Origin of the sequence: Sodalis sp. C49 (assembly GCF_046352915.1) — a bacterium.
Classification (GTDB): Bacteria; Pseudomonadota; Gammaproteobacteria; order Enterobacterales; family Enterobacteriaceae; genus Acerihabitans.
This window is the reverse complement of the sequence record NZ_CP163303.1, coordinates 5,238,399-5,296,069: the sequence shown is the minus strand read 5'-3', so window position 1 is coordinate 5,296,069 and position 57,671 is coordinate 5,238,399. Positions and strand designations below refer to the sequence as shown.

Below are 57,671 nucleotides of genomic sequence, written 5' to 3'. Positions count from 1 at the left end.
TCCCAGACCTTCATTCGCCAGCGCCTGCAGATAACAACACACCAGGTCGACGTCGCCGCCCGGCGTGAGTTCGGGCAGGCTTTCCTCGCCGTCCGGCAACACCAGTTCGTCACGCAGCACGTCCAGCGTTTGCCGGGCGCGCAGATAAGGACTGACCAACACACGATCGGTATCGAGGATCCTGGTACTTAACCAACATGCCATCAGGCGTGATTCATCACGACCGCGAACTGTCAGAGGCCTTTCCGCATCACTGGCCGCTTCGAGCTGAGCGTCGCCGTGCCGCATAATTAAAACTTGCATAGTGCACCGTTGTTGTTTGACAAAAACGCGAAAGATAAACGCAACGACCGGGCCTTTGCGCTCGAAATCGCGTAAATAAAACGCTGCTTTTTACATCAATACCCGCCATGGAGTCAACACATGGACGTTAATTGATCCTCCGCCAGGCTTTTCCATAGGGGAAAAACCCGCAGCAGACTGAGGCTATTAGCGTATGACAACTATTACCGGTAAAGGTGCAGGCTAAGTAACATATTTACGAATATCCCCCGGAGAGTGGCCGGAACCGGTAAATCAGCAAGCGGCCACGGGCCAATCCGCTCATAAGCTTAATATTGGCATGATGGCACGAAAAATAAAGCGTAGCGCCAGGGATCACGACGTCTGGAACGACGCCGCGGGCGCCGGCCCACGGTAAAGTAAGCCATAATTGCGCGCCCGGGCGCGATAACGACAAGGACGGAAAGGGTTACGGCGCCGGTATAATCTTGCCCATGGGTCATCAAACGCAGGCCCGGTCACGGGCCTGTCATGAGCGGATTAACGCAAACCGAGCTGGAAAATCAGCGTTTCAGCCTGGCAGCTGAAGGTAAAATCAGCGTTTAGCTCAACGCCGCCCTTAACGGGTTCGATGCGGCTGCTGATGTCGCAGGGATCGGATTCCACCGCGCGCGCTTTTTCCGTCAGCATCGCCAGCATGGCTTCCGCTTCCTGGCGCTGTTCAAACACCTTGCTGAACGACGCCGTGCAGTCTTCGTTATCAATGATAGTGCCGACATCGACACAGCAACAGGCGGCGGTTTCTTCAGCACTGCATTTGTTAATAGAGTGAGTCATTGCAATCTTCTCCACAGGATTTACCTGTTTGACAATAATAAGCCGTTCAAAAGTATCTACGGCTTATCATACTCCTGTACACCCAACGTTGATAGGGCCGGCTCCGCCGGCTATTGCGAATCGATATCCTTCAGATCGCCCTGTATCGCCTGGGCGTTGGGGTTTTCCTGCGGTTTCAGCCGGCCGCCGCTGGCCAGGAAATCATGCCGCTGGAAATAGGCGGCGCGCACCAGCGCATAAGGATCGGCGGAATTGCGCAACAGGCTGTCGGAGTCCAGCAGCTGCGCGCGGGTTTCCACGCCTTCGAATACCCATTTACCGGCGGACATCCACCAGGTGAGATAACTTAACACCGGATAGAAGTTGTCCACCGCCCCGCCCAGATCCTCGCGCGGGGTAAAGCTGCCGTAACCCGGCAGCACTACATAAGGACCGTAGCCGACGCCATAGGTGCCAAGGGTACTGCCGAACCGGCGCGGTTGTTCCTTAGCCAGCTTGGGATTGGCCATGGACGCCACGTCGATCAGGCCGCCCATCCCCAACAGGGTATTGAGGAAAAAACGGTTGAAGTGGATCATGGCTTCATAGGGCTTGCCGATGGCGAAATAGTTGACCATGGAGGCCGGTTCTTCAAGGTTGCTCAGAAAATTACCCAGGCCGTTGCGCGCGGGCTTGGGCACGTAATCGCGCCAGGCCACCGCCACAGGACGCACCACGTACGGATCCAGGACATTGTAGTTAAAATCAAACATCGTACGGTTAAACCCTTCCAGAGGGTCCGAACGCTGCTGTGAAGACGGATCGGTTTTATCGCTGGCGCATCCCAGAAGCAATACGCTGGCCAGCGCCAAACCTGACAGGCGGTAATTCATCATTCAACTCCATTTATTATTGTTATGCCGGCCGCTAGGGCATGTGTTGATCTATGCGCACGGCGATCCGGCCGGTGCCACTGAAATCCTGCAACGCGCTCTCGCCAAACCAGTCGCCGGGCCTGGCGTCGGCGCCACCGTCACGGGCAATCCTCACCCGTACCTTTACCTGTCGCTGGGCGGAAAGCAAACGCTCCGGCAACATGGCATTGCTGTCATCCAGCGTTAACGATAACGGAAAGCGGCTCAATGGCAAAGTTTTAACCGCAACCGGTACCGGACTTTTTCCGTCGGTGACCGAAATAAACAGCGTTCCTTGTGCCGGCGGTTTATCGTCCAGGGCCGGCGCCAAAGTAACATCCACGGTAAGTTTCGCCGTCTCCTGGCCTGACAACGCGCGCGCCTGGTTAATCACGCGCCTGATGGCGTCGCTATGGGCATCACCCGCGGGCAGCAGGGTCAATACCTGGCGCCACAGGCTTATCGCCTGCGCGTAGTCGCCTTGTTGATACAGGCCGACCGCCAGCAGGTTAAGCGCCGTGATGTTGCCCGGCTGCCGTTTGAGCAGCGCGCGCAGCAGGCTGTCGCCTTCCTGGTTGTCGCCCGCGTCGGCGGACCGGGTCAATACCCCGGCGTAATCGAGCGTAATCGCGTCATCGTCCGGGGCCAGACGATGGGCGCGTTCAAACGCCTGGGTGGCCATGGCCGCATCATTCATTACCACGCCGATGCGCCCGAGGATCAGCCAATCCTGGGTCTGTTGCGGATGTTCGCGCAGCGAGGCGCGCAGCCCGACCGCAAACCGCGCCAGCTCCTGCGCCGACAGCGGGCTGGCATGCGGGTCCATAATGCGCGCCCGCAGCGCCGGCATCTCCGCCACCGTCTGCTGCCAGCGCCATACCTGGAACGCGCCGCCGGTCCAGGCGTAAAACGCCAGGGTAACCAGCACCAGAGCCGCCGCGCCCGGGATCAGGACCCACGCGCCCAGCGGCGGTCTGGCCGGCGCCGGCGCCACGGGGATATCCGACAACAGGTTTTGCTGCAGCTCCTCAATATGCAGGGTACGCTCAGCCACCACGCCCTGCGCCTCATCCTGGGCCAGTTCATCCAGCCGGTGCGTAAAAAACGCCTGGTTCAGGCTGTCGCGGGTTATCGCGCCGCCTTGCCGGCGGTAGCGCAGCGCCGGCAGCACAAACAGCGCGCAGGCCATCGTCAGCAGTAGGGTAAAGGTCATGCCGGCTATTATCATGGCTGTTCCCGATTGGTTTTTTCCAGCAACCGCGCCAGACGCTGCCGTTCCTCGCTGGATAGCGGACTGCGTCCGCCACGCCGCGACGCGCGCAGCACCACGGTCAAACCGCCGGCGATCACCACCGCGAGCGGCCCGAGCCACAAAAAAATCGTCAGTGGATTAAGGGGCGGCACATAAGTCACGAAATTACCGTAGCGCGCCACCATGTAAGCGATGATCTGCTCCTTGCTCCTGCCCTGCATCATCAGCTGATAGACCTTGGCGCGCATATCGGCGGCAATAATCGCATTGGAGTCGGCGATACTGTTGTTCTGGCACTTCGGGCAGCGCAGTTGCTGGGTCAGTTCCCGGTATTGCTGCTCCTGCGCCACACTGTTGAACTGCCGGGTATCTATCGCCGCACCGGCGCTAAAACCCAGGCAAAGGCACAGCAACAACATAATGCATTTTATCGCCATGCTCATGTCCCCTTGGCGTATTGCTGGTACAAGGGCAGCACCTCGCGCCGCCAGACGTCGGCATTCAGATCGCCCGCGTGGCGATAGCGTATTATCCCCCGGCCGTCGATGAGAAACGTTTCCGGCGCGCCATAGACGCCCAGGTCCAGCCCCAGCATGCCGTCGCCGTCGTACAGGCTCAGCGTGTAGGGATTACCCAGCGTATTCAGCCAGTTAACCGCTTTGAGGCGATCGTCTTTGTAATTCAGGCCCACCACCCTGACCCCCTGGGCCGCCAGGGTATTGAGGAACTGGTGCTCGGCCCGGCAGGTGGGACACCAGGTGGCCCAGACGTTAAGCAGCATCGGCCGCCCGTCGCGCAGTACCGAGCGATCGTAGGTCCTGGCGGGATCGTCAAGGGACGCCAGCCGGAAATCCGGCACCGGCTTGCCGATCAGCGCCGATTCCAGCAGCGTGGGATCATCGCCATGGGCATTGCGTGACAATTGCACGATAAATGCGGCGGCCAGCAGCAGGAACAACACCAGCGGAATATACAGCAGCTTTTTTTTCATAGTGGCACCCGACGTGCGGCCCGGCGGGCTTTTTTGTCGGCCCGGTAACGGGGGTCGGCCAGGCAGCACAGGCCGCCGGCCACCATAAACAGACCACCCAGCCATATCCAGCGGACAAAGGGTTTATAATAGAGCCTGACCGCCCAGGCGCCGTCATCCATCTCCTCGCCCAGCGCGGCATATAAGTCGCGGGTCAACCCACCGCTGATGGCCGCCTCGGTCATCACCGTGCGGCTGACGCTGTAAAAGCGCTTTTCCGCCCGGAGCATGGCTTCCGGGTGGTTATGGCGCGTCACGTCAAACACCGCCGCGGCGCCGGTATAATTAGGACCGCGCAAATCCTCCACGGCGCGGAAGACGAAGTGATACGCCTTGATGTCCACGCTGTCGCCGGTTTTCATGCGCACATCGCGCTCCAGGCTATAGTTCTGGCTGAAGGTGATGCCGATAACCGTCACCGCCACGCCAAGATGGCCGAGCACCATGCCCCAATGGCTACGGGTAAGATGGGCCAGCCCGCGGATAAAGCGGTGGCGATGGGTGGCGCGCTCGTGCACCTCCATCAGCGTCAGGATAATCACCCACAGCGACATCATCAGACCCACCACCGTCATGGCCTCGATCTCATCGCCCATCAGCCGGGGCAGCAGGATGGAAAGCGCCAGCGTGGCCGCCATGGCCAGCGCCAGGCGTTTAATCAGCGTTTTCGCCTCGTCCCGGCGCCAGCGGATTAACGGCCCGATACCGAGCAACAGGGCAAACGGCGCCATCAGCCAGGTAAACATACTGTTGAAAAAAGGCTCGCCGATGGAGATGCTGCCCATGCCAAGCTGTTTATGGATAAGCGGCAGCAACGTGCCGAGCAATACCACCAGCATCGCGGCCATCAGCAGCACGTTGTTGCCCAGCAGGAAGGTCTCGCGGGAGAAAACCTCGTGCTGCGCGCGGCTCCTTACCTTGCCGCCCTTGATGGCGTACAGCAGCAGCGAACCGCCGATCACCAGAATCAGGAACGCCAGGATAAACATGCCGCGCGCCGGGTCCGAGGCAAACGAATGCACCGACACCAATACCCCGGAACGCACCAGGAAGGTCCCCAGCAGGCACAGGGAAAAGGCGGCGATGGCCAGCAGCACCGTCCAGGATTTGAAGGTGCCGCGTTTTTCGGTCACCGCCAGAGAGTGCAGCAGCGCCGTACCGGCAAGCCAGGGCATAAACGAGGCGTTTTCCACCGGATCCCAAAACCACCAGCCGCCCCAGCCCAGTTCATAATAGGCCCAGGCGGACCCCAGCACGATGCCCAGCGTCAGGAAAATCCAGGCCGCCTGGGTCCAGGGACGGGACCAGCGGGCCCAGGCGGTATCCAGCCGGCCGGCAATCAGCGAGGCGATGGCAAACGAGAACGCCACTGAAAAACCCACATACCCCATATACAGTAGCGGCGGATGAAAAATCAGGCCGATATCCTGCAGCACCGGGTTTAAATCATGCCCGTCGATGGGAATATCCGGCAGGGTACGCGCAAACGGGTTGGACGTGAGCAAAATAAACGCCAGAAATCCGCTGTTGATCATGCCCATCACCGACAGCACCCGGGCGACGGCCTCATCCGGCATGCTGCGGCTGAACAGCGCCACCGCCAGCGTCCAGCAACTGAGCAACAGCACCCACAGCAGCAGCGATCCCTCATGGGCGCCCCAGGTGGCGGCGACCCGGTAATACACCGGCAGCGCGGTATTGGAATTATTCACGACATAAGCCACGGAAAAATCATTGACCACGAACGCATAGACCAGACAGGCAAAGGCGCCGGCGATGGACGCAAACACACCGTAGGACAACGGCCTGGCCACCGCCATCAGCCTGGCGTCCTGCCGCGAGGCGCCCCAGAGCGGATACACCGCCAGCAACAGCGCCAGGCCGATAGCCAGGCACAGCAGGAAATTACCGAGTTCCGGCATCATGGCTGTTCCTTAGACGGCGCGGCCTGGGCCGTATCCTGCCCGGGGTAGGGTATTTCGCCGCGCGCCAGGCGTTGCGTCCGGTCCTGGGGTTGGCCAGTCATGCCGGCCTGCACTGCGCCTTCGGCCATGGCGCGTTGACCGGCGGGCCGAGAATGGGTTTTCATCGCATCCTTCACTTCGGGCGGGGTATAGTTTTCATCATGTTTGGCCAGGACTTCACGCGCCTGGACCAGATTGCCCGCGCCCAGCACGCCCTGCGCCACCACGCCCTGCCCTTCGCGAAACAGATCCGGCAAAATGCCGTCATAGGTGACCGGTACGGAGCCGACGGCGTCATAGATCCTGAAGGTGACCTTCAGGGTATGGGCATCGCGCTTTACCGATCCCGGCATGACCATGCCGCCGATGCGCAGGCGCTGCCCGATATGCGGCAACTCCTGCCGCTCGCCCTTGCCCTCGAGGATCTCGCGCGGCGTATAAAACAAATCGATATTGGAACTGAGCGCGTAGAGCACCAGCGTGACTATCAGCGCGGCGCCCATCAGCATCACGACGGCCAGGTAAAGACGGCTTTTACGGCGCGGCGTCATCGGGCATCCCCCCGACGCGCGGACGGATCGGCCGGCGCGCCGCCACGGCGCATACGCAGGGCGCGCGCCTGCTGCCTGCGGATAGCGTCGAGCAGCTGTTGTCGCCGCCACAGGGTATGGGCTATCAATCCGGCCAGCGACGCCAGGGTAACCGCTACCGCCAGCCAGACGTAGAAACCATAGCCGCCCATGGCGAAAAACGCCGTCCAGGAGGTGAAAGCCGGGCTCACGATCGCCGCGCCTTATCAGCCAGCGCCACCGCCCACGGGCGATGGCGGTCCTGTTGCAATATCAGGTTGCGTAAACGCATCAGCGTCAGGGTGGCGAAAAACAGCAGATAACCGAAGATCGCCCAGCGCAGCGGAGTGCGCATGCTGGGATCAATGCTTTGTTGCATATTGGTCGAGCCTTGATGCAGGGTATTCCACCACTGCACAGAGTAATGAATAATCGGGATATTGACCACGCCCACCAGGATCAGGATGCCGGCGGCGCGCCCGGCCAGGCGCCGATCTTCAAACGCGTTGTACAGCGCCATAACGCCGAGGTAGAGAAACAGCAATACCAGCTCCGAGGTCAGCCGGGCGTCCCATACCCACCAGGTACCCCACATGGGTTTGCCCCAGGCGGAGCCGGTAACCAGCGCGATAAAGGTAAACGCCGCCCCCACCGGCGCCATGGCCGCCGCCGCCAAATCGGCCATCTTCATCTGCCAGACCAGGCCGATAAACGCGGCAACGGCCATCGCGGCATAGATACCCATGGACCACATGGCGGCGGGCACATGGATATACATGATGCGGACACTATCGCCCTGCTGATAGTCCGGCGGGGCGAAACCGAATCCCCAGCCCCAGCCGAGCAACAGCGTCGCCGCGCTCGCCAGCGCCAGAACCGGTATCAGCCGGCCGCACAGCTGGTACAGCCGCTCCGGCTTCGCCCACAAATGTAGTGTCTTCCACATTATTGTTTTGCTCACAGTAAAAATACATAACACGGCCTGTTCTTGCCGGCAGGCCGCAGGTTATTGCAGACTCACGCGCAGCGCGGCGGCGGCGGCGAAAGGCGCCAGCAGCGCGCTTCCCGCCAGCAGGGCGCCGAGGATCGCCAGATAGCCGTCAAAGGGCAGCCCCTGCGCGGCGTTATCCAGCGCGGCGGTGGCAAATATCAGTACCGGTATAAATAATGGCAGCAACAGCAGGCTTAGCAGCACCCCGCCTTTACGCAATCCCAGGGTCAGGCCGGCGCCGATAGCGCCGATCAGGCTCAGGGTGGGCGTTCCCAGTAATAACGACAGCGCCATTGCCTGCCAGGTGTGGCGGTCCAGCGCCAGGAACAGGGCCACCAGCGGCGATAGCAACAGCAGCGGCAACCCGGTGACCAGCCAATGCGCACAGATCTTGCCCATTACCACCAGCGGCAGCGGCAGCGGCGACAGCAGCAACTGCTCAAGCGTGCCGTCATGAAAATCATCGCGGAACAACCGCTCCAGCGACAGCAGGCAAGCCAGCAGAGCCGCCACCCAGATGACGCCCGGCGCGATCCGCCGCAACAGCTGCGGTTCCGGCCCCACCCCCAGCGGGAATAACGTAATCACGATCAGGAAAAACCACAGCGGATTCACGATATCGGCGCGGTTGCGCAAGGCCAGCCGCAGCTCGCGGCGCACAATCAGCCAGAACATGGCGCCGCCTCCCCCTGCCGTGCGGCCAGGGCCATTTTGCGCACCCGCGCATGCGTGTCCGGCAGCGCCTGATGGGTGGTCAGCAGCACGCTGCCCCGCGCGTCGGCGTGCGCGGCAAACAACGACATCAGCTGCGCCACGCCTTGTTGATCGATGGCGGTCAGCGGTTCATCCAGGATCCACAGCGCTGCGGGGCTCAGCCACAGACGGGCCAGCGCGATACGGCGCTGCTGGCCCGCGGACAACCCCGTCGCGGGCAGGTCCTCGTATCCCGACAACCCCACATGCTCCAACGCCCGCCACAGATCCGCCTCATTGCGTCCGCCGCCGCCCAGCGCCTGGAAGAATGCCAGATTTTCCAGCGGCGTCAGGGACAGATTAATCCCGGATAGATGGCCGATAAAAAGCATCTCGCGGTGATACAACCCGCGCTCGCGGCGAATCGGTTGCTGCCGCCAGCTGACCTGGCCCTCGTCCGGCTGTGCCAGCCCGGCCAGGATCCGCAGTAAAGAGGTTTTACCGGCGCCGTTGGCGCCCTCGACCTGGACAATGTCGCCGGGGGAAATGCGGAAGCTCAATCCGGAAAACAACACGCGATCATCACGAATACAGGACAGGTTGTTTGCTTCCAGCATCAGAAACCCAATTCATCATTAATTGTATGGCGATCATAGCATAGGCGACTATCGCAGCGCTGTTCATCGCCATTGCATTCTTTTTCGGTCCAAGAAGGATTGTATTAGATCAATAAAACGCAACAAATACCAGCAAAGTTAAAATTTTGTTACGTATTGCCCCCCGCTGGTGACAATTCTACCGGCGACTCCGCCGACCCGGCGGACTTCTTTTAGCGCCGCCGGAACAAAATACCGCTACGCTTATTGATTAACAGCGAATGTATTAATAACCCGACGGACACGGATGAGGAATGCGGATGAGCGAGACCAACAAACATGATGATCCCGGCGTCGCCGTGGAGAGTGACGAGCATGACGCCAATACCGATATCGAGGTGAAAGAACAGAATCTTCCTTCGCGCGCCGCCGCCATACATGAAATGATCCGCGAAGAGGGTGAAAAGGAGCTGGAACGCGACGGCCAGGCGCTGCTGTGGTCGGCGGTGGCCGCCGGCCTGTCGATGGGCGCGTCGCTGATGGCCAAGGGTATCCTGCATGCCCATCTGCCCGAGGGCGCCGCGGGCTTTTTGCTGGAAAACCTGGGCTACACCCTGGGTTTTATTATTGTCATTATGTCGCGCCAGCAGCTGTTCACCGAGAACACCCTGACCGCAGTGCTGCCGATTATGCAAAAGCCCACCGGCCATAATATCCTGATCCTGCTGCGATTGTGGGGCGTGGTGCTGCTGGGCAATCTTGCCGGCACCGCGGTGGTGGCGTTTGCCTTTCTCCATATGCCGATCTTTAATCCGACCACGCGCGAGGCCTTTGTCGCCCTATCGCAGGCGATCATGGTCAATCCTCCCGGCGATATGTTCGCCAACGGCATTATTGCCGGCTGGATTATCGCCTCCATGGTTTGGATGATGCCTTCCGCGGGCAATGCCAAAATCCTGGTGATTATCCTGATGACCTACCTGGTGGGGATTGGCGATCTTACCCATATTGTCGTGGGTTCGGTGGAAGTGTTCTACCTGGTCTTTAACGGCGATATCCCCTGGCATCACTTTATCTATCCGTTCGCCCTGCCCACCCTTGCCGGCAATATCGTCGGCGGCACCTTTATCTTTGCCCTGCTCAGCCATGCGCAGATCCGCAACGACCTCAGCCGCCAGCGCAAGGAAGCGCTGAAAAAAGACGCCGCCCGGGACGGGCAACGGAAAAACCGCCGCCAGAAAGTGGATACCGGTGAGGAGTAGCACGCAGGGCCTGGCGGCGGAGGCCCTGACTGCCGCGCCGCGCGCGGGCAAACGGTTTTTTTTGCCCGCGTTTGTCGAAGGAATGAGCAAACGCGCCGTTAAGTGCTTATTTTCGGTGCATAATCGGGTATAATCATGCCCGCTACAGGGTCCTCGTAGTTAAACGGATATAACAAGCCCCTCCTAAGGGCTAGTTACAGGTTCGATTCCTGTCGGGGACACCAACACCGCCTAAATCCGCATAATTCCAGCTAAACAAATCCCGTCTCGATTCGCGTCACGTCTGCATGCGAACTAAACCCACCTGAAACTCAAGCAAAGAGTCGATCTTCTTCGCCGCGATAAGCCGGTTTCACCCTGATGCGCCGCAAGACGACGGCTTTATTATCGTTACGGCGGCCAGTAAAAGGGCTGGTATATATCCACGACCGCCATCCCTTAGCGATGACGCGGGAGGTACGCCTCTAATGGCTATCGCCCAAGACAACGCTGGGAAACGCCGAAGAGCTGGCGCACGATTTCACCATACCGGCTGAAAATTTTCTTTCAACCCTGTCAGTCAAGCTATCGGCAATACTCACAACGACAAAGTAGGGATTATCAAATAGACCGATAATCATGAGCTGTAACCGCCGATTCATTTCATGAATTTGTATTCCCCCATTGTTCTACTTCCGTAATGCGAATAACTTGTAATTATTACCCCACAGATAATTTTTTATTCACCCTAGAAAAATTTTACTATCTGCACACCATTTATCTTTCTGTGACCCTCATTGTGATTAATTTAAGTTTTTAAGCAAACAATGCATTCGAAGAGCGTGCAAGCTATTAAGCATCGAAAGTAATAATTCACAAATCAATACTGGGTAAAAGTATGGAAGAAATACTCACTGTTTATGCCAATCCACCAGCAATAACAAAAAATTGTATAGATATTCCTTTTGACCGTTCAAAACCGTTCAGTAGTATATTATGTGGAGTTTATAACGCCTCTGATGCTGTTTTCCAAGAAATAAATGCCAATTTATCACATATAGAAAACGTTGTGCCTATTCATAAAAATGCCAGAGAACAAATTGAACAGGCACAAAAGAATATTATCGAGGCAAAACTGGCACACTTAAAATTAATGGCTACCGAATCAACCAAGCTGGACGCGCATCAGCAACAAGTGAAAAAATTGATTGAAGATCAAAAAATTTCTTTAAATCACAGGAACGCCGACTTGGAGAGAGTGAGGAATTTACAGACAAACCTACATAACAAAATGCAAGTTTCTCTAACAAAACAACGAGAAATTTCTAACTCTATTGTGGCAACAAGCGTACAAAGCACACAGGCACAATTCCGTACACAGATGGCAAAAAGTATGGCATCTATGCAACTCGCTGGTGACTTGCTTGGAAAATCTAGAGCTTTTCAGCAAGCAAAGAAAATAGCGGAAAAACAAAGGCAAGAAGATGAGCACCGGTTGCAGGAATTAGCTAGAGAAAATGAAAAACTTCAAATGCAACTGCTTGAATTGCAGAAAAATGAACAAGAAATACAAAGATATTCTTACAGGCGTAATTTTGAACTAGAAATAATCAAATCACAATACAATTCTGCGGAAACCCATCAACAGGCCGTTAAGAGTCGCCACGAGGAAGCGGCAGAGCGTTATAAATTATATGATAAAGAAATTCATAGCATTAAAAATTTGGTTAATATATTCGGAGTTAAAATTGACTCACATTCTTCAGTTGCGCAAAAAGATATTGAAATAAAAAACAACATTATCACTCTTAAAGAAAAAGCACAGCAAGTTGAACAATGGCTTAAAGAAACCCATGCAAGGCTTGCATTACAACAAAGCCACCCATCTATGATAAATCATCATTTTGATCATTGCATTAACGACCTAAATAACTCAGATCTTGAACCCGAGCCAAAAGAACGCCTGATTAAAAAATGGGACGAGTTGCGTCATACGGAACTAAACAACAAGAAAATAATAATATCAGGCTCAGAACTTGAATTAAGCAATATAACTCATATCCATAATCAAATTAATGAATGCATTGTATATTTCAAAGAAAAAGAAGAACAGTTGAAAAGATATGTTGCCAAGCGCGATTTCGAGCTAAAAATAATAAAATCACAATACGAATCAGAAGAAATCCATCATCGAGCCGTTAAGAGTCGCCACGAGGAAGCGGCAGAGCGCAACAAATTATATAATAATGAAATTGATAGCATCAAAAATTTGATTGATATATTCAGAGTTAAAATTTACTCTCATTTATCAGTTACGCAAAAAGATATTGAAATTAAAAACAACATCTTCACTCTTAAAGAAAAAGCACAAAAAGTTGAACAATGGCTCAATGAAACTCATGCGAGACTTGCATTACAACAAAGCCATCTATCAATGATAAATCATCATTTTGATCATTGCATTAACGACGTTAATAACTCAGATCTTGAGCCGGAGCCAAAAGAACGCTTGATTAAAAAATGGGATCAGTTGCGTCACACTGAGCTAAATAATAAAAAAATAATAATTTCACGATCAGAACTTGAATTAATAAATATAACTAATATCAATAGTAAAATTGATGAATACATTGCATATTCCAAAGAAAAATCAGCCAAAGTTGACTCATTGATTAATAAACTTAGCTTTTTGAACACTAAGCAACAAACCCTGAAGAAAAATGAAGTTACCAATTGTGAGACATTGGTATGTGACCTGGGCACGCAGGCTAAATGGGCATCGATTGAGGCAAGTCAGACGCTCGCTTTTGCCGGTGGAATAGCCGCGGGTGTCCCCGCTGAGCTGAACGACACCGTAAATGGAATAATCCATGCTGGAATGCATTACTCTGAAACGTATGCCGCACTTAAAGCGCTCGTTAATAGCGGTGACGTACTTGGTAACGTATCCGAGGCTATGAAGGATAAATGGGTAGCTCATCTCGACAAAATGGTTGCAGCCCAAGAAAGAGGCGGTGTTGCTGGATATTTTGAGGCAGGCGTTGAAGGAGGTAAGCTTGTCACTGATGTGGCATCGCTGGGGGCTGTCGGAGTTGGCGCAGTAAAAGTAGGGAAAGTTGCAGTACAGGCCGGGGTTTTAGCGGGGGCTAAAATAGCCTCTAAGGCCGAATCTTGGATAGCACGCACATTAGCTAGGTACCCTACTGTTAAGCTTGCCGATACCGGAATTAAATGGGGATATCCTATTGATAAGCAGGGATTGCCGTGGGAAAAATTTTTAGAACCAAATTTCACAAAAGGTTCCAAATTAACGAAAAATTTCCAAGCATTTGATTTCTACGACCCCGCGACTAGAACAGCTATCAGTGCAAAGACTATGAATACTTTAACGACAGCTAAAATAGCAAAACCACAAAAAATATTCGGAGACTTAAAAAAATATGTTGATGATGCAGCTAATTTTAAAGAATATAAGCTTGGAAAAGATTTTCTTTCAGATTCCATGATAAAAGAAAAAGAATTGAGATTAGCCGTTCCCGCCACAACAAATGAATCCCAATGGTTGCAAATCGAGCGTGTCATAGCGTATGGTGAAAGTAAAAGCGTTAAAGTATTGGTGACAAGGGTGGAATAATGACTTTCATACAAAATGTTGATTATTGGGCAAGTGCATCTTGCAATGAAAAATTTATATGCCTCGAGACGCTTTCAGGCTTAGGGCGTGTTCGACAAGATTTTACTGTTCCTTCCATTTTCCTTTCATTGAGTTCAAGTGAAGAAACAGTAGGTGAAAGTACATTAATAGCTTTATCTAAAAGTCGCACATTGAAATTAGATGAGTATGCCATTTTTTTCAACCACCAAGACATGGACAAGGAATATAACTTATGGGTAGCCAAAACAATTGAAAAATTCGAATTCGCGTCCCGAAAAGCATTATTCAAAAACATGAAAAGCTGTTCATTACATTGCATAAATGGAATGATAACAATCAGACCTAGCCGTCACGTAAAGCTAGAGGCATGGAGTGGAGATGGCATAACAGAGTCTGACTACGTCCGTACCCCCGCCGATAGCTCACCCGCTGAAATCGGCGCCGCCCTGCGTTTAGCCTTCAGCCGCTGTATTGGCTGACAAACAGCCTCGGCTTATGCCGGGGCTTTTATTTGGCTTTAACAACCGGCAAGTCTTTATACTGCGTCGTGTAGCGCGGTGAAAGCAATGCGCGCTTCATCCTCCAGGCTTGCTGTATTCCCTGCCCCGCAAACCATACTTTCCCTATACCAGAGTGGTTTATCCCGTCCAAGACCTTCATAAGCGCCTCGCTGTTAACCCGCGGCTTATGTTCATCGAATAGCGCCAGTTGAGCCACCCCCAGACCGTAAAAATCCCCCAACATAACGCCGGCTTTCTGATAGCGCATTCCTGGCAAGAAAATCCTGTCCAGGCACTCCATGGCGACGCGGATAATGTCGCGGGTGTCGTTACTCGGGATGGTGAGGCTACCGGTCGCCTGATTGCCGTGATAGGGTCCATCTACGGCAAACGGGCTTGTCTTGATGAATACGGATATCTTTTTGCAGTACTGCCGTTCCCCTGAGTTTCTCAGTTGCGCGCTCTGCATACGCGCAGATAGCCTCCCTTACCTGTTGATAGGTGGTTGCCCGGCCACTGAATGATCGCGAACTGACTATCTCTTGCTTAGTGGGTGCAAACTCCTCCAACTGCATGCATGATTCGCCATTGAGTTCCCGGACGGTGCGCTCCAGCACAACGCTGAAATGTTTGCGGATAAATGGCGGGTGGCTGTCTGCCAGCTGGAGAGCGTTATAAATCCCCATAGCATTAAGCTTCTTCGATATGCGCCGGCCAATGCCCCAAACGTCCTCTACAGGCACCAGGGCCATTAATTTTCGTTGCCTGACCGATGATGAAAGGTCTACCACTCCGCCTGTCTGTGTCCACTGTTTGGCAGTATGGTTGGCGAGTTTCGCCAGAGTTTTGGTCGGGGCAATGCCCACGCCCACGGTGAGCTTAGTGCGCTGCTTTACCCGTTCCCTGACATCGCGGCCAAACTGCTCCAGGCTCATGCAGTTGCTGACCCCTGACAAATTCATGAAAGCTTCATCAATTGAGTAAATCTCCACTGACGGGGCCATCTCTTCGAGTGTCGGCATAACCCGGTTGGACATATCAGCATACAAAGCATAGTTACTGGAAAACACATGCACGTGGTGTTTCCTGACGATGTCCTTAATCTCGAAAAAAGGATTCCCAGTTTTGAAACCAAGCTTTTTAGCTTCAGCCGAACGCGCTATTACGCAGCCGTCATTGTTACTCAGAACGATGACGGGCTTACCTTTCAGATCTGGACGAAATACCGTTTCGCAGGATGCATAAATTGAGTTCACATCCGCCAGGGCAAACATGGTCAGGGTGCCGAGTGAATGAGAAACGTCACTACGCCGAATATCTCGACGTTGTCCTCTAAACGGATTGGGATGGCCCGATAAGCCGTATTCATAGGCAGCAGGTGCGGTGTAGGGGTGAGCTGCAATTGTTTGACAGTAAACTCACCGTCAACTGCTGCAATGACAATCTGTCCATGCTGTGCTGTGAGCGCACTATCTACAATGAGCATGTCGCCCTCGTTGATAAACCCCTCGATCATCGAGTCACCGATCACCTGACGAAATAGGTAGCGGCTGGATGGCTCACACATAACTGATTTAAATCTATACGGTTTTCAATATAGTCTTGGGCTGGACTGGGGAAGCCAGCGGGCACCCGCCCCAAAAAAAGAGGGAGGGGTATTACTTCGGCAAGTTCAACGGCCCGATAAAAATCATGTTCGCATACTCAAATGGATCATTACTGTTGTTTTGTACAGCATAAGCATGATGCCAGTGGATTGTGAAGGGCGAGTGAGGCGGTAAATCGTAGGGTGTTGAGCGGTGGGGAGATTTAGTTTAACCACCGCGTTAGGATCACATATGAGACTGGTTAAATGATTGAGTCGCCGAAATTAATTGATTCTCTGGTTAAAAATCTCTTGGGAAGATAACGATTGTAATGGTGTTTTTCACAGAATTCCCTTAGTTCACCAATATCTGTTACGCGAGCTTTGATATATATCCGTTGCATATAATTATTGAATGTATTTAATGAAAGATTCAACCTTTCGGCAGCCTCCTTTGATTTTAATCCTTGCAGTCGATAAAACATTATCTCACACTCTCGCTCAGTAAATGTGTCGTCCGGTTTATTTAGAAGCAAAGACCCTGGCATATGACCTTTAACGTAGTCATTTAAGGAATATACCGTTAACTCTATATTATATCCAAACATACCAACACACTCATGATTATCATTATAAAAAGGCATCTTCCTAAATATATAGGGGTAGTCAACCGCATGAGGATGCAGTTCTAACGTTGAAAATTGTTCCTGAGTTTTTATAACCCTCTTGTATTGGTTATCAAATTCATCTACTACGCCATCTACTGCGAAAAGGTTATTGTCAATTTCACAATCATACTTACCAATAATATCCGCGGGTGATTTAGCGCCAAGCAAATCAGCGGCAGCCTGATTACAGTAAATTAATCTTGCGGACAAATCTCTTATGCCATAAGGAGTTTTTAGCTGATCAAAGGCATATCGCATTGAGTTCGGTATATTTATTTCTGGAACGATACTACTCTTACATTTATCATTATTCATTATAACTTACTCCTATTGATGATATTTAAATGACTTTATCACCGCAGGAGGTTAACAACTACTGTCTTAAAGTGTAGAGTAAAAACTAACTTTAATAATATTGATATTTAATAATTAGGTAAAGTGCGTGGGTGCCTCTAAAGGGCCAGGGAAGGCCCGGCCTAAGCCGGGACACTTATCATTTTTGTACTGTAATTAATTAGAATCTTCGGTCCATGGAAACGGAGGCGGCGCCACCACAGGAGCAACTCCGTTTTCCTCTCGCCACGCATTGATGTCGGGGGTATAATTCCAACGCCTGACCCTGCCGTAAAAATCATCAGCAGCGAATGTGGCATCGCTTCCTAGATATTCGTGGCCAAGCCTGCCAAGTTCATTACAAATGTCTTCTATAGTATCCCCTACAAGCAATGCCTGGTTAAATTGAGCATGGGGAATTCCATAATAACCTTCTTCATAAGCAAAATTAGGTTCACTCATAGTTACCTCACTTAAGTTGTTTTTATTGTTGAAGCCCAGATAACAACAGACAGTTACACCTTATATTTCAATCGGAAAAGTTGGCTTTAATGTCACGGGAGACCGAACGCCATAACATTGCAACATAATACTGTTGTTATATACAGTATAATCATGTGAAGGCGATTTTGTGAAGTGAACCGAGGGCAAAAAAAAACATGTCTTTGAATAATAATATAATTCAGTTTCTATAGTACTGCATTCCGCAGTAAGGACGCTAAGCATTGATGCTCAGGCGCGTTTCGATAGAGTTTGCAAGTGCTACTAGAGGGCCAGCGTAGGCCCGACCTGAGTCGGGACACTTTTCATATTTGTATTGCAATCACTCGGAATCTGATCTCTTCCCATTAAACAGGACCAGGCTAAACTGGAGTTTTCTGCCACACTTCTCATACTAAAAGGGGGGATCCGGGCATGAAAAAATCCAAGTTTACCGAGGAACAGATAGCTTTTGCCTTGAAACAGGCGGAAGGCGGCACCCGCGTGGCGGAAGTGTGTCGCAAGATGGGCATTTCTGAAGCGACCTTTTTCAACTGGAAGAAAAAATTTGGCGGCATGGGCGTGGCTGAACTGCGGCGCTTGCGCCAGCTGGAAGATGAAAATCAGCGGCTAAAACGCTTGGTGGCGGATCTGAGCCTGGACAAAGAGATGCTGCAGGATGTGCTAAAACGAAAGTTTTAAAGCCTGCCCGTAAGCGTGAAATTGTCCATTTTTTGCTTGACGCTTACCGGGTAGGCATTCGTCGCGCCTGCCAGACGATCCCCATGAGCCGCTCGGTTTATCACTACCGTTCTTGCCGTGATGACCGGGTGCTGACCATGCGGATCAGGGAGATTGCTGAAACCCGGATCCGTTATGGCTGCGAGCGAATACATGTACAGCTTAGGCGTGAAGGCTGGCGAGTGAACCACAAAAAAACGCACCGCATATACTGCCAGGAGGGGTTAAATTTGCGGTGCAAACGGCCCCGGCGCCATGTGACGGCGGCCCACCGGCGTGAGAGGCCGCTAGTGTCAAATCCGGATCAATGCTGGAGCATGGATTTCGTTGCTGATAATCTGTTTAATAGGCGCTGGTTTCGGGCGTTAACTGTGGTCGATAATTTTAGTCGGGAATGCCTGGCGATCCATGCCGGCCAGTCGCTCAGGGGCGAGGATGTGGTGGCGGTACTGGAGCATCTGAGGTTGATGCACAATCGTGTGCCGTTAAGGATCCAGGCCGACAACGGCAGCGAATTTATCTCAAAAGTGCTGGATAGATGGGCGTACGAAAATAAGGTCACCATGGACTTCTCACGCCCCGGCACGCCGACGGATAACCCGTTTATCGAATCGTTTAATGGCAGCCTGAGGGATGAATGCCTAAATATCCACTGGTTCCTGTCGATGGAAGATGTGCAGGAAAAGCTTGATCGCTGGCGGGAGGAATATAACCATGACAGGACACATTCTTCATTAAATGATCTGACTCCGGCGGAATTTATCCGAAGTCACCAAAAACGGCAAATCCTCTAATTTAGCCATGATCAGGATATGGGGGGAGGTCACAAGTCTTGTACGGTTACGGTACTTCTGGCAGTAATTACGACGCTTTATATTCTCGTGTCTACAATGGAAAATCATGGAGCTTATGGAAACAATTCACTTTAACCTAGCAGCTTGCTATATAAGCGTTATCTTATTTTAAGTAGAGGGCCATCCGTGGCCTATTTTATAATTTTAAAGTTAGATATTAATCGTGTATTTATCAAAAAAACATCATAAATAAGATATTTATGAACTAACGAATTGGAACCTGTGTATTTCATTATGACGCGCTCAGTTACGGCCAGGATTTGGTGCTCGGTAAAACGGACTTTGTGCATAATGTCCTCCTCGTTGGCATATTTATTATGCCGGAAAATCTATATAAGTGGATGGAACGATTATGTGGGATACTTGCAAAATCATTACAGCCGTACTGTGTGGCAAAGATTGGAAAACCAAGCCCCGGGGATGGGGCTTGGTTAATCAAATCATTACTGAGCGGCTTAGTTGAATATTCTGATATTAATAGCAATGGCAAAGGGAGAACTGACGCCAGTAACAGCAACTCGCGGCGATGAATTAGCGGGCCAAGTCACAAAAATTCCAGTACCAGAATTTCTATGGTCGCACAGTACAGTATCAGGCGTAGAGACTGAACCATCAACGCCACGCTTACCCAAAACGCACATATACTTACTACCCTCAAAGGCACTACCATCCACAGCGCGAGTTGTGATAATAATTTCCGCTACTCCGTGTGTGATAATAATATCGCCGCCATCAGAAATATCATAAACGGTGCCATTAATAGCATTGGTAATAACTTCGTGCCATTCGTAACCGAATGTCACACCATTAATTTGAGCCGTAGAATAACGTAGCGATTGGACAACCGTTCTATCCTGAGTTAAATCAAAAGCGGTCTGTGGGCGCTCCATCCATGTTCGACCAGCATTCATAGATCCTAGCCTGTATATTGGAATATTGACACTAGAGCCTATACTACCGATCCATGGCCGAGATAAGTCATTTTGTGCATATTCAATAATACCATTGCCATCTTCATGAGAAGCGCCTCCTTTTTCTGTTCTGATGCCTTCAATCACTGTGTTATTTTGGTCGCCTTCAATATGAAGTATAGCCTTCAATTTTACAGTTGTATTTCCATGAATCTCAGTCCATTTTGAATCATATTGTGATGTACTTTCTTCAAAATATAAAGCATATTCAATATCAGCAATAAACATATTTTGTTCGAATTGCCTAGCGAATGAAGATTGTGCGCCTAGTCCAATAGTCCGGCCATAGCGATGCGCAAACCGGCAATTGACATAGGCAATGTTATAAAACGCATTGTTTTCAGACCAGAACAGCTTATTGTTTGTCAATATTCCTTCACCATTACTAAAGTCTATAAATGAACAATTATGAAATTTAGCCGCCCCACAATCATCCATCCGTAGACCACCAGCCGCAGCACTGTTAGTCCTATTTTCCATCCTCAATCCGCGGACCTCGAAATGCGCATGCATTGCAGCTGTACCAGTTTGATAAAGACGTAGGCCATAAACGGATTCCCGTACATCAACTTTATAAACGAGACCTTGCCATAAAGGATCTGTGGAATCAGATTGCAAACGGAGGGTGTGGGTAGTCGCGGTGGCAATAAATTCTCCACGGGGAACTCCATTACCTTTCCATGCCCGGGTGATGCGCCCTATTTCATCAATATACATTGCGAAAGAGCCTGCGGACACAGCTACGTCATAACCCTTGATATCGGCCATAACTTTATATGTTTTACCAACCGTAAGACCGGTAAGAATAATTCTCGCCATCCCTTGCGAGGCTGAAGCAGCACCCCAGGATAAACCGCCTGTTGATGTGAGTTCAACATTGCCGGTCAATGACCATCCGGAGAAAGTAACGGCGCTACCAGCAATATATTGCGCTATTAATGTGCCCGCGTCGACCAGGATCCGCGCGCCGGAAAAATCCAGCACGTGATCGATGACATTACTGACCGCTGTGCGATTAATTGAAAGCTGCTGAGTTATCAAAAACGTGCCAGAGCTTGTATTAAAATATCCGCCGCCTATAGACGAACAAAAATCAAGCCATGCTTGAATCGCTGCGGTATCATCCGTAACACCATTGCCTATGGCGCCAAAATCATAAGGTGTTATGGTGTGACTCAGCTTATTACCGATTGTTTTTTGGGGATAAGTATTCGTTATATCATAGCCTATCCACCCAGCTGCAGCCGTATCTAACAACTGATCTTTAAACTGATCAGGGTCATATTTCAACACGTTTGGAAAGTAAAATTGCTGGACGCCATCAGCATCAAGGACGGTCATTGACTGCCCTTCAACCGTTACAAATTTTGCTACCTGACCGGCATACACTGGATAGCCTCCGGCATTGATGTTTATAGGTTGAGCTACCGCGGTATAGGTACCCTCCGCACTCTCTACATAAACCTGTATTTGATTTGCAGCCACAGTCGGGTCCGTGTCAATCTGCCCGACATAGACAGAACCATTGGCGCATGCTTGGAAGCTATTGGCAAGGGTGAATAATTGTGATGGCATAGATACAACGATATTAGGTATGGTCATATGTTTAGTACCTCTTTGAATGTGTTAGATAAACCGTTTACTTCATTAGGTTGATATTTAGCAACCTGTTAAATGGACTGAGTAATGTAATGACCAAAAGAGAAGCGGCACAAATTAAACAACGGCATTTTTAACCACATAACAGATAATTATGTAAAAATGCTTCCTGAAATATGTCCATACCAAAAATCGTATCATAGAGAACTGTAAATAAAAACAGTACTTGACTACACCCCCAGCAGGCATTGCTGAGGTTTAAATCGATCATCAGCTATTTCAGCCGGACATTCTCCTTCTCCGGTTGCCATAAGTGTTGCCATCCAGAGGAAGACAGACCAACCACTCGTTTACACCAGGTGTAAAAGTTATATCGGAAATCCCCAGCTTGCCACAAACCGCTGGTACGGGGGTATCCAGTCCAGCCTGTTTGAAATCAAACGCGATCCACGCTTCTGTGTAACGGGACTTTTTGGTCGGCATTACCTCTGTCAAAGGGATAGGTTCATCACGTCGGATTGGCGATTTTGGGTGGGGCAGAATTCGGGGTGGGGTCAGTATGAAAGGCTGAACTTGCGAAACGGACATGGCCGGAAAATCGTAGGGCACTGAGCGGAAGGGAGATTTACATTCACCCCCGCCCAGAACTGACCAAAGCAAAGATCAGATTATTGAATCGCTGAAATTAATTGCTTCATGAGTTAGAAATCTCTTGGGGAGATAACGATGGTAATTATGTTTCTCGCAAAAATCCCTTAACTCCCCGATCTCTGTTACATGCACTTTATTGTAAATCTTCTGCATATAGTTATTAAATGTATTTAATGAAAGATTTAACCTAGCAGCAGCCTCTTTTGACTTCAAACCTTGCAAGCGATAAAACATTACTTCGCACTCGCGCTCAGTGAAAGTGTCATCCGGCTTATTCAATAATAGTGATCCCGGCATATGCCCTTTTACATAGTCGTTAAGTGTATATACTGTAAGTTGTGTATTATAACCAAGCATACCTATGCATTCGTGCTTATCATTAAAATAAGGGATTTTATGGAATATGAATGGAAAATCCACAGCATGAGGATGTAGCTCCAACGTAGAAAAAGGAGTCTGCGTCTCAAATATACGTTTATATTGCTTAGCAAAATTCTCTATTGATTCCTCGGTATCTAATATAGCGCAATCGAATTCACTGTCGAATTTACCAATGATTTCATTAGGCGACCTTTTATCTGCGAGTAGAGCAAGCGGCTGATTGCAATAAACCAGCCTGGAGGACAAATCTCTTATCGCTATGGGACTTTTTAATTGGTCAAAAACGTAACGCATGGTGTTTGTAATATTAACTTCAGGAACCACAGTACACTTGCATATGTCATTACTCATAATTACCCCCGGTCATTGATGATATTTAAAAACTGTATCATCGCAAAGAGTGACTAACTACTGGCCTAAAGCATAGCGTAATAAAATAACATCCTTAATTTTACGGCTTAAGGTTTTTAATTAACGAATTTTTTCGCTTTAATAAAAATATAACTAACCTTGCATTTCAAATAAACAATTATTGATGAGAAAAGTAATTATTAATAGTGTGAGCCCCGCAGTGCTTTGGCCCATTATGGCCCATTTTTATTAATGATATTATGGAAGCATTAAATTTCGAATTACTGAAAGGATTAATGACGGGAAAATGGTCGGTTTAGTTTTACCGCACAATTTAAATTATTGTCGGGCTGCCACAGTTCTGTCTCTTCTATCCCGTCTATACTTAAGATCTCTCTGCAATATAGATGACGACTATGTGCGGCCGATTTGCTGAATTTAATACCAGAGAACACTATCTCGATTTCCTGCGAAGTGATGTTGCGTTTTCGGGCGCATTGGATGGCGAGCCGATAGGCCGCTACAACGTTGCTCCAGGCAGTCGCGTTCTGCTGCTGAACCAGCGCGACGATACGCTGCATCTGGATCCCGTTATCTGGGGTTATCAGCCCGCCTGGGCCAAAGAAGCAGGCCGCCCTCCCCTGATTAATGCCCGGTTAGAAACTGCCGCCGCCAGCCGCATGTTTAAGCCGCTATGGCACCATGGCCGCGCGCTGGTGATGGCCGACGGTTGGTATGAGTGGAAGAAAGACCCGGACCATACAAAAGTTAAACAACCCTATTTTATCTATCATAAAAATAAGAAGCCGATATACCTGGCCGCGATAGGCAGATTCCATCCCGATGCCCTGGACGCGCCGGAAGATGATGGTTTTGTAATCGTGACGGCGGCCAGTGATCAGGGGTTGGTGGATATCCATGACCGGCGGCCGCTGATCATGACGCGAAAGGCGTCATTAGAATGGATATCGCCGGATACGACGTCGGGGCGCGCCGAGGAGCTGGCCCATGATTGCGCCATGCCGGCGGGGGAGTTTGCGTTTCATCCTGTCAGCAAGACTGTGGGGAATATTCACAATAACAACAGTTCGCTAATTGCAAAAATTGATAATTCACACTTATAGTCCTCGCGCCGGCGAGGACTATACAGGGATGCCGCCGGGTACCGTGGGTACCGCACAAACGGTCATATCAGCCGCCAGGACGGCACGCCACGGCATTTTCAGCACAGCGCATCCACCGCGACTCTATAGCGGGCCTGCCTATCGGCCAAGCCGTTGACGCCGCCGTTAATCCGTCTAGTCAGCCCCACCATATCGCCAATATCGGCGAAAGTGTTACATTTATTGGCCTGCCAAAACCATCCGGCCGAACGCGCGGCATTGATATCCGCCAGGAGCAAATCAGGCTCGGCAAGCAGATCTAAATCGAGCGCTTTACCGCAGGCGGCATAATTAGCATAAAAGGTCACCTGTTTTAAACCTCGCCCGCGATATAACCAGCCGTCTCCCGGTCGCGTATTTCCGTATCTGCCGCCATAAACAATATTGGCTATTTTCTGCTGCCTATCGATAGGCAGGGTTCTTTCAGAAGGTTGGCGGCCCAACGCCTCGCGCTGTGCCGGCGTTAAGCGATTGCCGAATATCTTGAGTCCGTTTATCGAATAATTAAACGATTCCACTACTGTGGTAAATCCACCTGATTCCGTACCGATTTGCGCAATAAAAGCTGCCTGGCGCAGCGGCGTATTAATACTGAATTCAGCCATAATAGCCGCCATATGCGGAAACCAGCGTGCGGCTAACCCGGCGCTGATATTAGCCGCCTGTTGGAATTGCTCGAGTGTCATATGCTTTGGCCCTTAACCGCCTGGTTTTCCTCCAACCCTTACACAAGGCAAGCCGTCCACGCTGCTAAAGGTTGCCGGCCCGGCGGTGATGGCCCTTAACCCTGGCGCGTCCCGCCGCAGGGCTGCGCTTGATGAACAATCGTCAGGGCCATCAGTATCATGAACATGCCGGCCTAGCAGGGGAGCTTGATCGATTCCGCGGGTGAGCAATCCGGGCAATTCGGGAAGGAAATCGCCTTTAGCGCCCAACGCTGGGTCTGACGGGGCTTAACCATGTTTACCTCACCCAGTCGCTATCTGCGTGACCGCGATGCCAGGTGTGTCCGTCATGGGCGGGCAGCGGCCGGGGCGGAGATAAAAGAGCAGCAAGCCATTTTTGCGCTAGAATAATCAGGTAAGCGCGCATTTCCGCTGGTGGGATGTGCTATCACATAATGGAAACATTTTAAAAGGCATGGCATTAACATGAAGAAATTCATCATCGCAATGATGACTGTAGTATTAGCCCTACCCTTTGCCCCCCTTACGTATGCCCATGCCGGGGATGAATATCATCCTAAAACAGTGCATAAATATCACCGTCACCACCGTGCGGCAAAGCATCATGGCAAAAAGCAGATCTATCGCAAGGCCGAGCCACAGGTGGGACATAACAGATGATGGGGAGTAAATCAGCTTTAACAGCAACAGCGTGGCGAAACCGGGTCGTATTGCGTTGAGATAGGCTGATGGCGTTTATCCGGCAGGACCCGCCATAAAATAGCGGCTTTTTTCATACCAATTAAAAGTGATTACACTTTGACATTATACTAATTAACATAATATTTTGCCGGTATATTTCCTGGGTGTTGTAGGCTTGTTATTATCTTATTGCAGGGGTTATTGTTTTAATTATTGGCTAATGCGCTATTATCAGAGGCAATCAATGAGGATATTGCCGCCGGAACCTGCCCGCCGGCATAGGAAACAGGAAGCCATGCTGATGGGCAGCGCGCCAGCGCTTATTATTTAAACGACAATAACATCAATAAGTTATACTACGATATCACCGCGCCGTTAAGCCACGGGCTATTAATCGTTGTTAACCTTTTCTTCGTCGCCGTTGACTTCAACATACTGCGAGACTGAGATCAACCGGACAAAATGCGCCAATAATAAATCCACATCCGTTTGCAGAATGTCCTCGCTGGCGCTGGAAGCCGATAAAATGGCTTTTTCTATGTTGGTCGCCATAACCGATGAGCTACCCTGCCCGACAGTCAGCACCAGCGCGGCCAGGAGCAGGGACTGGGCTTCAACCTGGGCAGTCAGCTCTTTTGCCGCCGCATCCGCTTTGGCCATTTTTTTCAATATATCAATGACAAGGTTTCTCATAGTTTCCTACCTGGACAAAATCGCGGCCAACAGGCTGCCACGGCACTAAACATAGCCTGCTTATATTACTCTTATTGTGATTAGGATAACATCTTCTGAACTGTAAGTATTGTGCGCGATGACCACCACCATGGCGCCCACGCCAGTTGTAGTCCCATTGACGCGTATAGGGCGCTGTTGTGCAGGGATTAATTCATTAGAAATATTTATCAATCAACACAACTTTATCCCCACCCACGAAGCAAAACGGCGGCAAAACGCCGTATGCGGGGACGAATGCCGTGTTGCCGGACCGGAAGAGAAGACGTTCCCCCTCCGCCGGGCCGGGTAGCCGTTCCCTAGTCCGTGATGGCCTTGGCGCCGGCGGTTTTCAGCACGCCATCGGCGCGGAACATGGCCTTGATGCCGCGTACCGCCTGCCGGATACGATCCTGGTTCTCAATCAGCGCGAAACGTACATGGGTATCGCCGTAGTCGCCGAACCCAATGCCCGGCGATACGCAGACCTTAGCGTCCGACAGCAGTTTTTTCGCGAACTCCAGGGAACCGAGATGGGCATAGTGCTCCGGGATCCTGGCCCAGACATACATGGACGCCTTTGGGGTATCCACCATCCATCCCGCCTCGTGCAGGCCGCGCACCAGGACATTGCGGCGCTGGTGATATTGTTCGACGATATCCAGTACGCATTGCTGGTCGCCTTCCAGCGCAGCGATGGCGGCCACCTGCAGGGGGGTAAACGTACCGTAGTCATGGTAACTTTTGATACGCGCCAGGGCGTTGACCAGTTCCGGATTACCCACCATAAACCCGATGCGCCAGCCGGCCATGTTATAGCTTTTCGACAGGGTGAAAAATTCCACCGCAATGTCCTTGGCGCCTGGCACCTGCATGATCGACGGCGCTTTCCATCCATCATAAACAATATCGGCATAGGCGAGATCGTGTACCACCAGCACGCCGTACTGCTGGGCCAGGGCCACCACCCGTTCAAAGAAGTCCAGCTCGACGCATTGCGCCGTGGGATTGGACGGGAAGCCGAGAATCATCATTTTCGGCGTGGGAATGCTTTCGCGAATGGCGCGCTCAAGCTCGCGGAAAAAGTCCACCCCCGCCACCAGCGGCACCGAGCGCACCTGGGCGCCGGCTATCACCGCGCCGTAGATATGTATCGGATAGCTGGGATTCGGCACCAGTACGGTATCGCCATGATCGAGCGTCGCCAGCATCAAATGGGCCAGGCCCTCTTTGGAACCGATGGTGACGATGGCCTCGCTGTCTGGATTGATCTCGACGCCGTAGCGATCGGCATACCAGCCCGAGATCGCGCGCCGCAGCCGGGGAATACCGCGGGAGGTGGAATATCCATGGGTATCCTCCCGTTTGGCGACGGTACAAAGCTTTTCCACGATGTGCGGCGGCGTGGGCCCGTCGGGATTACCCATGCTGAAATCAATAATATCCTCTCCGCGCCGGCGCGCGGCCATTTTCAACTCGGCGGTGATATTAAATACATAGGGGGGGAGACGATCGATGCGTGTAAAACGCCGTGGCAAACCGGATGCGGCCATAATATCCTCGTTGTACGTTAGCGCCCGGACCATCCGAGCGACGCCGGCCCATGCGTGGGCCTGTCCATGAAGCTATCCTATATTCGGCATGATTTCAATATCAACGGCAGACATCGCGGCGGACAAGATAAAAAGAGGAAATATGAAATTTTATTTATCGATTATTCCCCTTTATTGCGGTAGCCGTTGGCCTAAAAACCGTGCGGCAGGCGTTTTATGCCGGTAAATGAAATCCCCTTATGTTTACTCAGACTTCCCCGTTTTACGGCACTTCTCGCGTCATGGCGGCCGAAGCCGCCGCGATCCCCGACGGCGGCCGCGGCGGCAAATCTGGAATCTCAGGCGTCCATTGCTTATAGTAACGGCTAAAGGTTGGTCATTTACCGGGATGTCGTGGTGAAAGAAATGTTCGAAATGCTGCTGGCGGTCTATGAACGGGCGGCATTAATGTTGATTTGCCTGTTTTTGTTGACGCGCGTCCGCCAGTTCCGCCAGTTATTGCAAAAAGAACAGCACACCCGCCAGGAATTGCTGGCGGTCACCGCCATTTTTTCCCTATTTGCCATTTTCAGCACCTATTCCGGCATCCATGTGGAAGGCTCGCTGATCAACGTGCGGATTATCGCGGTCATGTCCGGCGGTATTTTATTCGGGCCCTGGGTCGGCATCGCCACCGGGATTATCGCCGGCGTGCACCGTTATCTGATCGATATCGACGGCCCGACCTCGGTGCCTTGCCTTATCAGCAGCGTGGCGGCGGGTTTTGTCTCGGGCTGGATCAAGCTTAGGGTGATAAAAGAGCGCCGCTGGGGCATCGGCATCCTGGGCGGCATGCTGTGCGAGTGCCTGACCATGCTGCTGGTCATTCTCTGGGCGCAGCCGATGTCCCTGGGGCTGGATATCGTGTCCAAAATTGCGCTGCCGATGATCCTCGGCGGGGTCAGCATCGGCATGATCGTGCTGCTGGTGCAGGGGGTCGAGGATGAAAAAGAGGTGATCGCCGCCCGGCAAGCCAAGCTGGCGCTGGATATCGCCAATAAGACCCTGCCCTACTTTCGCCATATCAACAGCGAATCCCTCACCACCATTTGCGATATCATCCGCGCCGATATCAAGGCCGACGCCGTGGCCATCACCAATGAACATCATATCCTGGCTTATGTCGGGGTCGGGGCCGAATTGTACAATATCGGCCATGAGATCATCAGCGATATGACCAGGGAAAGTATTCAAAGCGGCAACATCACCATCAAGAACAATGACGAGGCGGACCGTACGCCGCAAATCCACTCGCTTATCATTATCCCGTTATGGGAAAAAGGCGTGGTCACCGGCACCCTGAAGATCTATTACTGTCACGCCCATCAGATCACCAATTCACTCAAAGTGATGGCCATCGGCCTGTCGCAGATTATTTCGACGCAGATCGAGGTGTCGCGCATCGAACAGCTGAGGGAAATGGCCGACCAGGCGGAACTGCGCGCGTTACAAAGCAAAATTAATCCGCATTTCCTGTTTAATGCGCTTAACGCCATTTCCTCGTCGATCCGCATCAATCCGGATACCGCCCGGCAGCTGATTACCAATCTTTCCCGTTACCTGCGGTACAATCTGGAATTGAACGGCGCGCAAATCGATATCAAAAAAGAGCTTTATCAGATCCAGGATTATATCGCCATCGAGCAGGCGCGTTTCGGCAGCAAGCTGAGCGTTATTTTTGATATCGATGAAGAGTTGTCGTTTCCCCTGCCCAGCCTGCTCATCCAGCCGCTGGTGGAAAACGCTATTGTGCACGGCATCCAGCCTTGCCGCGGTAAAGGCGTGGTGGTGATTTCCGTGCGGGAGGATACCGGCGGACGTATCCGTATTGCGGTAAAAGACACCGGCGGTGGCATCAGCGCAGAAGTCATCGAGCAGGTTAAACGCAATGAACTGCCGGCCGGGAAAATCGGCCTGCTGAATGTTCATCACCGGGTATTGCTGTTATATGGCGAAGGGCTGCATATCCGCCGTCTTGAACCGGGCACCGAGATCTGGTTTTACATTACCCCCCAGCCCCACAAGCTGGCGGCATAACGTCCATGGAGGACATGTTTAACCGCGAGGCACCATGAAAGCCATAATTGTCGAAGACGAATTCCTCGCCCAGGAAGAATTACGCTACCTTATCCATAAGCACAGCGGCCTGACTATCGAGGCCACGTTCGACGATGGACTGGATGTCCTGCGCTACCTGCAGCATCATGAGGTGGATGTGATTTTTCTCGATATCAATATCCCCTCCCTGGACGGCGTGTTGCTGGCGCAGAATATCAGTAAATTCAGCCATAAGCCGGAAATAGTCTTTATTACCGCCTATAAAGAGCATGCGGTGGAGGCGTTTGAGCTGGAAGCCTTTGACTATATCCTGAAGCCTTATCAGGAATCGCGCATCATCACCATGCTGCAAAAGCTGGAGGCGCAGCATCAGGCCGCCCCGGCGCCGGCTGCGGGGGCGGCGCCGGGACGGCGGAATCAACACGCCATTAATTTGATCAAAGACGAGCGCATTATCGTTACCGATATCAGCAATATCTATTATGCGGCGGCGCAGGAAAAGGTGACCCTGGTCTATACGCGGCGCGAGGAATTTGTCATGCCGATGGCCATCACGGAATTCTGCGGCCGGTTGCCGGAGGAGTTTTTTTTCCGTTGCCATCGGTCGTATGTGGTGAACCTGGGAAAAATTCGTGAGATTGTGCCCTGGTTTAATAATACCTATCTGCTGCGCCTGAGCGATCTGGATTTTGAAGTGCCGGTCAGCCGCAGCAAGGTCAGGGCTTTCCGGCAATTGATGCGGCTGTAGCCGGGGTTTGGCTGCAGAACCGTGCCCACGGGCATGCAGGGCAAGAGGGTAAAGGCGCCGGAATAAGCCGCCCTGTCGGCAACAGCCGGCGTGTAGTCAAATCACGCCGAAACCTGGAGTTGAAGACCCATCAGCTGGCGCATATGCGCGCCGGCGCCGAGCAGGCCCGGTTGTTCGTGCCTGATCAGAAACACCGGGATATCGCGTACGTAATCGTTAAAGCGGCCTTTATCCTCGAACGCCGCGCGAAAACCGGAGGCGCGGAAAAATTCCAGGAAGCGCGGCACCAGGCCGCCGGCGATATAAACGCCGCCAAACGTGCCCATGTTCAGCGCCAGATTGCCGCCAAAACGCCCCATCAGCACGCAGAACAGCGACAGCGCGCGCCGGCAATCGTCATTGCTCCCGTCGACGGCCTGTTCCGTGACCTGTTGCGGCTCCAGTGAATCCGGAACGCGGCCATCGATGGTGACGAGGCTGCGGTACAAATTAACCAGCCCGGGGCCGGATAATACGCGTTCGGCCGACACATGGCCGAACTCGCCGCGCAGCACCGCCAGGACATCGGCTTCCTCTTTGCTGTTAGGCGCGAAGTCGACATGGCCGCCTTCGCCCGGCAGGCTTATCCAACGCTGGTCCAGATGCAACAGATGGCACACGCCAAGGCCGGTGCCGGCGCCGTACACGGCAATCGGCCCCTGGGCCTGCGCCTGCGTGCCGCCAAACTGCACCACATCGCCGGCGGCGAGCATCGGCACCGCCATCGAGACGGCGGTAAAATCATTGATGACCTCCAGGCGCGCCAATCCCAGGCTGTCCTTCATGGCCTTGATGGAAAATGCCCAGGTGCTGTTGGTCATGTCCACCCAGTCATCGGTTATCGGACAGGCGATAGCGATACAGGCCTCCGTGGCCTCGACCTTTTGCGCGGTCAGGTAGTGACGGATCACCGCTTCAAGGGTGGCGTAATCTTTACCGGAATAGGTGTGGATATGGGAAATCGCGCCATTGTCCATATCGCATAACGCCAGCCGGGCATTGGTTCCCCCAACGTCACCGACCAGGGCATATTTTGTCATTATGTAAGGCTCCACTAACTCTTCTACTTGCCGTCGGAGGGTTACCGGCAGCAAACATAAACAATTTATTAATATAATAATAATACCAGTTATATTGGCCAATGCTATAAATTGAGTTTGCTTTCGGATTCGCCTTTATCCCAGGGCAAAGGCCACCGCGGCGGCGGCGTGGAGGGTGGTGGTGTCGAACAGCGGCACCGTTGCGTCGTCTTCGCCGATCAGCAGGCCGATTTCGGTGCAGCCGAGGATCAGTCCCTCGATGCCCTGGCTCTCCAGCGAAGCAATAATGCGCCGGAAGGTGTGGCGCGATTCATCGCGGATCTTGCCCAGGCATAACTCCTCGAAAATGATGTTATGAATCGCGTCCATTTCCGCAGCGCCCGGAACGGTGATTTCGATGCCGTGCGGATGCTCGAACCGCCGGCGATAAAAATCCTGCTGCATGGTAAAGCGGGTGCCCAATAGCCCGACCCGCCGCAGGCCACGGGCATTGATTTCCCGGGCGGTGGCATCGGCGATATGCAACAGCGGCAGTGGACAGGCCCATTCAATGGTGTCCGCCACCTTATGCATGGTGTTAGTGCAAAGGACGATGGCCTCGGCACCGGCTTTTTGCAGCAATACCGCTTTGGCCGCCAGCAGATCGCCCGCCCGTTGCCAATCACCCTCGGCCTGCATGCGGGCGATTTGGGCGAAATCGACGCTGTACAGCACCAGATCCGCCGAATGCAACCCGCCCAATGCGCCGCTAATGCCTTGGTTAATCAAGCGGTAATAAGGTAAAGTGGATTCCCAGCTCATGCCGCCTAACAGCCCTAGTGTTTTCACTGTGTGATCCTCGTGCGTCTTCGGCCGGGTCAATGCCGCGGCACCCGTAGCGCTTGTATTGTTTGTCAGGGAAGGGTTATTTTTAACTGAGTTTGATGATAAAACGGTGCTTGCCCATCACACCCGCGACAAGCTCGCGCACGTTTGTTTGTCAGTAGTCTGAGTTATTTTTAATGGAATTTATCGCTTAACTGATGCAAAGCGCAATATATTATCCGACCAGGATAATCCACCGTTGCCGGTAAGCCTATGCCGTCGCTTGCCCGGCGAATTAAGCGGTAACCGATTCCTACCGTGATAGTAATGATAAAAGGATACTTTATGGTTTATCTGGCCAATCCAACGCGTTACGACGATATGTTATATCGTCGCTGCGGTAATAGCGGTCTTCAACTGCCGGCGGTGTCGCTCGGCCTGTGGCATAATTTCGGCGACGTCACGTTGCTGGAAAACAGCCGCGCCATGGTGCGCCGCGCCTTTGACTTAGGCATTACCCATTTTGACCTGGCCAATAACTACGGGCCGCCCCCGGGATCCGCCGAAGCCAATTTCGGCCGGTTGCTGCGCGAGGATTTGCTCCCCTACCGTGACGAGCTGATTATTTCCACCAAGGCGGGCTATACCATGTGGCCCGGGCCTTACGGCGACTGGGGCTCGAAAAAATACCTGGTGTCCAGCCTGGATCAGAGCCTGCGCCGTCTGGGCCTGGACTACGTGGATATCTTTTATCATCATCGTCCGGACCCCGCTACGCCGCTTGCCGAAACCATGAGCGCGCTGGATCTGCTGGTACGCCAGGGCAAGGCGCTCTACATCGGCCTGTCCAACTACCCCGCCGCGCTCGCCAGGCAGGCGTTGGCGCTATTAAACGACCTCGGCACTCCCTGCGTGATTCATCAACCCAAATATTCCATGTTTGAACGGTGGGTGGAACCTGAACTGCTTGATGTGCTGGCTGAGAACGGCGTGGGGTCGATAGCCTTTTCGCCTCTGGCCGGCGGTCAACTGACGGACCGTTACCTGAACGGCATACCGCAGGATTCGCGGGCGGCCAGACCGGGTCTGACCCTGACGCCGGAACAGCTTACCGCGCAGAAAATGGATAAGGTACGGCGCCTGAACGATATTGCCCTGGAACGCGGCCAGAAGCTGGCGCAAATGGCGCTGGCCTGGGTGCTGCGCGGCGATCGGGTAACGTCGGTGCTGATTGGCGCCAGCAAAACCTCGCAAATAGACGACGCGGTGGGGATGCTGGCCAATCGCGAATTCACCGCCGACGAATTGGCGCGTATCGAAGCGATACTGGCATAAGGCCGCGCCGGCCCGCAATTTCCGCCCGGTATTGGCGGGCCCGGCGTGCCACGGAGCCTCGGTCGGGCGCATAAACCGCGCCCGGCCAACCCCATAGACACGCATTGCCCTTAACGCGCCGGGTACGGCCTCTGCGGTAGGGTGGCGTATCGGATAGCCGGAGAAGATAAAGTCCGGTTACAGGCCGAACGCGGTGCCCACCATCAAATAGCCATTCAGCGTTACCACCACCGCCACGATAACCCACCCCAACGTCTGGATCAGGCGCGAGTTCACCATGTCGCCCATCAGGACGCGGTTGCCGGTAAAGGTCAGCAGCGGCACCAGCGCCAGCGCAATGCCGAAGCTGAGCAGGACCTGGCTTAATACCAGGATACGGGTCGGGTCCAGCCCCATCATGATAACCACAAAGGACGGCAGCATCGTGACCACCCGCCTTACCAGCAGCGGTATGCGAAAACGCACAAATCCCTGCATCACCACCTGCCCGGCCATGGTGCCCACCACGGTGGAGGACAGGCCCGCCGCCACCAGGCTTAAACCGAATACCGTCGCCGCCGTATGGTTCAGCAGCGGCGCCAAGGTCAGGTAGGCCTCATCCAGATCGGCGATGCCGGTATGCCCGCTGAAGTGAAATGCCGCCGCCGCGGTGGCCATCATGGCCAGATTGACAAAACCGGCGGTGGTCATGGCGATGGCCACATCCAGTTTAGTCGAGGAGTAGCGTTGGGCGCGGTTGCCGTGCAGTCCGTTTTGCGTCAAGGAAGAATGCAGGTAAATCACATGCGGCATAATGGTGGCGCCCAGCACCCCGGCGGCCAGGAAAACCGCGTCGCCGTTCGGCAGGCTGGGCAGCAGCATGCCTTTACCCAGTTCCGCCATATTCGGTTGCGAAAAAAACAGCTCCGCGATATAGGCGGCGGCGACAAACAGCAGCAGCCCGCCAATGACCAATTCCAGTGGTTTTTGACCCCGCTGTTGCAACATGAGGATCAAGAATGTGGCGATGCCGGTAATGATTGCGCCTTGCAGCAGCGAGCAGCCCAGCAGCATTTTAAAACCGATGGCCGCGCCGACGAATTCCGCCAAATCGGTGGCCATGGCAATGATTTCAGCTTGTATCCAGTAGGCCCACACCGCCGGGCGCGGGAAGCGATCGCGGATATGCTCCGCCAGGTTCTTGCCGGTGGCGATACCCAGCTTTGCCGACAACAGCTGGATGAGCATGGCCATAAAGTTGGCCCACACCACCACCCAGAGCAATCGGTACCCGAAGCTGGCGCCCGCCTGGATATTGGTGGCGAAATTACCGGGGTCGATATAGCCAATCGCCGCGATAAACGCCGGGCCAAGCAATGAGAGCTTTACCTTGCGTGATGCGCGATTGACACCGTCCGCAGTACGGCTATTCAGCATATCAGTGACCCTTATGATCCATCGAATTAGCTTCATCCTATCCAAACGATAATAATTATCAAGCGCATTTAGGACGTTTTGGGTTATCTCTGCGATAGATGGCGATGATGATGAGCATAAAGGGGGCAAAACCCAGCCTAATGACAGTTTCATCCCTAATTGGACCGGCTTAGAAGCGCCAATGGGTTACTAAATTACATTAGCACACTATTAACATAATTGGATATAAATTTAACTTTTTTCGCGACTTATCTGTGACCGCCTCGCTATCCTCATCTTCTGCTAGAGGATTTTTATATATTTGCAACTTATAACTCGTTTTTAGTTCGACCGTTACATAGAATGAGCGGCAAATTATTGCCTGCCTCATAACTGGAGCAACTATGTCCCGGATTTTTCATTTTGTCCTCGCTCTTGCCGTAGTGGCAATCCTGGCGTTATTGGTCAGCCACGATCGTAAAAAAATCAGGCTGCGCTTTATTGTTCAACTATTAGTCATTGAAGTCCTGCTTGCTTATTTTTTCCTCAACTCGCAGATTGGATTGGGTTTTGTGCAGGGATTCTCGGCGCTGTTTGATAAGTTGCTAGGATTTGCCGCCGAAGGGACAGGGTTTGTTTTCGGTAATATGAATAAACAGGGCCTGGCATTCTTTTTCCTGAATGTGTTATGTCCGATTGTATTTATCTCGGCCCTGATAGGTATTTTGCAGCATATCCGGGTGCTCCCTTTTATTATCCGCATCATCGGTACCCTGCTGTCGAAAATTAACGGTATGGGCAAGCTGGAGTCGTTTAACGCCGTCAGTTCGCTGATCCTGGGGCAATCGGAAAACTTCATCGCCTATAAGGATATCCTGGGCAAGATGTCCGAACGCCGGATGTACACCATGGCGGCCACGGCGATGTCGACGGTATCGATGTCCATCGTCGGCGCCTATATGACCATGCTGGAACCGCGCTATGTGGTGGCCGCGCTGGTATTGAATATGTTCAGCACCTTTATTGTGCTGTCATTGATCAATCCCTACCAGGTCGGCAAGGAAGAAGAGCTGCAGATGAGTAATCTGCATGAAGGGCAGAGCTTTTTCGAAATGCTGGGTGAATATATCCTGGCGGGCTTCCGGGTGGCCATTATCGTCGCGGCCATGCTGATTGGCTTCATTGCCATTATCGCCGCCATAAACGCCTTGTTCAGCCTGGTGTTCGGCATCAGCTTCCAGGGCATACTGGGGTATATATTTTATCCCTTTGCCCGGGTCATCGGCATCCAGGGCGACGAGGCGCTGCGGGTCGGCAGCATCATGGCCACCAAGCTGGTCTCCAATGAGTTTGTCGCCATGATGGATTTGCAAAAGGTTGCCGGCCAACTGTCCGCGCATTCCGTCGGCATCCTGTCGGTATTCCTGGTGTCGTTTGCCAACTTTTCATCCATCGGCATCGTGGCCGGCGCGATTAAAGGCCTGAACGAACACCAGGGCAACGTGGTATCCCGCTTCGGCCTGAAGCTGGTGTACGGCTCGACGCTGGTCAGCCTGCTGTCCGCCGCCATCACCGGTTTGGTAATTTAAACCGCCGTCCATCTTGCCGTCATAACGACGGTGCGGTTGGGGCCGGGGCAACCCGGCCTTTTTTATAGGATTGACGCGATAAATCGAGGCGGCGCCAGGCATGCACGCACAAGATATAAAAACAAAAAACCGGCCAGAAGCCGGTTTTTTTAATTTGGTGGAGCTAAGCGGGATCGAACCGCTGACCTCTTGCATGCCATGCAAGCGCTCTCCCAGCTGAGCTATAGCCCCAACGTACTTCCTGGGTAACACGAACACCGTCGTAACACATCATCATATCAGGCCAATCGAGGTGATTGGTGGAGCTAAGCGGGATCGAACCGCTGACCTCTTGCATGCCATGCAAGCGCTCTCCCAGCTGAGCTATAGCCCCGTACCCGACACATCATGTCTGGTGGACGGGGCGCATGATATGAAACCCGGCAAACAGTGTCAACGGCTAATTGAAATTAACGCATCAAACGCTGAAAAAGCCGTCAAATCCTCGATAACGAACGGGTTATCCGGCGCGCTGGGCGATATAGTCCAGCGCCTTATCGATACGGGCCAACGAACGTGACTGCCCGACGGCATGGACGGTGACATCCAGCGCCGGCGACTGGCCCGCGCCGGTGACCGCCACGCGCAGCGGCATCCCTACCTTGCCCATGCCCACGTTGAGCTCCGCCGCCGTCTCCTCGATAGCGTTATGCACGTGTTCAGGCGACCACGACGTCAGGGCGGCCAGTTTGGCGCGCGCCAGCACCAACGGCTCGCGGGCCACCAGGCGCAGATGTTTTTTGGCCGCGTCGGCATCGAACTGCTCGAAATCCTCATAGAAATAATGGCATGAGGCCGCCATTTCTTTCAGGGTCTTGCAGCGATCGCCGAGTAATGTCACCAGCTCCGCCAGTTGCGGCCCATTGCGGGTATCAATGCCCGCTTGTTCCATATGCCATACCAGGTGGGTGGCGACGTATTCCGGCGGCAGATGATTAATGTAGTGGTGATTAAGCCACAGCAGCTTTTCGGTGTTAAAGGCACTGGCCGATTTGCTGATATCGTCCAGGGTAAACAGCTGCTTCATTTCTTCGATGGAGAAAATTTCCTGATCACCATGGGACCAGCCCAGGCGCACCAGGTAATTCAGCAGGGCCTCAGGCAGGAAACCGTCGTCGCGGTACTGCATTACGCCCACCGCGCCGTGGCGTTTGGACAGCTTCTTGCCGTCGTCGCCCAAGATCATCGAGACGTGGGCATATTCAGGCACCGGCGCGCCCAGGGCCTTGAGAATATTGATCTGGCGCGGCGTGTTGTTGATATGATCCTCACCGCGGATAACATGGGTGATTGCCATATCCCAGTCGTCAATCACCACGCAGAAATTATAGGTGGGCGAGCCGTCGGTACGGCGGATAATCAGGTCGTCAAGCTCTTGGTTGCTAAATTCAATCGGGCCGCGAATATTATCATTAAAGATAACCGAGCCGTCCTGGGGATTGGCGAAACGCACCACGCAAGGCTCGGCGTCGTCATGCTGTTCATGGCTGTGGCGGCAGTGGCCGTCGTAACGCGGTTTCTCGCCGTTGGCCATTTGCTGCTCGCGCAGGGCTTCCAGGCGCTCCCTGGAGCAATAGCATTTATAGGCGGTGCCCTGCACCAGCATGTCGTCGATCACCGCGTTATAACGGTCGAAACGTTTGGTCTGGTAGTAAGGACCTTCATCCCAATCCAGGTTCAGCCAGTTCATCCCGTCCATAATGGCGTTGATAGCTTCCTGGGTGGAGCGCTCAAGATCGGTATCCTCGATACGCAGCACGAACTCCCCGCCCTGGCTACGGGCAAACAGCCATGAATATAAAGCGGTACGGGCGCCGCCGACATGAAGATAGCCGGTGGGGCTGGGCGCAAAACGGGTTTTAATTTTCATCAGGAACACTGCCTTATTACGCATGGCTGACAGTCGGGAGCAATACTCCCGGCCGGTTATAAAAAGTGGACAATATTCTACCACTCCAGCCCGATTCCTCAACGCTGTTCCACTTTTGCTGCTCCTTTTGCAGAGATTAAAGGCGCAAACCCGTTCATCTTGACTAATTTTACGACGAACACACTTTTTACTTTCAAAAATCGTTGACTCACTTGGCAGTATCCCTATAATGCGACTCCACACGGCGGGGTGATTAGCTCAGCTGGGAGAGCATCTCCCTTACAAGGAGAGGGTCGGCGGTTCGATCCCGTCATCACCCACCACTTAATTTTCTAAGTGGCTCCGCTGTGAGAAATAGAAGTAATACGCGGTAAGAAGTGGGTGATTAGCTCAGCTGGGAGAGCATCTCCCTTACAAGGAGAGGGTCGGCGGTTCGATCCCGTCATCACCCACCACTTCTTAAGTCGGTATTGTTTTGATGTTCGTTTACAGAAATGGGTGATTAGCTCAGCTGGGAGAGCATCTCCCTTACAAGGAGAGGGTCGGCGGTTCGATCCCGTCATCACCCACCATTTCTGTCCTTTTAAGTGGGTCGTTAGCTCAGTTGGTAGAGCAGTTGACTTTTAATCAATTGGTCGCAGGTTCGAATCCTGCACGACCCACCACTTTCAAGAATACCCCCCCAATCTTCAAACCAAGCCAATACCACAATATTTCGCGCGTCGTGCGGATTTGAACCTGCGCAGGTTCGAGTCGAGCGCAGCGAGACAGCGTTGCCGCCAGGCGACGACCCGAAGGGCGAGGCCAGCGGCCGAGTCATCCTGCACGACCCACCACTTTCAAGAATACCCCCCAATCTTCAAACCAAGCCAATACCACAATATTTCGCGCGTCGTGCGGATTTGAACCTGCGCAGGTTCGAGTCGAGCACAGCGAGACAGCGTTGCCGCCAGGCGACGACCCGAAGGGCGAGGCCAGCGGCCGAGTCATCCTGCACGACCCACCACTTTCAAGAATACCCCCCAAACTTCAAACCAAGCCAATACCTCAATATTTCGCGCGTCGTGCGGATTTGAACCTGCGCAGGTTCGAGTCGAGCGCAGCGAGACAGCGTTGCCGCCAGGCGACGACCCGAAGGGCGAGGCCAGCGGCCGTGCCCTTCGCGGCACAGACCCTCTGAAAAATCACCCTGATTAAATGCTTTTTAAACATGTACCTATCCCACAAGCGGCGCCGTCAATCGGCTCGCGGGGAACGCGAGCGGCTGGGGTGGCTAAAAAAAACTTATTAAATAGCTTGCTATTTAATATCGAGTTAACTAAATTACCTCCAGGGAACTTAGCAAGGCCGGAAAGACCCAGTTAACCTACAAGACACCGCACCTGTGCTAACGTTTTCAGGACAGAGTTACAACCAATTAAATAGTGTGCTATATATTATTTCACTATTTAATGATGTGCGTAGCATAACCGTCACCATCGCCCCCGGCGATACCTTTTATCACACAAGGAAATTTATCATGAACAAATTAACCACCCTGTTTACCGCTTCACTGTTGACGCTCGGCATGAGCAGCGCGTTTGCCGCGGCCCAGACCTCCGCCGCCGATCGCCAGGTCCAGGCGTTCCTGAACGCGTTAAACAGCCAGGGCGGCAAACCCATGGAGCAGCTTTCGCCGCAAGATGCACGCCAGGTATTGGTTGATGCGCAAGCCAACGCCAAGCTGCCGCCGGCCGATGTCAGCGAAAAAACCATTAACGTCGACGGGAAGGATATCTCCCTGACCATCGTCAAACCTGCCGGCGCCAGCGGCACGCTGCCGGTATTTATGTTCTTCCACGGCGGCGGCTGGATCCTGGGCGACTTCCCCACCCATGAACGCCTGGTGCGTGATTTGGTCGTGGAATCCGGAGCGGCGGCGGTATTTGTAAATTACACGCCTTCCCCAGAAGCGCATTATCCGGTGGCCATCAACCAGGCCTATGACGCAACGCGCTGGGTAGCCGAACATGGAGCGGAAATCGGCGTCGACGGCTCACGTCTCGCCGTGGCCGGCAACAGCGTCGGCGGCAATATGGCGACGGTGGTGGCGCTGATGGCAAAAGAAAAAGGCGCGCCGAAAATCCGTTTCGAAGCCCTGATGTGGCCGGTGACCAACGCGAATTTCGATACTGTTTCCTATAAAACCTACGCCAACGGCCATTTCCTAACGCGTAATATGATGAAATGGTTCTGGGATGCTTATACCAAGGATGTCGCGCAGCGCAAGGATATTCACGCCTCGCCGCTGATGGCAACCCCGGCCCAGTTGAAAGGCCTGCCGCCGACGCTTATCCAAACCGCCGAGCTGGACGTACTGCGCGATGAGGGTGAAGCCTATGGCCGCAAACTGGATGCCGCCGGCGTAGACGTTACCATCACCCGTTATAACGGCATGATCCATGACTTCGGCTTGTTAAACCCGTTAAGCCAGGTGCCGGCGGTGCGTTCCCAAGTCCTGCAGGCCGCGACCGAACTGAAAACCCATCTGCAATAAGCACTCCGTTGATGACCACCCGGGAGCCTGATGGCTCCCTTTGCGTTATCCGCAGCCGGGCTGTCAGCAAAATCTTTCCCGCATAAAAGCAATATACTCATCCTCGGGCAATTCGCGCCGGGCGCGGATAAATCCCCGGCTATCGTCCCCGATCAGATAACGCAAACGATCCGACCCATCGGTGGCCGCCTCATGGATAACCTTGGCCACATCCAGCGCACTGATGGTCCTGGCCGCGCCCAGCGCGGCAAATGCCCGCTGCGTCTTGGCGATAAAAAGCGCGTAATCGGTTAATCCTTTATCCTGGGCTTGATATTCGCCCTGGCGCTCGACAAACCGGGTTTCCGTCACGCCGCCGTGCGGGATAACCAGTTTTACGCCGATGCCCACCGCCGCCAGCTCATAGGCCAGCGCTTCGCTAAACCCCTCCAGGGCAAATTTACTGGCGCAATAAAGCGAAATCATCGGCAGGGTGAACAGGCCGGCGCCGGAACTGAGATTGATAATAGTGCCGCTGCCCTGGCGGCGAAAATGCGGCAGCAGCGCCCGTGTCACCGCCATGACCCCGAAAACGTTGACGGCGAACTGCCGCTGGATCTGGGCCTCGGTCACGGCCTCAAACAGTCCGAACTGGCCGAAGCCGGCGTTATTGACCAGCGCGTCGATAGCGCCAAAGCGTTGCATGCCGGCGTCGATGGCGTCGCCGATGCTGTGCGCATCCTCCACATCCAGCCTGGTCAGCAAGATATTATCGCGCCCGGCCAGCGGGGATTCCGGCTGCGGGTGGCGTAGCGTGGCGACCACGTTCCAGCCTTGATCGGCAAAATAGCCGGCGGCGGCCAGGCCGATGCCTGAAGAGGTGCCGGTGATGAGCAGGGTTTTTGCCATGGGTGACAGACTCCGTTGGAAAGGCGTGAATGCCTGCGGCCAGCATAAATCCGTTGAAAGCATGCAACAATAGGCCTAATTTGACATGATTTGATGCAGGAAATAGCACAATGAAGAATACGGCATTGTTCGAACTGCAGGCTATAGACGCGGTGGCGTCGGCCGGCAGTTTCCGTCAGGCCGCCAGCCAGCTCGGCATTTCACCGTCGGCGCTTAGCCACCGGGTGGCGACGCTGGAAAGCCGTCTGGGGGTGCGTCTGTTTAACCGCACCACCCGCAGCGTTTCATTATCCCAGGCTGGCGAACAATTGCTAAACCGGGTGCGCCCGGCGCTCAATGAAATCGATGCGGCCATGGAGGGCGTCAACCGGTTTCGCCTGACGCCGTCCGGGCGCCTGCGGCTCAATACCGCCGAAGCGGCGGCCAGGATGATCCTGCGGCCGATCGTGCTGGAATTTTTGCGCCGTTATCCCGATATGACGGTGGAGATCGTGGCCGACGGCCGGCTGGTGGATATCGTCGCGGAGGGCTTCGACGCCGGCATCCGGCTGGCGGAAAGCGTGCCGCTGGATATGATTGCCGTGCCCTGCTCGCCGCCGCTGCGTTTTCTGGTGGTGGGCGCGCCGGCGTATTTTGCCTTATACGGCCGTGCGCAGGAGCCGGGCGAACTTGTCCGGCACCGCTGCCTGCGCAGCCTGCTGCCCAGCGGCGCGCCGCTGCATTGGCAATTTGAACGACGGGGCGAAAAGCGGGTGGTGAATGTGAGCGGCCCGCTGACGCTGGATAACCAGCCGCTGATGATCGACGCAGCCCTGGCGGGCGCCGGTCTGGCCTGGGTGAGTGAATCGGCGGCGGCGCCCTATCTGTTGTCCGGCGCGCTGTCGCCGGTACTGGAAGACTGGTGTCCGCGGTTTGCGGGGCTGCGCCTGTATTATCCGGGACACCGGCTGGTGCCGGCCGGTTTACGCATGTTTATCGATCTTATCCGTGAAGTCATGGATAGTCATGGCGACGCCCGGACGCCGCCATGAAGAATGCGCGCAATGACGTTAGTGTGCCCCGCCCCCGCCGCCCTGGGCGCTGAACGGCGGTTTCGCCAGCCAGATAACCAGGATCAGGGCAAAAAACATCCAGCCCAGCAGGGTAAAGTAGTCAATGGTGGAGAGCATATACGCCTGGCTTTCCACCAGCTTATCCAGTTGCGCCATGGCAGTCTGGCTGGCGCCCCCCAGCCCGGCGATGTACTCCTGGGTGTTGGCGCTGTAGGGCGTGATGTTTTCCGTCAACTGCGCATGGTGGAAAATTTCACGCCGTTGCCAAATCCAGGTGGTTAACGAAGAGGCAAAACTGCCGCCCAATACGCGCAGGAAGGTTGCCAGTCCCGATCCGTCGGCAATCTCCCTTGGCGACAGGCTCGAGAGCAGGATACTGGTGGTCGGCATAAAAAACAGCGCCACGCCGATCCCCATAAAGCCCTGGATCATCGCAATATGATAATAATCCACCTGGGTGGTGAAATCAGCGCGCATAAAGCAGCTGACGCCGATCACCAGGAAGGAGCCGCCCGCCAGCAGCCTGAGGTCGAACTTATGGGCATAGCGCCCCACCAACGGCGACATGAATACCGGCAGTATGCCGATCGGCGCCGCCGCCAGCCCCGCCCAAACCGGTGTGTAGCCTAATTGGGTTTGCAGCCACTGCGGCAGTAACAGATTGATGCCGAAAAAGCCCGAATACCCCAATACCAGCGCCAGGGTGCCGAATGAAAAGTTGCGGTAGCGGAACAGTCGCAGATTAACGATGGGATGTTTATCGGTAAACTCCCAAATCACCAGGGCTGTCAGCGAGATAGCGGCAATCAGCGCGCCGATGATAATAAAGTTGGACCCAAACCAGTCCAGGTCGTTTCCTTTATCCAGCACCACCTGCAGCAGGCCGACGCCCACCACCAGCAGGCCCAGGCCGATATAATCTATAGGCTGGTGCTCCTGCTCCTCCGGGCGCCCCTTTAACTGGGCGAACACCAGCATGGCGGCAAATATACCTATGGGTACGTTGATAAAGAAGATCCACGGCCAGGTGTAGTTATCGGTAATCCAGCCGCCCGCCAGCGGACCGACAATGGGCGCCACCACCGTCACCATGGCCAGCAGCGACAGCGCCATCCCCCGCTTGGCGGCGGGATAAATCGACAGCAGCAGGGTCTGCGCCATGGGATACAGCGGACCGGCGAAGAACCCCTGCAAGGCGCGGAAAATGACCAATTGCGTCATGCTTTGCGAAATACCGCACAAAAACGAGGTGATGATAAACAGCAGCACCGACGCCAGGAACAGTTTGGTCTGGCCGAAGCGCCGCGACATCCAGCCGGTCAACGGCAGGGCGATGGCGTTGGAGACCGCGAACGAGGTAATAACCCAGGTCCCCTGCTCCGAGCTGACGCCCAGATTGCCGGAAATGGTCGGCAACGCCACGTTGGCAATCGTGGTATCCAGTACCTGCATAAATGTCGCCAGCGACAGTCCGATGGTGGCCAAGACCAGGCTGGGCGGACGAAACGATTGTTCACTCATGGCGACTCCGCATTAATTTTTACCCTGGCCGGCGGCCATGGCCTGCTCGCCATTTTCATGGATGATGCGGGCCACCAGCTTATCGGCTTCCACCAGTTGATGGTCGTAGACATCGGTGGCGAAACGCGGCTGCTCTTGCGGATTAACCGCCAACACGGGGCCGTCCTGGTTGTGCAGGTTCACGGTCACGTTGGTGGACAGCCCTATGCGCAGCGGGAATTTATCCAGATGATCGGGCTCCAGGCGAATGCGCACCGGTAAACGCTGGACAATCTTGATCCAGTTGCCGCTGGCGTTTTGCGCCGGCAGCAGCGAGAAGGCGCTGCCGGTGCCGACGCCCAGGCTTTCGACCTTGCCGCGATAGGCGACATCGCCGCCGTAAAGGTCGGCATCAATTTCCACGGGCTGGCCGATGCGCATTTTCACCAGCTGTGTTTCCTTGAAATTGGCGTCGATCCAGATTTGATCCAGCGGCACCACCGCCATCAGGGCGCTGCCCGGCTGCACGCGGCTGCCGACCTGCACGGAACGCTTGGCCACATAACCGCTGACCGGCGCCACCATGGTGCTGCGCACATGATCCAGATAGGCCTTGCGCAGCTGGGCGGCCGCGGCCTTCACATCGGGATGGGAACTGATGGTGGTGTCGTCCACCAGGGCAAACGTGGTGCTTAACTGCTGCTGGGCCGACGTGAGCGAGGTTTCCGCCGAGGTCAGCGCGTCGCGTGAATGCGACAGCTCTTCCTGGGATATCGCCCCGTCGCGCGCCAGGTTGGCCCGCCGCTGGTAGTCGTCCCGGGCGCGCTGCAGCTGGATTTTGCTCGCCGCCACCATGGCCTTGTAATTATCCACATTGCTGTATAATCCCCGCACCTGGCGCACGACCTTGGCCAGATTGGCCTCGGCGCTTTCCTGGTTGACGATGGTATCGCTGGGATCCAGGCGCACCAATACCTGGCCCTGGCGGACAAAGTCGCCGTCATCGGCGGCGATGGCGGTAACCGTACCCGACACCTGCGGCGTAATCTGCACCAGATTGCCGGAGACATAAGCATCATCGGTGGATTCAAAAAAACGGGCGTGCAGCCAATAATAAAGGCCAAAAGCAATAGCGGCCACAATAATTATCGCCATTAAAATCAACAACATCAGTCTGCGCTTACCCGACTTCGCCGGCGGATTGACCGGCGCGGCGTTGTTATCTGTTGGAGCGTTGGTGGAATTCTCAGCCATAAAATAGTTCTCAGTGTGCTTGATTCATGGCCACGTTTTGCGCGGCATTGGAAGAAACGGAAGAATGAAAGCCGCCGCCCAGCGCCTGCATCAGCAAGATGGCGGTGTCGGTACGATCGGCACTCAACGCGGCCAGCTGACGCTCGGCCTGGATAAGCTGTTGTTCTACGCTCAGGGCATCAAGATAGTTGCCGACGCCCGCGCTGTAGCGCTGCATGGCATTGCCCCATGAATCATTGGCGATATCCCGCGCGCGCATTTGCTGCTGGATTTGGATATCCAGTGAATTCAGGCGGGTAATGGCATCGCCAATATCCCCCAGCGCCGACACCAGCGACTGGTTGTATTGCGCCACCGCCAGATCGTAATCGGCATTGCTGCCGGCCAGATCGGCGCGACGGCGGCCGCCGTCGAAGATGGGCAGCGACAGGGCCGGTCCAATGCTGAAATAACGTTCTGGCGCGCCAAAGAACGCGTCTCCCACCAGCGATTTGGTGCCGGCGGCGGCGGTCAGGTTAATGTTGGGGTAAAAGGCGGTACGGCTGACCTTGATATCCTTGGTTGCCGCCTCGACCCGCCAGCGCGCGGCCACCAGATCCGGCCGGCGGCCGAGCAGCTCGGCCGGAAGCGTGGGCGGCAGGCTGACGACGGACGGCGCAATCAGCTTCGGCCGCGGCAGGCCGGCGGCGCGATCCGGGCCCTGCCCCAGCAAGACCGCCAGACGGATGCCGGCGGCGCGCACCTGCTGCTGGGTGTCGGTCAGGCTGGCTTCGGCCGAGGCCTCGAGGCTTTCGGTCTGTTGATACTGGAATTTACTGTCCAGCCCGGCGTTAAGACGCTTGGAGGCCAGATTCAGCATGGTGCGGGTGCGCTCCAGATCTTTTTGCGCCAGATCCTGCATCGCCCAGGCCTGGCCCAGGGTGTTGTAGGCGCGCGCCACGTCCGCGGACAACGTCAGCCTGGCCGCCTGGCGATCGACCTCCGAGGCGTTGGCCCGACCGACCGCGGCTTCCCAGGCGGCACGCTGCCCGCCCCATAAATCGAAGCTGTAATCGAAGTTCGCCGACAGGGTGCGCAGCGTGGCATATCTTTTACCTTGCCCGGTGGGATCGTCCACCGCGGACATGCGTTCGCGCGTGATGCCGGCGTTAGCATCAAGCGTCGGCATGCGATCGGCCTCGGCGGCCAGGACCGTGGCGCTGGCCTGGCGCGCGCGCGCGTCCGCCACCTGCAGATCGGGGCTGGAACGCAAGGCTTGCTGGATGAGCAGGTTAAGCTGCGGGTCGCCAAGGCTGTTCCACCAGTCGGCAGCCGGCCAGCCGGCGCTGGACAGGGTATTGGCCTTCAGCGTGTTTTCACTGTGCAGGCTGGCGACATCAAGCGTCCGGCCTTCGGTATGTAAACCATTTGGCAGGGCGCACCCCGCCAGGATCAGCGAGCAGAGCAACGGTAATAAACGAATGCGCAACGGCATAGTAAAATTTACTCCTTAAATACCGGCAGGGATCGCCAGCTTCTTCAGCAGGCGATCGAATTCATTAAGTTCTGAGGGTGTCAGGGGCGCCAGTAAATCATTAAAGGACTTGAGCGCTATCTGCGGGATCTGCCGGCAAAACGCATGCCCCTGCTCGGTCAGCGCCAGATGGAATTGACGTCGATCGGTGGTGCTGCGCACCCGCATGATCATCTTTTTATTCTGCAGCCGGTCCAGCATGCGCGACATGGCGCCGCTATCGAGGGAGATGCAGCGGCATAGCTCCGCCGACGTGGTTAAACCGTCCCGGTTCATCATCAACATGACCTTGAACTGGGCGGCGGTAATCTCGTAGGGTTCCAGATAGCGTTCAAGAATACGATCCTTGCACAGGTTCAACCGGTGGATTTGCCGTCCCCAGGCATAGACCTTATCAATATCGTCAGCGGAAAAATGGTCCATAATAATCTTTGCCTAGGCAGCTATTAGGCGGGGGACTATACTGCGGCTAAAGTACGTAAACAACCGTCAGTTTTGTAACCAAATATTTACACATGGAGAAATCGGCCGGCGCGGGCTTTTCCACATGGAGAAAAGCGCACTATTTGGTAAACCGACCAGCCTCGTTGGTAAACCGGCCAGCCTCGCCGGGCCAGCAGCAGCCGCAGGATCTCAGTCGTTGCCGATCGCCAGTACCGTCAGCACATCCTCCTCCCTGACGGCATAACCGCATTCAAACAGCATGCCCACCGGCAGCGCGGGCGTCAGTTCGACCTGCAGCTCCAGGGTGATGCGGTTGCCGGCCAGGCGGACCACGCGCGCGTCGAGAAAATCGAAGTAACGCTTGACCGAGGGATACAGCGCCTTGAACAGGCTCTCCTTGGCGGAAAACGCCAGGGTCAGGGCGACGGCGAAAGGCAGTTCCAGGGTGGCGAAATACTCGCGCTCCCAGGCGCTGATGATACCGGGCCACAGTTCCAGCGCGCGGGGACCGTTGATCAGTGTTTCGATATCTACGCCCAACCCAGATACCGGACGGCCTGGGCGCCGCCAGCCTATACCGATGGCCAGCGTGCCGTGATGGGTCAGCGCGCCCTGCACGTCGTCCGGCCAGGCCGGCGCCCGGTCTTCCCCCGCCAGCAAATCGAAATGGCGATAGCCCGCATCCTCTAATACGCGTCCGGCGACGATGCGCCCCGCCAGATACTCCCCGCGCCGTTTAACGGCGGCGCCGGCGATTGACGGCGGCAGCCTGATACCCCGGGCGGCAAAATCCTCATCGTGATATAAGGCGATGTCAAAGCGACAGGACCAGGCCCGCGCCGGCGCAACCAGGGTAAGCAGATCGGCGGGGCCGAACGGCAGTCCCTGGTCCACGGATAAAATACAGGAAACAGGGTGGCTCATATCGTGAAGGTATCCTTATCGGGTCAAACGCTCAGGAAAACCGGCGCTATCCGCATAAGTATAATCACATTTTGCCCGGCAGGCGTTCGGCCTGTTTAAACAAGGGCTTAATCAGGCCGTATAAGGCCGGATTGTCGCTTTCATCCTTCAGTGCGATGCCCGATAAACGCCGCTGCCCGGCCTGTTCAAGCAGCCATGCCAGTTTAAAGGCCGCCTGGGGATAATCCAGCCCCTCGGGACGGATATTGGAGATACAGTTGCGTTCCGACTCCAGGCGCCGGATATGGGGCTCCCAGGTAAAATAGATGCCCAGGCTGTCAGGCGAGGATAAGCCGGGCCTCTCGCCAATCAGGATTGCCACCGCCCGCGCCTGCAGGCAGGCGCCGATATCATCCCCCAGGGCCACCCGCGACTGGTGTGCCAGCACCACCGGCGCCATTTTCAGCCCCAACAGCGCCAGGTAAGGCGTCAACGCGCGGATAAACGGCACCGCCTGGCGATGTACCGCCTTCGAGGACAGGCCGTCGCCGACTACCAGCAGGATATCGGCCTGTTTATCCGGATACGCGGTTAACATCTTGCGGCTGTCGTCGCCAAGACGGCGGCCCAGGTCCGGCCGGCAAAGATAGGTCTCCCGGTTTTGCGCCGCGCTGTGCACCGTAAGCGTGGTTATGCCATCCGCTTCCAGCTGTCGCGCCAGCGATTCGCTGTCAAAGGGTTGATGCACCGCGTCGCGGGCCTGGGCATGGGCCAGCCCGAAGTTGAGCAGTTCACGGGTAGGCAGGCTGGAGCCGGAACGGCCGAGCGCGATGCGCGCCGCGGTAAACTCCCGCAGGCCCTCCCAGGGGTTGGCATGGACGCTATTGCCCACCGGATATTTGCCGGCCGGCGGCGGGACAGTTTTACTCATGGCTCACTCCAGGACATGATGTTGCAGCAGGGGATGCTGGCCGCTGGTGTCGCGCAGCATCCCGTCGGCGTTGATAATCTGCATACGCTGCAGCCAGGCGGAAAACTCCGGGGCATGTTTGAGCCCGAACAGCTCGCGTACATACAGGGCGTCATGGAACGACGTGCTTTGATAATTCAGCATGATATCGTCCGCGCCCGGCACCCCGATCAAGAACGTCAGCCCGGCGGCGGCCAGCAGGGTCAGCAGCGTGTCCATATCATCCTGGTCGGCCTCGGCATGATTGGTATAGCAGACATCGCACCCCAGCGGCACGCCCAGCAGCTTGCCGCAAAAATGATCTTCCAGCCCGGCGCGGATAATCTGTTTGCCGTCATAGAGATATTCCGGTCCGATAAATCCCACCACGGTATTGATAAGCAAGGGTTTAAAGCGGCGCGCGATGGCATAGGCGCGGGCTTCGCAGGTCTGCTGATCGACGCCGTGATGGGCATTGGCCGACAGGCAACTGCCCTGCCCGGTCTCGAAGTACATCACGTTGTCGCCCAGCGTGCCCCGGTTCAGGCTCAGCGCCGCCTGCCGGGCTTCATCCAGCAGCGCGAGGTTGATGCCGAAACCGGCGTTGGCCGCCTCGGTGCCGGCTATCGACTGGAAGACCAAATCTACCGGCGCGCCGCGCTCAATCAGCTTGATGGTATTGGTGACATGGGTCAGCACGCAGGATTGGGTGGGAATGGCAAAACTGCTGATCACGTCATCGAGCATATAGTTGAGTTTTTCCAACAGCGGCAGGCTGTCGCTGGCGGGATTGATGCCGATCACCGCATCGCCGCTGCCATACAGCAAACCGTCGAGCATGCTGGCGGCGATGCCTTTGAGATCGTCGGTGGGATGATTGGGCTGCAGCCGGACGCTCATATGGCCCGGCAGGCCGATGGTATTGCGAAAGCGGGTGATCACGCGGCATTTTTTCGCCACCAGGATCAGATCCTGGTTACGCATGATTTTGCTTACCGCCGCGGCCATTTCCGGCATGATGCCCGCGGCGACCTGGGTCAGGCGGGCGCTGTCGGTGCGCTCGGACAGCAGCCAGTCGCGGAAATCGCCCACCGTCAGGTGGGCGATGGGAGCAAAGGCCGCCGCGTCGTGACCGTCGATAATCAGGCGCGTGACCTCATCCGTTTCATAAGGAATAAGCGGCTGCTGCAAAAATACCGTCAGCGGCACATCCGCCAGCGCAATGCGCGCCGCCATACGCTCCTCGGCGCTGCCGGCGGCCACTCCGGCCAGGTAATCGCCGGAACGCGCCGGCGATGCCTTGGCCATCAGTTCGCGCAAATCGGCAAAACGGTAGCTGCGATGACTTAGCGTGGCGTGAAACATCAACCCTCCGGGATCAGTCCGATAACGTCAGCTGCGGATCCGGCGCCGCCGCGTCGCGGGCATAACGCGTCAGGCGGAAATAGGCATAACCCAATAACATCATTATGGCGAAAATCATAAACAGCATTTGATTGTAATAGATCATCGCCACCAGGCAGATGACCGCCATCACCAGCGCCAGCGCCGGGGCAAACGGATACAGCGGCGCGCGGAACGGGCGGATAAGCCGGGGTTCAAGGCGGCGCAGTTTAAACAGCGACGCCATGGAGATGATATACATTACAATAGCACCGAATACCGACATGGTAACGATGTTGGCGGTTAACGGCTGGCCGCCGATGATAATCAGGGAATCGGAAAAAATCGCCGCGATGCCCACCACGCCGCCGGCAACGATCGCCAGATGCGGCGTGCGAAAACGACGGTTGATCCTGGAGAGCGGTTTCGGCAGGTAGCCGGCGCGCGCCAGGGCGAAAATCTGGCGCGAGTATCCCATGATAATACCGTGGAACGACGCAATCAGCCCGAACAGTCCCAGCCAGACCAGCATATGCAGCCAGCCGCTGCTGCCGCCGACGATAATCTTCATCGCCTGCGGCAGCGGGTCGTTGATATTGGCCAGTTTGGTCCAGTCGCCCACCCCGCCGGCAAACACCATCACGCCGAGCGCCAGCGCCGTTAAGGTCAGGATGCCGCCGATAAAGGCGCGGGGAATGGTGCGCTGGGGATCCTTGGCCTCTTCGGCCGCCATGGAGGCGCCTTCAATGGCGAGGAAAAACCAGATGGCAAACGGAATGGCGGCAAAAATACCGGAAAACGCGCCGACGCTGAAGTGTTCCGCGCCGGCCCAGCCGCCGCGGGTAAAGTTGGCCAGGTCGAAGCCCGGGGCCACCACGCCCATAAACACCAACAGCTCAAATATCGCCAGCAGGGTGACCAGTAGCTCGAACGTGGCGGCGATACTGACGCCGAGAATATTCAGCGTCATAAACACCAGATAGGCGGCCAGGGCCACCCAGCGCGGTTCCAGCGCCGGAAACTGCACGTTAAGATAGGCGCCGATGGCCATGGCGATGGCCGGCGGGGCAAAGACAAATTCCACCAGGGTGGCGAAACCGGCAATAAAACCGCCGGTGGGACCGAACGCGCGATGGGCGTAGGCGAAGGGACCGCCCGCATGGGGTATGGAGGTGGTCAGTTCGGTGAAGCTGAAGATAAAGGCGCAATACATGGCCGCCACCGCCACCGCGGTGACCAGGAAGCCCAGCGTGCCCGCCTGGGCCCAGCCGTAGCTCCAGCCGAAATACTCGCCGGAAATCACCAGGCCCACGGCGATGCCCCACAAATGGAAACTCCCCAGCGTACGCTTCAAAACCGGTGCCACTTTTGTGCTTTGCATAATGGTGTCCTAGGCTATGTAAGTATTTGTAAAGGTGCAAAGGTCATACCACATCAGCGGAGCACGGTGAATTGAGGCCAATATGCTGATAAAACAGCCGAATCGTTGATTAAAGCGCCGGCCGGGAGGCATAAACACGGGCGCCATGATGCTTTTTGGTGCAGATAAAGGGGGAATTCACCGCCGTCTGACGCGTGCCGGTGCAGGGAGCATGCGCATGTCCGCCCCCTGCCCTCGGGCTAGAGCTTATCGGTATCCTCAAGCGCGAAGCGTCCCAGCGGATTCTGGTAAAAATCCTTGATATTCTTGCGGCTGACGTTGCGATAGGGGCTGTAATATAAATCGATCCAGTTCACGTCCGCCTTGGCCATTTTTTGCAGGTCGATATACATCTGCTGCCGCTTGCCGGCATTCATTTCCACCCGCGCCGCGGCCACCAGATCCTTGACCTTATCGTTATGATAGCGGGTCATGTAATTCATATTGGCGTCATGGCCCAGCACAAAGGTGGTTTTCTGATCGGGATCGAGGATATCGTTGGTCCAGTACATCACCGAAATATCATATTCGCCCGCCACCAGCATATCCCAGCTCTGGCTTGGGTCGACCTTTTGCAGGTTCACCGTTACCCCGGCCTTGGCCAGTTGCTGTTGCAGCAGAATGGCGATCTGCTCGTCCACCTCATCCCCGGCGTTGACGACATAATTCAGCTTCAGATCCGACGCGCCGGCGGCCTTAAGCATCTGCCTGGCTTTCTCGGGATCGTAGGGACGCTGCAGGTTGTCCGCATAATGGAATAGCGCGCCCTCGGGAATATAAGAGTTGGCGACATGGCCGAAACCGAAAGTCACGGTATCGACAATGGCTTTTTTATCAATGGCGAAATCCAGCGCCTGGCGCACCTCGACCTTGGCCAACGCGCCATGCTCGTGGTTAATCAGCAAATGATCCTCGCGGGTGGATCGATCCAGATGCACGTCCAGGTTGGGGTCTTTTTGCAATGACGCGATGCGGGAAAACGGCACCGATAGCGCCGCGTCCAGCTCACCCGCCTGCACTTTCAGCATGCGTGTGTTGTCGTCCGGCAGCGTCAGCCATTCCACGCCGTCCAGCTTGACGCGATCCGCCTGCCAGAAATAGGGGTTCTTCACCAGCACCACCTTTTCGCCACGGGTCCAGGACTTGACGCTAAAGGCGCCCGAGCCCACCGGTTTTTCGGCAAACGCCTCCTCGCCCATGGCTTTCACCACTTTTTCCGGCAGCACCGACACATTCGGCAGCGCCAGCTGCGAGAGGAACGGCGCGGACGGCGTTTTCAACGTTACCACCAGGGTGTGGGGGCCGGTGGCTTCGGCTTTATCGATGACGCTGTAGGAGTCGCGCCATAAGGACCCTTCATTATCGCGGATGCGCAGCAGGCTGAACACCGCATCCTGTGCGGTCACCGGCGACCCGTCGGAGAATTTGGCGTCGCGCATCTTAAAGGTATAGACCTTGCCGTCGGGGGAGATTTCCCAGCTTTCCGCCAGCCCCGGCTCCAGGCGCGTGCCGTTTTTATCCACCCGCACCAGCACGTCGAATACATTGGAAAACACCCAGTTATCGGCGTTTTGCGCCGACTTAATCGGGTCGAAGGTCGTGGAATCCTCGCGCCGGCCAATGCTCAATACCCCGGCGGCTTCGGCGATTTGGCCGACCGCGCTGAGCGCCAGAAAGACCGCGGCGGCGGCAACGTTAAAATGCTTACGCTTCATGGTTAACATACCTCATTGAAAAGGAAAGTCGGCTTCGCCGGTATTTCTGTCGAGCACACAGGCAAAAGCATGGTCGGCAACATGCCGGGTATCAGGGGTGGAACCGGTACGGCAAGCGGGTCGGGCATAACGGCAGCGGGGATGGAAGGCGCACCCCGGCGGAATGGCAATCGGGCTGGGCGGTTCGCCGGCCAGCGGCTCGGCGGGCAACGGCAGATCGGGGTTGATTTCCGGAATGGCCGCCACCAGCGCCGCGGTATACGGATGGCGCGGCAAATGGAATACCGATTCCACCGGGCCTTCCTCGACAATACGTCCCAGGTACATTACGGCCACCCGATCGCACAGGCGGCGGACAATGGCCAGGTCGTGGGCGATAAACAGTATCGCCAGCCCCATGCGCTCACGCAGATCCATCAGCAGATTGATAATCTGCCCCTGGATGGAGACATCCAGCGCGGCAACGCATTCATCCGCCACCATCAGCCGCGGTTCCAGCGCCAGGGCGCGGGCGATGCCGGCCCGCTGGCACTGCCCGCCGCTCAGGGCGCCCGGCCGCTTATCCGCCTGCGCCGGCTGCAGCCCCACCAGCGTCAGCAGTTCGGCCACCCGGGCGGTTATCGCCCCCGGCGGTACTTTGCGATGCACGCGCAGCACTTCGGCGATGGCGGCGCCGATGGTCTGGCGGGGATTGAGCGATGAAAACGGGTCCTGGAAAATCATCGCCGTCTGCCGGCGCAGGCGGGCGATATCGCTCGTCAGGCCGTGGGTTACGTCGCGGCCGTCGAAACGTACGCTGCCGCCGGTGCTTTTCTCCAATTGCAGGATGGCGCGGCCGAGCGTGCTTTTACCGCTGCCGGACTCGCCCACCAGTCCCAGGGTTTCACCGGGGTGGATACGCAGCGATACGCCGTTCACCGCCTGAACCCGCGGCCGGTTCCAGCGCAGCGGATTGCCGCCGGACAGGGGAAACGACACCCGCAGCTCATCGACTTCCAATAATGGATAGGCGTTGGTTATCATGATCCCTCCCGGTGGGTTAACGCATGCAGAGGATAAAAACAGGCCGCGCCGTGGGCCGGATCGCCGCGCGCGGCCAGCAGCGGCGGTTGCACGGACGGGCATGCCTCGCCGGCGCGCGGACAGCGGGTATGGAACCGGCAGCCCGGCGCAAAGCCATCCGCCGACGGCGGCTGGCCGGCGATGGTCTTTAAACGGCCGCCGCCGCCTTCGCTCACGGGCTGGCAATCGATCAATCCCTGGGTATAGGGGTGCAGCGGCTGCGCCAGTACCCGGCGTTTGTCGCCGACCTCGCACAATCGGCCGGCATACATCACCGCGATCCGATCGCAGGTTTGCGCCACCACGCCCAGATCGTGGGTGATCATAATGATGGCCAGGCCCAGCCGGTCGCGCAGATCCATTAATAAACGCAGGATTTGCACCTGTACCGTCACATCCAGCGCGGTGGTCGGCTCATCGGCAATCAGGATTTTGGGTTCGCAGGACAGCGCCACGGCGATCATCGCCCGCTGGCGCATGCCGCCGGAGAACTCATGCGGGTAATGATCCACCCGCCGCTCGGGATCGGGGATGCCCACCCGGCGCAGCAGGCCGACGGCCGCCGCACGCGCCTCCCGCCGCCCGGCGCCGAAATGGGCGCGGCGGCTTTCGGCGATCTGCCCGCCGACGGTCATCACCGGGTTAAGATGGCTGGCGGGATTCTGGAAAATCATGCCCAATTGATGGCCGCGCACCCGGGTCATCTGGCGGGGATCGAGGGTCATGATATCGGTCTCGCCCAGCCACGCCTCGCCGCCGCCCATGGTTAATCCTTCCCCAGGCAGCAGCCGCATCAGCGCCCGGCAGGTGACGGTTTTGCCTGAACCGCTTTCGCCCACCAGGCCGAGCATTTCGCCCGCCGCCAGGGTAAAGGAAACATCCTCCACCAGGGCGGTGCCCTGGCGGTTGTTGACGGTCAGGTGATTGACCCGCAGTACCGGCGCGCTCATGGCCGTGCCCCCAGTTTATCGCCCAGGCCATCGGCCAGCAGGCTGAAGCCCATCGCCAGCAGCACGATGGCCAGTCCCGGAAAAGTCGTGATCCACCAGGCGGTGGTGATGAAGCTCTGCCCTTCGGCAATCATCACCCCCCACTCCGCCGTCGGCGGCTGTACGCCGAGGCCGAGATAGCTCACCGCCGCGCCGTTCAGCAACACCAGCACGCAGTCCGACATGGAAAACACGATGGAGCCGGTCAGGGCATTGGGCAATAAATGGGCGAACAGAATGCGTCCGTGGCTAAACCCCAGGCTGCGCGCCGCCAGCATAAAGTCGCTATGCTTGAGGATCAGGACCTGCGAACGCACCAGCCGGGCGTAGGAAACCCAGCCCACCAGCGCCATGGCGATATAAAAGCTGCCCAGCCCCGGTCCGATAATGGCGATAATCGACAGCATCAGCACCAGGAAGGGAAATGCCAGCACAATGTCGATGCAGCGCATGATAAAGGCGTCGACGGGACCGCCGAGATAACCGGACAACGCCCCGACGATGGTGCCGATGGTAAACGGAAACACCACGCCCAGCAGGCAGATCTGCAAATCGACGCGCGCCCCCCAGAGGATCCTGGAGAAAATATCGCGGCCGAAGTTATCGGTGCCGAACGGGTGCGGCAGGCCTGGCGCCAGCAGGCGCGCATCCGCATTCTGGTAAAGGGGATCGAAGGGCGCGAGCCAGGGGGCGAGCGCCGCCAGCACACACCACATCAGCAGGATACCCATGCCCGCGCGCAGCGCGGCGCGCCGGGGTAGCCAGCGCACGGAAAAATGGCGGACGGCCTGGACGGGCATCATAATGTGACCCTCGGGTCCAGGGCCACGGTCAGCAGATCGGCCAGCAGGTTGACCAGCACCGTCGCCAGGGCAAACACCATTACCACGCCCTGCACCACCATATAGTCGCGGCTGAATATCGCCTTGACCAACAGCTGGCCCATGCCGGGGATGGCAAAGACGCTTTCAATCACCACCGTGCTGCCGATAAGCCAGCCGATATTCACCGCCAGCAGGTTGACCGTAGGCACCAGCGAGTTAGGCATGACATGACGCCAGAAGATACGTCCCTCTTCCTGCCCGCGCGCCCTGGCGGCGGTGACGTAATCCGCCTTCAGCTCCGCCAGCAGGCTGGCGCGCAGGTTACGCGTCAGCACCGCCGACAGCGCCAGCGCCACCGTCAGGCAGGGCAGC

Annotated in this window: 48 protein-coding genes, 7 tRNA genes, 3 other RNA genes and 3 pseudogenes (2 of these 61 cut by a window edge); 20 read left to right on the top strand and 41 right to left on the bottom strand. The window is 55.1% G+C overall.

Features of this window, described 5'->3' with window-relative positions:
• The 12 genes and pseudogenes from sixA to ccmA form a co-directional block, all read right to left on the bottom strand.
• A protein-coding gene (gene sixA, locus ABUK12_RS24040; protein WP_410014171.1) for a phosphohistidine phosphatase SixA crosses the window boundary here: on the bottom strand, positions 1-303 show its 5' portion. Its footprint begins 180 nt before the window's first position; the window shows 303 of its 483 coding nt (coding positions 1-303); its start codon is at positions 301-303; its stop codon lies beyond the left edge, outside the window.
• A gap of 519 nt (positions 304-822) precedes the next feature.
• Positions 823-1,119, bottom strand: a complete 297-nt coding sequence (locus ABUK12_RS24035; protein ID WP_410014170.1) for a YfcZ/YiiS family protein — start codon at positions 1,117-1,119, stop codon at positions 823-825.
• A 110-nt stretch (positions 1,120-1,229) separates the two neighbouring features.
• Positions 1,230-1,991, bottom strand: a complete 762-nt coding sequence (gene mlaA / locus ABUK12_RS24030) for a phospholipid-binding lipoprotein MlaA (RefSeq protein WP_410016760.1) — start codon at positions 1,989-1,991, stop codon at positions 1,230-1,232.
• 34 nt (positions 1,992-2,025) lie between these two features.
• Positions 2,026-3,240 (bottom strand): c-type cytochrome biogenesis protein CcmI, encoded by a 1,215-nt coding sequence (gene ccmI, locus ABUK12_RS24025; RefSeq protein ID WP_410014169.1) that lies wholly within the window; start codon positions 3,238-3,240, stop codon positions 2,026-2,028.
• On the bottom strand, positions 3,237-3,695 hold the full coding sequence (locus ABUK12_RS24020; RefSeq protein WP_410016759.1) for a cytochrome c-type biogenesis protein: 459 nt from the start codon (positions 3,693-3,695) through the stop codon (positions 3,237-3,239). Before ABUK12_RS24020 ends, ccmI begins: the two co-directional genes overlap by 4 nt.
• Positions 3,696-3,703: 8 nt before the next feature.
• Complete coding sequence (locus ABUK12_RS24015; RefSeq protein WP_410014168.1) at positions 3,704-4,255, bottom strand: DsbE family thiol:disulfide interchange protein; 552 nt, start codon at positions 4,253-4,255, stop codon at positions 3,704-3,706.
• The gene (locus ABUK12_RS24010; RefSeq protein ID WP_410014167.1) at positions 4,252-6,219 is read right to left on the bottom strand and encodes a heme lyase CcmF/NrfE family subunit; all 1,968 of its coding nucleotides are present in this window, start codon (positions 6,217-6,219) and stop codon (positions 4,252-4,254) included. Before ABUK12_RS24010 ends, ABUK12_RS24015 begins: the two co-directional genes overlap by 4 nt.
• A gap of 140 nt (positions 6,220-6,359) precedes the next feature.
• Positions 6,360-6,809, bottom strand: a pseudogene (ccmE, locus tag ABUK12_RS24005) (cytochrome c maturation protein CcmE); the annotation flags it as partial.
• The gene (gene ccmD, locus ABUK12_RS24000) at positions 6,806-7,039 is read right to left on the bottom strand and encodes a heme exporter protein CcmD (RefSeq protein WP_410014166.1); all 234 of its coding nucleotides are present in this window, start codon (positions 7,037-7,039) and stop codon (positions 6,806-6,808) included. The pseudogene ccmE and the gene ccmD, both read right to left, overlap by 4 nt.
• Positions 7,036-7,773: a heme ABC transporter permease gene (locus ABUK12_RS23995; protein WP_410014165.1), complete on the bottom strand. Its 738-nt coding sequence runs from the start codon at positions 7,771-7,773 to the stop codon at positions 7,036-7,038. Before ABUK12_RS23995 ends, ccmD begins: the two co-directional genes overlap by 4 nt.
• 60 nt (positions 7,774-7,833) lie before the next feature.
• Complete coding sequence (ccmB, locus tag ABUK12_RS23990; RefSeq protein ID WP_410014164.1) at positions 7,834-8,493, bottom strand: heme exporter protein CcmB; 660 nt, start codon at positions 8,491-8,493, stop codon at positions 7,834-7,836.
• Complete coding sequence (ccmA, locus tag ABUK12_RS23985) at positions 8,481-9,128, bottom strand: cytochrome c biogenesis heme-transporting ATPase CcmA (protein ID WP_410014163.1); 648 nt, start codon at positions 9,126-9,128, stop codon at positions 8,481-8,483. The genes ccmB and ccmA overlap by 13 nt, the downstream gene beginning before the upstream one ends.
• A gap of 299 nt (positions 9,129-9,427) precedes the next feature.
• Here ccmA and ABUK12_RS23980 point away from each other — a divergent pair, with 299 nt between their 5' ends.
• The 4 genes from ABUK12_RS23980 (at position 9,428) to ABUK12_RS23965 (ending at position 14,482) form a co-directional block, all read left to right on the top strand.
• On the top strand, positions 9,428-10,369 hold the full coding sequence (locus ABUK12_RS23980) for a formate/nitrite transporter family protein (RefSeq protein ID WP_410014162.1): 942 nt from the start codon (positions 9,428-9,430) through the stop codon (positions 10,367-10,369).
• 149 nt (positions 10,370-10,518) lie between these two features.
• Positions 10,519-10,593, top strand: a tRNA-Arg gene (locus tag ABUK12_RS23975).
• 653 nt (positions 10,594-11,246) lie between these two features.
• Positions 11,247-13,982 carry a hypothetical protein gene (locus ABUK12_RS23970; protein ID WP_410014161.1) on the top strand — a complete coding sequence of 912 codons (2,736 nt, stop codon included), beginning with the start codon at positions 11,247-11,249 and terminating at the stop codon, positions 13,980-13,982.
• The gene (locus ABUK12_RS23965; protein WP_410014160.1) at positions 13,982-14,482 is read left to right on the top strand and encodes a contact-dependent growth inhibition system immunity protein; all 501 of its coding nucleotides are present in this window, start codon (positions 13,982-13,984) and stop codon (positions 14,480-14,482) included. The genes ABUK12_RS23970 and ABUK12_RS23965 overlap by 1 nt, the downstream gene beginning before the upstream one ends.
• 28 nt (positions 14,483-14,510) lie before the next feature.
• On the opposite strand, the pseudogene umuC reads toward ABUK12_RS23965, so the two are convergent.
• From umuC to ABUK12_RS23945, 4 genes and pseudogenes are all read right to left on the bottom strand, one after another.
• Positions 14,511-15,777 (bottom strand): annotated as a pseudogene (umuC, locus tag ABUK12_RS23960) (translesion error-prone DNA polymerase V subunit UmuC).
• Between the two features lie 2 nt (positions 15,778-15,779).
• Positions 15,780-16,162: pseudogene (umuD, locus tag ABUK12_RS23955) on the bottom strand (translesion error-prone DNA polymerase V autoproteolytic subunit).
• Between the two features lie 189 nt (positions 16,163-16,351).
• Positions 16,352-17,071 (bottom strand): PAS domain-containing protein, encoded by a 720-nt coding sequence (locus ABUK12_RS23950; protein ID WP_410014159.1) that lies wholly within the window; start codon positions 17,069-17,071, stop codon positions 16,352-16,354.
• Positions 17,072-17,266: 195 nt separating this feature from the next.
• A complete protein-coding gene (locus ABUK12_RS23945) occupies positions 17,267-17,551 on the bottom strand; it encodes a hypothetical protein (RefSeq protein ID WP_410014158.1) in 285 nt (94 codons plus the stop codon).
• A 453-nt stretch (positions 17,552-18,004) separates the two neighbouring features.
• Here ABUK12_RS23945 and ABUK12_RS23940 point away from each other — a divergent pair.
• A protein-coding gene (locus tag ABUK12_RS23940) for an IS3 family transposase (RefSeq protein WP_410014157.1) occupies positions 18,005-19,104 on the top strand; the annotation gives its coding sequence in 2 pieces (ribosomal slippage) (positions 18,005-18,257 and positions 18,257-19,104; 1,101 coding nt in all).
• 515 nt (positions 19,105-19,619) lie between these two features.
• Here the strand turns inward: ABUK12_RS23940 and ABUK12_RS23935 are convergent.
• Complete coding sequence (locus ABUK12_RS23935; protein WP_410014156.1) at positions 19,620-21,737, bottom strand: phage tailspike protein; 2,118 nt, start codon at positions 21,735-21,737, stop codon at positions 19,620-19,622.
• 660 nt (positions 21,738-22,397) lie between these two features.
• Entirely contained in the window at positions 22,398-23,117 is a 720-nt protein-coding gene (locus ABUK12_RS23930; RefSeq protein WP_410014155.1) for a helix-turn-helix transcriptional regulator, read from the bottom strand.
• 416 nt (positions 23,118-23,533) lie between these two features.
• Between ABUK12_RS23930 and ABUK12_RS23925 the strand changes: the two genes are divergently transcribed.
• Complete coding sequence (locus tag ABUK12_RS23925; protein WP_410014154.1) at positions 23,534-24,241, top strand: SOS response-associated peptidase family protein; 708 nt, start codon at positions 23,534-23,536, stop codon at positions 24,239-24,241.
• 98 nt (positions 24,242-24,339) lie between these two features.
• Here the strand turns inward: ABUK12_RS23925 and ABUK12_RS23920 are convergent, their stop codons facing one another.
• Positions 24,340-24,966, bottom strand: a complete 627-nt coding sequence (locus ABUK12_RS23920; RefSeq protein ID WP_410014153.1) for a glycoside hydrolase family 19 protein — start codon at positions 24,964-24,966, stop codon at positions 24,340-24,342.
• Between the two features lie 465 nt (positions 24,967-25,431).
• Here ABUK12_RS23920 and ABUK12_RS23915 point away from each other — a divergent pair, with 465 nt between their 5' ends.
• Complete coding sequence (locus ABUK12_RS23915; RefSeq protein ID WP_410014152.1) at positions 25,432-25,626, top strand: hypothetical protein; 195 nt, start codon at positions 25,432-25,434, stop codon at positions 25,624-25,626.
• A 411-nt stretch (positions 25,627-26,037) separates the two neighbouring features.
• Here ABUK12_RS23915 and iraP read toward each other — a convergent pair whose 3' ends face one another.
• Positions 26,038-26,340, bottom strand: a complete 303-nt coding sequence (iraP, locus tag ABUK12_RS23910; RefSeq protein ID WP_410014151.1) for an anti-adapter protein IraP — start codon at positions 26,338-26,340, stop codon at positions 26,038-26,040.
• A gap of 338 nt (positions 26,341-26,678) precedes the next feature.
• Positions 26,679-27,911: an alanine transaminase gene (gene alaC, locus ABUK12_RS23905; RefSeq protein ID WP_410014150.1), complete on the bottom strand. Its 1,233-nt coding sequence runs from the start codon at positions 27,909-27,911 to the stop codon at positions 26,679-26,681.
• A 396-nt stretch (positions 27,912-28,307) separates the two neighbouring features.
• Here alaC and ABUK12_RS23900 point away from each other — a divergent pair, with 396 nt between their 5' ends.
• Positions 28,308-29,987 carry a LytS/YhcK type 5TM receptor domain-containing protein gene (locus ABUK12_RS23900; protein ID WP_410014149.1) on the top strand — a complete coding sequence of 560 codons (1,680 nt, stop codon included), beginning with the start codon at positions 28,308-28,310 and terminating at the stop codon, positions 29,985-29,987.
• A gap of 34 nt (positions 29,988-30,021) precedes the next feature.
• A complete protein-coding gene (locus tag ABUK12_RS23895) occupies positions 30,022-30,756 on the top strand; it encodes a LytR/AlgR family response regulator transcription factor (protein ID WP_410014148.1) in 735 nt (244 codons plus the stop codon).
• 101 nt (positions 30,757-30,857) lie between these two features.
• Here ABUK12_RS23895 and glk read toward each other — a convergent pair whose 3' ends face one another.
• Together glk and ABUK12_RS23885 are read right to left on the bottom strand one after the other, a co-directional pair.
• The gene (gene glk / locus ABUK12_RS23890) at positions 30,858-31,835 is read right to left on the bottom strand and encodes a glucokinase (protein ID WP_410014147.1); all 978 of its coding nucleotides are present in this window, start codon (positions 31,833-31,835) and stop codon (positions 30,858-30,860) included.
• A 135-nt stretch (positions 31,836-31,970) separates the two neighbouring features.
• Positions 31,971-32,663, bottom strand: coding sequence for an aspartate/glutamate racemase family protein (locus tag ABUK12_RS23885; RefSeq protein ID WP_410014146.1), 693 nt, complete (start codon positions 32,661-32,663; stop codon positions 31,971-31,973).
• Positions 32,664-32,984: 321 nt separating this feature from the next.
• Here ABUK12_RS23885 and mgrA point away from each other — a divergent pair, with 321 nt between their 5' ends.
• Positions 32,985-33,974 (top strand): L-glyceraldehyde 3-phosphate reductase, encoded by a 990-nt coding sequence (gene mgrA / locus ABUK12_RS23880; protein WP_410014145.1) that lies wholly within the window; start codon positions 32,985-32,987, stop codon positions 33,972-33,974.
• A gap of 177 nt (positions 33,975-34,151) precedes the next feature.
• Here the strand turns inward: mgrA and ABUK12_RS23875 are convergent, their stop codons facing one another.
• The gene (locus tag ABUK12_RS23875; RefSeq protein WP_410014144.1) at positions 34,152-35,390 is read right to left on the bottom strand and encodes an Nramp family divalent metal transporter; all 1,239 of its coding nucleotides are present in this window, start codon (positions 35,388-35,390) and stop codon (positions 34,152-34,154) included.
• Between the two features lie 383 nt (positions 35,391-35,773).
• Between ABUK12_RS23875 and ABUK12_RS23870 the strand changes: the two genes are divergently transcribed.
• Positions 35,774-36,958 carry a NupC/NupG family nucleoside CNT transporter gene (locus tag ABUK12_RS23870; RefSeq protein WP_410014143.1) on the top strand — a complete coding sequence of 395 codons (1,185 nt, stop codon included), beginning with the start codon at positions 35,774-35,776 and terminating at the stop codon, positions 36,956-36,958.
• Positions 36,959-37,113: 155 nt separating this feature from the next.
• On the opposite strand, the gene ABUK12_RS23865 is transcribed toward ABUK12_RS23870, so the two are convergent.
• From ABUK12_RS23865 to gltX, 3 genes are all read right to left on the bottom strand, one after another.
• A tRNA-Ala gene (locus ABUK12_RS23865) sits at positions 37,114-37,189 on the bottom strand.
• Between the two features lie 66 nt (positions 37,190-37,255).
• Positions 37,256-37,331: transfer RNA gene (locus ABUK12_RS23860), tRNA-Ala, on the bottom strand.
• Between the two features lie 126 nt (positions 37,332-37,457).
• Positions 37,458-38,867 (bottom strand): glutamate--tRNA ligase, encoded by a 1,410-nt coding sequence (gene gltX, locus ABUK12_RS23855; protein WP_410014142.1) that lies wholly within the window; start codon positions 38,865-38,867, stop codon positions 37,458-37,460.
• A gap of 247 nt (positions 38,868-39,114) precedes the next feature.
• On the opposite strand from gltX, the gene ABUK12_RS23850 reads away from it, so the two are divergent.
• The 8 genes from ABUK12_RS23850 to ABUK12_RS23815 all read left to right on the top strand — a co-directional run bounded on the left by ABUK12_RS23850 (position 39,115) and on the right by ABUK12_RS23815 (position 41,403).
• A tRNA-Val gene (locus tag ABUK12_RS23850) sits at positions 39,115-39,190 on the top strand.
• 56 nt (positions 39,191-39,246) lie between these two features.
• Positions 39,247-39,322: transfer RNA gene (locus tag ABUK12_RS23845), tRNA-Val, on the top strand.
• A gap of 41 nt (positions 39,323-39,363) precedes the next feature.
• A tRNA-Val gene (locus ABUK12_RS23840) sits at positions 39,364-39,439 on the top strand.
• Between the two features lie 17 nt (positions 39,440-39,456).
• A tRNA-Lys gene (locus ABUK12_RS23835) sits at positions 39,457-39,532 on the top strand.
• 45 nt (positions 39,533-39,577) lie between these two features.
• Positions 39,578-39,703, top strand: a non-coding RNA gene (locus tag ABUK12_RS23830) — RtT sRNA.
• Between the two features lie 44 nt (positions 39,704-39,747).
• A non-coding RNA gene (locus ABUK12_RS23825) (RtT sRNA) lies at positions 39,748-39,873 on the top strand.
• A gap of 44 nt (positions 39,874-39,917) precedes the next feature.
• A non-coding RNA gene (locus ABUK12_RS23820) (RtT sRNA) lies at positions 39,918-40,045 on the top strand.
• Between the two features lie 389 nt (positions 40,046-40,434).
• A complete protein-coding gene (locus tag ABUK12_RS23815) occupies positions 40,435-41,403 on the top strand; it encodes an alpha/beta hydrolase (protein WP_410016758.1) in 969 nt (322 codons plus the stop codon).
• 63 nt (positions 41,404-41,466) lie between these two features.
• Here the strand turns inward: ABUK12_RS23815 and ABUK12_RS23810 are convergent, their stop codons facing one another.
• Positions 41,467-42,291 (bottom strand): SDR family oxidoreductase, encoded by an 825-nt coding sequence (locus ABUK12_RS23810; RefSeq protein ID WP_410014141.1) that lies wholly within the window; start codon positions 42,289-42,291, stop codon positions 41,467-41,469.
• Positions 42,292-42,401: 110 nt separating this feature from the next.
• Here ABUK12_RS23810 and ABUK12_RS23805 point away from each other — a divergent pair, with 110 nt between their 5' ends.
• Positions 42,402-43,322, top strand: a complete 921-nt coding sequence (locus ABUK12_RS23805; RefSeq protein WP_410014140.1) for a LysR family transcriptional regulator — start codon at positions 42,402-42,404, stop codon at positions 43,320-43,322.
• Positions 43,323-43,340: 18 nt separating this feature from the next.
• Here ABUK12_RS23805 and ABUK12_RS23800 read toward each other — a convergent pair whose 3' ends face one another.
• From ABUK12_RS23800 to ABUK12_RS23740, 13 genes are all read right to left on the bottom strand, one after another.
• Entirely contained in the window at positions 43,341-44,864 is a 1,524-nt protein-coding gene (locus ABUK12_RS23800; protein WP_410014139.1) for a DHA2 family efflux MFS transporter permease subunit, read from the bottom strand.
• Positions 44,865-44,876: 12 nt separating this feature from the next.
• Positions 44,877-46,097: an efflux RND transporter periplasmic adaptor subunit gene (locus tag ABUK12_RS23795; protein WP_410014138.1), complete on the bottom strand. Its 1,221-nt coding sequence runs from the start codon at positions 46,095-46,097 to the stop codon at positions 44,877-44,879.
• Positions 46,098-46,107: 10 nt separating this feature from the next.
• Positions 46,108-47,571 carry an efflux transporter outer membrane subunit gene (locus ABUK12_RS23790; protein ID WP_410014137.1) on the bottom strand — a complete coding sequence of 488 codons (1,464 nt, stop codon included), beginning with the start codon at positions 47,569-47,571 and terminating at the stop codon, positions 46,108-46,110.
• Positions 47,572-47,586: 15 nt separating this feature from the next.
• The gene (locus tag ABUK12_RS23785) at positions 47,587-48,033 is read right to left on the bottom strand and encodes a MarR family winged helix-turn-helix transcriptional regulator (protein WP_410014136.1); all 447 of its coding nucleotides are present in this window, start codon (positions 48,031-48,033) and stop codon (positions 47,587-47,589) included.
• 210 nt (positions 48,034-48,243) lie between these two features.
• A complete protein-coding gene (locus tag ABUK12_RS23780; protein ID WP_410014135.1) occupies positions 48,244-48,978 on the bottom strand; it encodes a 4'-phosphopantetheinyl transferase in 735 nt (244 codons plus the stop codon).
• Positions 48,979-49,042: 64 nt separating this feature from the next.
• Positions 49,043-49,849, bottom strand: a complete 807-nt coding sequence (gene eutC / locus ABUK12_RS23775) for an ethanolamine ammonia-lyase subunit EutC (protein ID WP_410016757.1) — start codon at positions 49,847-49,849, stop codon at positions 49,043-49,045.
• A gap of 42 nt (positions 49,850-49,891) precedes the next feature.
• Positions 49,892-51,271 (bottom strand): ethanolamine ammonia-lyase subunit EutB, encoded by a 1,380-nt coding sequence (locus ABUK12_RS23770; RefSeq protein WP_410014134.1) that lies wholly within the window; start codon positions 51,269-51,271, stop codon positions 49,892-49,894.
• A gap of 13 nt (positions 51,272-51,284) precedes the next feature.
• Positions 51,285-52,670 carry an ethanolamine permease gene (eat, locus tag ABUK12_RS23765; RefSeq protein WP_410014133.1) on the bottom strand — a complete coding sequence of 462 codons (1,386 nt, stop codon included), beginning with the start codon at positions 52,668-52,670 and terminating at the stop codon, positions 51,285-51,287.
• Positions 52,671-52,909: 239 nt separating this feature from the next.
• A complete protein-coding gene (locus ABUK12_RS23760) occupies positions 52,910-54,424 on the bottom strand; it encodes an ABC transporter substrate-binding protein (protein WP_410014132.1) in 1,515 nt (504 codons plus the stop codon).
• Positions 54,425-54,436: 12 nt separating this feature from the next.
• Positions 54,437-55,447: an ABC transporter ATP-binding protein gene (locus ABUK12_RS23755; RefSeq protein WP_410014131.1), complete on the bottom strand. Its 1,011-nt coding sequence runs from the start codon at positions 55,445-55,447 to the stop codon at positions 54,437-54,439.
• A complete protein-coding gene (locus tag ABUK12_RS23750) occupies positions 55,444-56,436 on the bottom strand; it encodes an ABC transporter ATP-binding protein (RefSeq protein ID WP_410014130.1) in 993 nt (330 codons plus the stop codon). Before ABUK12_RS23750 ends, ABUK12_RS23755 begins: the two co-directional genes overlap by 4 nt.
• Positions 56,433-57,278 carry an ABC transporter permease gene (locus ABUK12_RS23745; RefSeq protein ID WP_410014129.1) on the bottom strand — a complete coding sequence of 282 codons (846 nt, stop codon included), beginning with the start codon at positions 57,276-57,278 and terminating at the stop codon, positions 56,433-56,435. The genes ABUK12_RS23750 and ABUK12_RS23745 overlap by 4 nt, the downstream gene beginning before the upstream one ends.
• On the bottom strand, positions 57,275-57,671 hold the end of the coding sequence (locus ABUK12_RS23740; protein WP_410014128.1) for an ABC transporter permease. Its footprint extends 542 nt past the window's final position; the window shows 397 of its 939 coding nt (coding positions 543-939); the start codon falls outside the window, past its right edge; the stop codon is at positions 57,275-57,277. Before ABUK12_RS23740 ends, ABUK12_RS23745 begins: the two co-directional genes overlap by 4 nt.

What these genes read in the sequence shown, in the direction of transcription:
- ABUK12_RS23755 (WP_410014131.1), bottom strand. Translation starts at nt 55,447, where the DNA reads ATGATAACCAACGCCTATCCATTATTGGAAGTCGATGAGCTGCGGGTG.
- ABUK12_RS23770 (WP_410014134.1), bottom strand. Translation starts at nt 51,271, where the DNA reads ATGTTTCACGCCACGCTAAGTCATCGCAGCTACCGTTTTGCCGATTTG.
- ABUK12_RS23800 (WP_410014139.1), bottom strand. Translation starts at nt 44,864, where the DNA reads ATGAGTGAACAATCGTTTCGTCCGCCCAGCCTGGTCTTGGCCACCATC.
- ABUK12_RS23780 (WP_410014135.1), bottom strand. Translation starts at nt 48,978, where the DNA reads ATGAGCCACCCTGTTTCCTGTATTTTATCCGTGGACCAGGGACTGCCG.
- mgrA (WP_410014145.1), top strand. Translation starts at nt 32,985, where the DNA reads ATGGTTTATCTGGCCAATCCAACGCGTTACGACGATATGTTATATCGT.
- ABUK12_RS24010 (WP_410014167.1), bottom strand. Translation starts at nt 6,219, where the DNA reads ATGATGCCGGAACTCGGTAATTTCCTGCTGTGCCTGGCTATCGGCCTG.
- ABUK12_RS23870 (WP_410014143.1), top strand. Translation starts at nt 35,774, where the DNA reads ATGTCCCGGATTTTTCATTTTGTCCTCGCTCTTGCCGTAGTGGCAATC.
- ABUK12_RS23895 (WP_410014148.1), top strand. Translation starts at nt 30,022, where the DNA reads ATGAAAGCCATAATTGTCGAAGACGAATTCCTCGCCCAGGAAGAATTA.
- ABUK12_RS23750 (WP_410014130.1), bottom strand. Translation starts at nt 56,436, where the DNA reads ATGAGCGCGCCGGTACTGCGGGTCAATCACCTGACCGTCAACAACCGC.
- ABUK12_RS23785 (WP_410014136.1), bottom strand. Translation starts at nt 48,033, where the DNA reads ATGGACCATTTTTCCGCTGACGATATTGATAAGGTCTATGCCTGGGGA.
- ABUK12_RS23915 (WP_410014152.1), top strand. Translation starts at nt 25,432, where the DNA reads ATGAAGAAATTCATCATCGCAATGATGACTGTAGTATTAGCCCTACCC.
- ABUK12_RS24035 (WP_410014170.1), bottom strand. Translation starts at nt 1,119, where the DNA reads ATGACTCACTCTATTAACAAATGCAGTGCTGAAGAAACCGCCGCCTGT.
- mlaA (WP_410016760.1), bottom strand. Translation starts at nt 1,991, where the DNA reads ATGAATTACCGCCTGTCAGGTTTGGCGCTGGCCAGCGTATTGCTTCTG.
- ABUK12_RS23795 (WP_410014138.1), bottom strand. Translation starts at nt 46,097, where the DNA reads ATGGCTGAGAATTCCACCAACGCTCCAACAGATAACAACGCCGCGCCG.
- ABUK12_RS23945 (WP_410014158.1), bottom strand. Translation starts at nt 17,551, where the DNA reads ATGAGTGAACCTAATTTTGCTTATGAAGAAGGTTATTATGGAATTCCC.
- eat (WP_410014133.1), bottom strand. Translation starts at nt 52,670, where the DNA reads ATGCAAAGCACAAAAGTGGCACCGGTTTTGAAGCGTACGCTGGGGAGT.
- ccmB (WP_410014164.1), bottom strand. Translation starts at nt 8,493, where the DNA reads ATGTTCTGGCTGATTGTGCGCCGCGAGCTGCGGCTGGCCTTGCGCAAC.
- iraP (WP_410014151.1), bottom strand. Translation starts at nt 26,340, where the DNA reads ATGAGAAACCTTGTCATTGATATATTGAAAAAAATGGCCAAAGCGGAT.
- ABUK12_RS23980 (WP_410014162.1), top strand. Translation starts at nt 9,428, where the DNA reads ATGAGCGAGACCAACAAACATGATGATCCCGGCGTCGCCGTGGAGAGT.
- ABUK12_RS24015 (WP_410014168.1), bottom strand. Translation starts at nt 4,255, where the DNA reads ATGAAAAAAAAGCTGCTGTATATTCCGCTGGTGTTGTTCCTGCTGCTG.
- ABUK12_RS23815 (WP_410016758.1), top strand. Translation starts at nt 40,435, where the DNA reads ATGAGCAGCGCGTTTGCCGCGGCCCAGACCTCCGCCGCCGATCGCCAG.
- ABUK12_RS23875 (WP_410014144.1), bottom strand. Translation starts at nt 35,390, where the DNA reads ATGCTGAATAGCCGTACTGCGGACGGTGTCAATCGCGCATCACGCAAG.
- ABUK12_RS23805 (WP_410014140.1), top strand. Translation starts at nt 42,402, where the DNA reads ATGAAGAATACGGCATTGTTCGAACTGCAGGCTATAGACGCGGTGGCG.
- ABUK12_RS23810 (WP_410014141.1), bottom strand. Translation starts at nt 42,291, where the DNA reads ATGGCAAAAACCCTGCTCATCACCGGCACCTCTTCAGGCATCGGCCTG.
- gltX (WP_410014142.1), bottom strand. Translation starts at nt 38,867, where the DNA reads ATGAAAATTAAAACCCGTTTTGCGCCCAGCCCCACCGGCTATCTTCAT.
- ccmA (WP_410014163.1), bottom strand. Translation starts at nt 9,128, where the DNA reads ATGCTGGAAGCAAACAACCTGTCCTGTATTCGTGATGATCGCGTGTTG.
- ABUK12_RS23745 (WP_410014129.1), bottom strand. Translation starts at nt 57,278, where the DNA reads ATGATGCCCGTCCAGGCCGTCCGCCATTTTTCCGTGCGCTGGCTACCC.
- ABUK12_RS23965 (WP_410014160.1), top strand. Translation starts at nt 13,982, where the DNA reads ATGACTTTCATACAAAATGTTGATTATTGGGCAAGTGCATCTTGCAAT.
- ABUK12_RS23920 (WP_410014153.1), bottom strand. Translation starts at nt 24,966, where the DNA reads ATGACACTCGAGCAATTCCAACAGGCGGCTAATATCAGCGCCGGGTTA.
- ABUK12_RS23950 (WP_410014159.1), bottom strand. Translation starts at nt 17,071, where the DNA reads ATGAATAATGATAAATGTAAGAGTAGTATCGTTCCAGAAATAAATATA.
- ABUK12_RS23995 (WP_410014165.1), bottom strand. Translation starts at nt 7,773, where the DNA reads ATGTGGAAGACACTACATTTGTGGGCGAAGCCGGAGCGGCTGTACCAG.
- ABUK12_RS23970 (WP_410014161.1), top strand. Translation starts at nt 11,247, where the DNA reads ATGGAAGAAATACTCACTGTTTATGCCAATCCACCAGCAATAACAAAA.
- glk (WP_410014147.1), bottom strand. Translation starts at nt 31,835, where the DNA reads ATGACAAAATATGCCCTGGTCGGTGACGTTGGGGGAACCAATGCCCGG.
- ABUK12_RS23930 (WP_410014155.1), bottom strand. Translation starts at nt 23,117, where the DNA reads ATGAGTAATGACATATGCAAGTGTACTGTGGTTCCTGAAGTTAATATT.
- ABUK12_RS23935 (WP_410014156.1), bottom strand. Translation starts at nt 21,737, where the DNA reads ATGACCATACCTAATATCGTTGTATCTATGCCATCACAATTATTCACC.
- ABUK12_RS23790 (WP_410014137.1), bottom strand. Translation starts at nt 47,571, where the DNA reads ATGCCGTTGCGCATTCGTTTATTACCGTTGCTCTGCTCGCTGATCCTG.
- ccmI (WP_410014169.1), bottom strand. Translation starts at nt 3,240, where the DNA reads ATGATAATAGCCGGCATGACCTTTACCCTACTGCTGACGATGGCCTGC.
- ABUK12_RS23760 (WP_410014132.1), bottom strand. Translation starts at nt 54,424, where the DNA reads ATGAAGCGTAAGCATTTTAACGTTGCCGCCGCCGCGGTCTTTCTGGCG.
- ABUK12_RS23925 (WP_410014154.1), top strand. Translation starts at nt 23,534, where the DNA reads ATGTGCGGCCGATTTGCTGAATTTAATACCAGAGAACACTATCTCGAT.
- alaC (WP_410014150.1), bottom strand. Translation starts at nt 27,911, where the DNA reads ATGGCCGCATCCGGTTTGCCACGGCGTTTTACACGCATCGATCGTCTC.